Annotated in this window: 48 protein-coding genes and 1 tRNA gene (1 of these 49 only partly in view); 26 read left to right on the forward strand and 23 right to left on the reverse strand. The window is 58.4% G+C overall.

Annotated features, from left to right (window positions below):
* Nucleotides 1-227: 227 nt before the first annotated feature.
* From GTF44_RS13690 to GTF44_RS13700, 3 genes are all read right to left on the reverse strand, one after another.
* Nucleotides 228-1,661, reverse strand: coding sequence for an aldehyde dehydrogenase family protein (locus GTF44_RS13690; protein ID WP_171561757.1), 1,434 nt, complete (start codon nt 1,659-1,661; stop codon nt 228-230).
* 69 nt (nt 1,662-1,730) lie between these two features.
* On the reverse strand, nt 1,731-2,699 hold the full coding sequence (locus tag GTF44_RS13695) for an NAD(P)-dependent oxidoreductase (protein WP_171561754.1): 969 nt from the start codon (nt 2,697-2,699) through the stop codon (nt 1,731-1,733).
* 62 nt (nt 2,700-2,761) lie between these two features.
* On the reverse strand, nt 2,762-3,229 hold the full coding sequence (locus tag GTF44_RS13700) for a cupin domain-containing protein (RefSeq protein WP_171561751.1): 468 nt from the start codon (nt 3,227-3,229) through the stop codon (nt 2,762-2,764).
* 122 nt (nt 3,230-3,351) lie between these two features.
* On the opposite strand from GTF44_RS13700, the gene GTF44_RS13705 reads away from it, so the two are divergent.
* Entirely contained in the window at nt 3,352-4,254 is a 903-nt protein-coding gene (locus GTF44_RS13705) for a LysR substrate-binding domain-containing protein (RefSeq protein ID WP_171561748.1), read from the forward strand.
* A 400-nt stretch (nt 4,255-4,654) separates the two neighbouring features.
* Nucleotides 4,655-6,232: a hypothetical protein gene (locus tag GTF44_RS13710; RefSeq protein ID WP_171561745.1), complete on the forward strand. Its 1,578-nt coding sequence runs from the start codon at nt 4,655-4,657 to the stop codon at nt 6,230-6,232.
* A gap of 279 nt (nt 6,233-6,511) precedes the next feature.
* Here the strand turns inward: GTF44_RS13710 and GTF44_RS13715 are convergent, their stop codons facing one another.
* Nucleotides 6,512-7,270, reverse strand: a complete 759-nt coding sequence (locus GTF44_RS13715) for a hypothetical protein (RefSeq protein WP_171561743.1) — start codon at nt 7,268-7,270, stop codon at nt 6,512-6,514.
* A gap of 300 nt (nt 7,271-7,570) precedes the next feature.
* Between GTF44_RS13715 and GTF44_RS13720 the strand changes: the two genes are divergently transcribed.
* Genes GTF44_RS13720 through GTF44_RS13730 form a run of 3 tightly spaced genes read left to right on the forward strand, consistent with a single transcriptional unit; the run spans nt 7,571 to nt 9,258 of the window.
* Nucleotides 7,571-7,927: a hypothetical protein gene (locus GTF44_RS13720; protein ID WP_171561886.1), complete on the forward strand. Its 357-nt coding sequence runs from the start codon at nt 7,571-7,573 to the stop codon at nt 7,925-7,927.
* 13 nt (nt 7,928-7,940) lie between these two features.
* Entirely contained in the window at nt 7,941-8,810 is an 870-nt protein-coding gene (locus tag GTF44_RS13725; RefSeq protein ID WP_171561737.1) for a CsgG/HfaB family protein, read from the forward strand.
* A gap of 19 nt (nt 8,811-8,829) precedes the next feature.
* Nucleotides 8,830-9,258, forward strand: a complete 429-nt coding sequence (locus tag GTF44_RS13730) for a hypothetical protein (RefSeq protein WP_171561734.1) — start codon at nt 8,830-8,832, stop codon at nt 9,256-9,258.
* Nucleotides 9,259-9,289: 31 nt separating this feature from the next.
* Here GTF44_RS13730 and GTF44_RS13735 read toward each other — a convergent pair whose 3' ends face one another.
* A complete protein-coding gene (locus tag GTF44_RS13735; protein WP_171561732.1) occupies nt 9,290-10,456 on the reverse strand; it encodes a hypothetical protein in 1,167 nt (388 codons plus the stop codon).
* 82 nt (nt 10,457-10,538) lie between these two features.
* On the reverse strand, nt 10,539-12,266 hold the full coding sequence (locus tag GTF44_RS13740) for a hypothetical protein (RefSeq protein ID WP_171561729.1): 1,728 nt from the start codon (nt 12,264-12,266) through the stop codon (nt 10,539-10,541).
* A gap of 656 nt (nt 12,267-12,922) precedes the next feature.
* Here GTF44_RS13740 and GTF44_RS13745 point away from each other — a divergent pair.
* Nucleotides 12,923-13,576 carry a LuxR family transcriptional regulator gene (locus GTF44_RS13745; RefSeq protein WP_171561726.1) on the forward strand — a complete coding sequence of 218 codons (654 nt, stop codon included), beginning with the start codon at nt 12,923-12,925 and terminating at the stop codon, nt 13,574-13,576.
* Between the two features lie 95 nt (nt 13,577-13,671).
* On the opposite strand, the gene GTF44_RS13750 is transcribed toward GTF44_RS13745, so the two are convergent.
* The gene (locus tag GTF44_RS13750; protein WP_171561723.1) at nt 13,672-14,544 is read right to left on the reverse strand and encodes an aminoglycoside phosphotransferase family protein; all 873 of its coding nucleotides are present in this window, start codon (nt 14,542-14,544) and stop codon (nt 13,672-13,674) included.
* A gap of 357 nt (nt 14,545-14,901) precedes the next feature.
* Here GTF44_RS13750 and GTF44_RS13755 point away from each other — a divergent pair, with 357 nt between their 5' ends.
* From GTF44_RS13755 to GTF44_RS13765, 3 genes are all read left to right on the forward strand, one after another.
* On the forward strand, nt 14,902-17,037 hold the full coding sequence (locus tag GTF44_RS13755; protein WP_171561719.1) for a glycosyltransferase: 2,136 nt from the start codon (nt 14,902-14,904) through the stop codon (nt 17,035-17,037).
* Nucleotides 17,034-21,671 carry an alginate lyase family protein gene (locus tag GTF44_RS13760; RefSeq protein ID WP_171561716.1) on the forward strand — a complete coding sequence of 1,546 codons (4,638 nt, stop codon included), beginning with the start codon at nt 17,034-17,036 and terminating at the stop codon, nt 21,669-21,671. Before GTF44_RS13755 ends, GTF44_RS13760 begins: the two co-directional genes overlap by 4 nt.
* A 311-nt stretch (nt 21,672-21,982) precedes the next feature.
* Nucleotides 21,983-22,564 carry a hypothetical protein gene (locus tag GTF44_RS13765; protein WP_171561713.1) on the forward strand — a complete coding sequence of 194 codons (582 nt, stop codon included), beginning with the start codon at nt 21,983-21,985 and terminating at the stop codon, nt 22,562-22,564.
* A gap of 140 nt (nt 22,565-22,704) precedes the next feature.
* Here GTF44_RS13765 and GTF44_RS13770 read toward each other — a convergent pair whose 3' ends face one another.
* Nucleotides 22,705-22,962, reverse strand: coding sequence for a hypothetical protein (locus GTF44_RS13770; RefSeq protein ID WP_145216644.1), 258 nt, complete (start codon nt 22,960-22,962; stop codon nt 22,705-22,707).
* 375 nt (nt 22,963-23,337) lie between these two features.
* Here GTF44_RS13770 and GTF44_RS22125 point away from each other — a divergent pair, with 375 nt between their 5' ends.
* Nucleotides 23,338-23,505, forward strand: coding sequence for a hypothetical protein (locus tag GTF44_RS22125; RefSeq protein WP_253261304.1), 168 nt, complete (start codon nt 23,338-23,340; stop codon nt 23,503-23,505).
* A complete protein-coding gene (locus GTF44_RS13775; protein WP_367383408.1) occupies nt 23,438-24,100 on the forward strand; it encodes an enolase C-terminal domain-like protein in 663 nt (220 codons plus the stop codon). The genes GTF44_RS22125 and GTF44_RS13775 overlap by 68 nt, the downstream gene beginning before the upstream one ends.
* Nucleotides 24,101-24,308: 208 nt before the next feature.
* On the opposite strand, the gene GTF44_RS13780 is transcribed toward GTF44_RS13775, so the two are convergent.
* Both GTF44_RS13780 and GTF44_RS13785 read right to left on the reverse strand, forming a co-directional pair.
* Entirely contained in the window at nt 24,309-25,511 is a 1,203-nt protein-coding gene (locus tag GTF44_RS13780; RefSeq protein WP_171561710.1) for a helix-turn-helix transcriptional regulator, read from the reverse strand.
* Nucleotides 25,512-25,588: 77 nt separating this feature from the next.
* On the reverse strand, nt 25,589-27,460 hold the full coding sequence (locus tag GTF44_RS13785; RefSeq protein WP_171561707.1) for a serine hydrolase: 1,872 nt from the start codon (nt 27,458-27,460) through the stop codon (nt 25,589-25,591).
* A 753-nt stretch (nt 27,461-28,213) separates the two neighbouring features.
* On the opposite strand from GTF44_RS13785, the gene GTF44_RS13790 reads away from it, so the two are divergent.
* Nucleotides 28,214-29,380 carry a hypothetical protein gene (locus GTF44_RS13790; RefSeq protein ID WP_171561704.1) on the forward strand — a complete coding sequence of 389 codons (1,167 nt, stop codon included), beginning with the start codon at nt 28,214-28,216 and terminating at the stop codon, nt 29,378-29,380.
* Between the two features lie 331 nt (nt 29,381-29,711).
* On the opposite strand, the gene GTF44_RS22545 is transcribed toward GTF44_RS13790, so the two are convergent.
* The 3 genes from GTF44_RS22545 to GTF44_RS13805 all read right to left on the reverse strand — a co-directional run bounded on the left by GTF44_RS22545 (nt 29,712) and on the right by GTF44_RS13805 (nt 34,718).
* Nucleotides 29,712-32,504 (reverse strand): calcium-binding protein, encoded by a 2,793-nt coding sequence (locus GTF44_RS22545; RefSeq protein ID WP_171567902.1) that lies wholly within the window; start codon nt 32,502-32,504, stop codon nt 29,712-29,714.
* A gap of 684 nt (nt 32,505-33,188) precedes the next feature.
* Nucleotides 33,189-33,842, reverse strand: a complete 654-nt coding sequence (locus tag GTF44_RS13800) for a hypothetical protein (RefSeq protein WP_171562180.1) — start codon at nt 33,840-33,842, stop codon at nt 33,189-33,191.
* A 141-nt stretch (nt 33,843-33,983) separates the two neighbouring features.
* Nucleotides 33,984-34,718: a hypothetical protein gene (locus tag GTF44_RS13805; RefSeq protein ID WP_171562177.1), complete on the reverse strand. Its 735-nt coding sequence runs from the start codon at nt 34,716-34,718 to the stop codon at nt 33,984-33,986.
* A gap of 528 nt (nt 34,719-35,246) precedes the next feature.
* On the opposite strand from GTF44_RS13805, the gene GTF44_RS22135 reads away from it, so the two are divergent.
* Entirely contained in the window at nt 35,247-35,660 is a 414-nt protein-coding gene (locus GTF44_RS22135; protein ID WP_253261335.1) for a serine hydrolase, read from the forward strand.
* A gap of 197 nt (nt 35,661-35,857) precedes the next feature.
* Here the strand turns inward: GTF44_RS22135 and GTF44_RS13815 are convergent, their stop codons facing one another.
* Both GTF44_RS13815 and GTF44_RS13820 read right to left on the reverse strand, forming a co-directional pair.
* Nucleotides 35,858-36,136: a type II toxin-antitoxin system RelE/ParE family toxin gene (locus tag GTF44_RS13815; RefSeq protein ID WP_171562173.1), complete on the reverse strand. Its 279-nt coding sequence runs from the start codon at nt 36,134-36,136 to the stop codon at nt 35,858-35,860.
* Between the two features lie 12 nt (nt 36,137-36,148).
* Nucleotides 36,149-36,415 (reverse strand): CopG family ribbon-helix-helix protein, encoded by a 267-nt coding sequence (locus GTF44_RS13820; RefSeq protein ID WP_171562171.1) that lies wholly within the window; start codon nt 36,413-36,415, stop codon nt 36,149-36,151.
* Between the two features lie 332 nt (nt 36,416-36,747).
* On the opposite strand from GTF44_RS13820, the gene GTF44_RS13825 reads away from it, so the two are divergent.
* From GTF44_RS13825 to GTF44_RS13835, 3 genes are all read left to right on the forward strand, one after another.
* Nucleotides 36,748-37,098: a helix-turn-helix transcriptional regulator gene (locus GTF44_RS13825; RefSeq protein ID WP_171562169.1), complete on the forward strand. Its 351-nt coding sequence runs from the start codon at nt 36,748-36,750 to the stop codon at nt 37,096-37,098.
* Nucleotides 37,073-37,570: a hypothetical protein gene (locus tag GTF44_RS13830; RefSeq protein WP_171562167.1), complete on the forward strand. Its 498-nt coding sequence runs from the start codon at nt 37,073-37,075 to the stop codon at nt 37,568-37,570. Before GTF44_RS13825 ends, GTF44_RS13830 begins: the two co-directional genes overlap by 26 nt.
* Before the next feature lie 283 nt (nt 37,571-37,853).
* Nucleotides 37,854-38,612: a hypothetical protein gene (locus GTF44_RS13835; protein ID WP_171562165.1), complete on the forward strand. Its 759-nt coding sequence runs from the start codon at nt 37,854-37,856 to the stop codon at nt 38,610-38,612.
* 249 nt (nt 38,613-38,861) lie between these two features.
* Here GTF44_RS13835 and GTF44_RS13840 read toward each other — a convergent pair.
* From GTF44_RS13840 to GTF44_RS13865, 6 genes are all read right to left on the reverse strand, one after another.
* Nucleotides 38,862-38,936 (reverse strand) — tRNA-Glu (locus GTF44_RS13840).
* Nucleotides 38,937-39,015: 79 nt separating this feature from the next.
* The gene (recJ, locus tag GTF44_RS13845) at nt 39,016-40,758 is read right to left on the reverse strand and encodes a single-stranded-DNA-specific exonuclease RecJ (protein WP_171562163.1); all 1,743 of its coding nucleotides are present in this window, start codon (nt 40,756-40,758) and stop codon (nt 39,016-39,018) included.
* A complete protein-coding gene (locus tag GTF44_RS13850) occupies nt 40,755-41,318 on the reverse strand; it encodes a cysteine hydrolase family protein (RefSeq protein ID WP_171562161.1) in 564 nt (187 codons plus the stop codon). Before GTF44_RS13850 ends, recJ begins: the two co-directional genes overlap by 4 nt.
* Before the next feature lie 5 nt (nt 41,319-41,323).
* Nucleotides 41,324-42,289 (reverse strand): class II fructose-bisphosphatase, encoded by a 966-nt coding sequence (glpX, locus tag GTF44_RS13855; protein WP_171562159.1) that lies wholly within the window; start codon nt 42,287-42,289, stop codon nt 41,324-41,326.
* A gap of 108 nt (nt 42,290-42,397) precedes the next feature.
* The gene (locus GTF44_RS13860) at nt 42,398-43,684 is read right to left on the reverse strand and encodes a homoserine dehydrogenase (protein WP_171562157.1); all 1,287 of its coding nucleotides are present in this window, start codon (nt 43,682-43,684) and stop codon (nt 42,398-42,400) included.
* A gap of 81 nt (nt 43,685-43,765) precedes the next feature.
* The gene (locus GTF44_RS13865) at nt 43,766-44,014 is read right to left on the reverse strand and encodes a hypothetical protein (RefSeq protein WP_171562155.1); all 249 of its coding nucleotides are present in this window, start codon (nt 44,012-44,014) and stop codon (nt 43,766-43,768) included.
* A gap of 77 nt (nt 44,015-44,091) precedes the next feature.
* On the opposite strand from GTF44_RS13865, the gene GTF44_RS13870 reads away from it, so the two are divergent.
* Nucleotides 44,092-44,676 carry a TetR/AcrR family transcriptional regulator gene (locus GTF44_RS13870; protein WP_171562153.1) on the forward strand — a complete coding sequence of 195 codons (585 nt, stop codon included), beginning with the start codon at nt 44,092-44,094 and terminating at the stop codon, nt 44,674-44,676.
* Between the two features lie 164 nt (nt 44,677-44,840).
* Here GTF44_RS13870 and GTF44_RS13875 read toward each other — a convergent pair whose 3' ends face one another.
* Both GTF44_RS13875 and glyA read right to left on the reverse strand, forming a co-directional pair.
* A complete protein-coding gene (locus GTF44_RS13875) occupies nt 44,841-45,878 on the reverse strand; it encodes a fatty acid desaturase (protein WP_171562151.1) in 1,038 nt (345 codons plus the stop codon).
* 176 nt (nt 45,879-46,054) lie between these two features.
* Nucleotides 46,055-47,350: a serine hydroxymethyltransferase gene (gene glyA / locus GTF44_RS13880; RefSeq protein ID WP_171562149.1), complete on the reverse strand. Its 1,296-nt coding sequence runs from the start codon at nt 47,348-47,350 to the stop codon at nt 46,055-46,057.
* 179 nt (nt 47,351-47,529) lie between these two features.
* On the opposite strand from glyA, the gene GTF44_RS13885 reads away from it, so the two are divergent.
* The 9 genes from GTF44_RS13885 to GTF44_RS13925 form a co-directional block, all read left to right on the forward strand.
* A complete protein-coding gene (locus GTF44_RS13885; protein WP_171562147.1) occupies nt 47,530-48,297 on the forward strand; it encodes an NAD kinase in 768 nt (255 codons plus the stop codon).
* Between the two features lie 80 nt (nt 48,298-48,377).
* Entirely contained in the window at nt 48,378-50,657 is a 2,280-nt protein-coding gene (locus tag GTF44_RS13890) for an NADP-dependent malic enzyme (protein ID WP_171562145.1), read from the forward strand.
* 135 nt (nt 50,658-50,792) lie between these two features.
* Nucleotides 50,793-51,212 (forward strand): hypothetical protein, encoded by a 420-nt coding sequence (locus tag GTF44_RS13895; protein WP_171562142.1) that lies wholly within the window; start codon nt 50,793-50,795, stop codon nt 51,210-51,212.
* Nucleotides 51,213-51,345: 133 nt separating this feature from the next.
* Nucleotides 51,346-51,780, forward strand: coding sequence for a hypothetical protein (locus GTF44_RS13900; protein WP_171562140.1), 435 nt, complete (start codon nt 51,346-51,348; stop codon nt 51,778-51,780).
* Between the two features lie 147 nt (nt 51,781-51,927).
* The gene (locus GTF44_RS13905; RefSeq protein WP_171562138.1) at nt 51,928-53,826 is read left to right on the forward strand and encodes a propionyl-CoA synthetase; all 1,899 of its coding nucleotides are present in this window, start codon (nt 51,928-51,930) and stop codon (nt 53,824-53,826) included.
* 122 nt (nt 53,827-53,948) lie between these two features.
* On the forward strand, nt 53,949-55,499 hold the full coding sequence (locus tag GTF44_RS13910) for an ATP-binding protein (protein ID WP_171562136.1): 1,551 nt from the start codon (nt 53,949-53,951) through the stop codon (nt 55,497-55,499).
* 76 nt (nt 55,500-55,575) lie between these two features.
* A complete protein-coding gene (locus GTF44_RS13915) occupies nt 55,576-55,968 on the forward strand; it encodes a cytidine deaminase (protein ID WP_171562198.1) in 393 nt (130 codons plus the stop codon).
* Nucleotides 55,969-55,972: 4 nt separating this feature from the next.
* Nucleotides 55,973-57,280, forward strand: a complete 1,308-nt coding sequence (locus tag GTF44_RS13920) for a thymidine phosphorylase (RefSeq protein WP_171562196.1) — start codon at nt 55,973-55,975, stop codon at nt 57,278-57,280.
* A protein-coding gene (locus GTF44_RS13925) for a phosphopentomutase (protein ID WP_171562134.1) crosses the window boundary here: on the forward strand, nt 57,280-57,671 show its beginning. Its footprint extends 817 nt past the window's final position; 392 of the gene's 1,209 nt are visible here — the first part of the coding sequence; its start codon is at nt 57,280-57,282; its stop codon lies off the right edge, out of view. The genes GTF44_RS13920 and GTF44_RS13925 overlap by 1 nt, the downstream gene beginning before the upstream one ends.

The following is a 57,671-nucleotide window of genomic DNA, read 5'->3' on the forward strand; positions in this document are numbered from 1 at the left end:
AGTGGCATGAAGAGCATGAGGCCCAATTGAAACTGTAAGTTCCATTAACGAGGTAGTGTGCTCACCGCTAACGTCCACTGTCTGGTACATCTGGATCGTAGGGGGCTGCGCTGGCATGATCACACGTGCGGAACCGGCGTACCTGATTGGTCTATGAGCGAAGCGATCCCCTGTGACCGGAATACGTTTCTCATGATCGACGTCGAACGGATTGTGTTGTGGCGTCGTCAGATGCGCGTGAGAGTGGGCCTGACCTTGACCTCCTGATAGTCCTCTAGCCCAAACAGGCCGCCCTCGCGACCGTTGCCCGATTGCTTGTACCCGCCAAAAGGGGAACCGTAGTTCACGCCAATCCCGTTGATGGTCACGGTTCCGGCACGCAGCTGATCTGCGACGCGCTCCGCACGCTTGGTATCGCCGGTATGTAGATAGGCGGCCAGGCCGAAATCGGTATCATTCGCAATGGCGATCCCCTCCGCTTCGCTGTCGAAGGGGATGATGACCAGAACGGGGCCGAAGATTTCCTCGCGCGCGATCCGCATCTCATTGGTCACATCGGCAAAGATCGTGGGCCGGGCATACCAGCCGTCTTCCAGCCCCTCGGGCTTTCCAAGACCGCCAACCAATAGGCGCGCGCCTTCTTCGATGCCAACCTGGATCATGGCCTGCACACGGTCATATTGAATCTCGTCAAAGAGCGGTCCGATGTGGTCGCCCGGCTTTGCCGGGTCGTCCACGATTTGCGCGGCCCCGGCGCGGGCGACCAATTCCAGAACCTGATCATAACAACTGCGCTCGACCAGCAGCCGGGTTGGCGCATCGCAGGACTGACCGGCATTGTAGAAACACCCTGCGACTGACGTGGAAACGGCGGCCTCAAGATCGGCATCGGCGAAGATCAGATTGGGGGATTTGCCGCCGAGTTCCAGTGTCACGCGCTTGACGGTATCGGCGGCGTCTTTTGAGACCTGAACACCCGCGCGGGTCGAGCCTGTGAAAGACATCATATCGACATCCGGGTGCCGTGACAGGGCCGCGCCGACGGTGGGGCCGTCGCCGAAGACCATGTTAAAGACACCGGCGGGATAGCCCGCCTCATGCACGAACTCGGCGAAGAGCGCAGCAGAGAGCGGTGTATACTCCGACGGATTCAGAATGCAGGTCGCCCCCGTCGCCAGCGCCGGGATGGCTTTGAGCACGATCTGGTTGATCGGCCAGTTCCAGGGGCAGATCAGACCGCAGACGCCGATGGGTTCGCGGGTCAGAATGTCCGAATTGGGTAGGGTCTCACGCTCGGGCTGCTCTTGCAGCGCGTCGATGAAGGCTCGGATATGGTGAATGCCGCAAGCGGCCTGCACCTGGCGGGACATGGTGATGGGTGCCCCCATTTCTGTGGTGATCGCCCGGGCCATCTCTTCCAGCCGGTCGGTAAATACCTGCGCCAGCTTTTCCAGCAAAGTGATGCGAGCATCCTTCGGCGTTTTAGAGAAGCTGCCAAAGGCGCGGCGTGCTGCTGCGACGGCGCGATTCACATCCTCCGCAGATCCCAGCATCACCTCGCCGATCTGGGTGTTGTTGGCCGGGTTCTTGATCGGAAAGGGCGTGGCCGAGATCGGTTTGACCCACGCGCCATCGATATAGAACCTGTTCAGCTTGATCATTTGTCTGTGGCCTCCCTTTGTTGGACGCGCAGAGGTCGGAACCGGCTGCCTTTGCGGATCTCGCGCTGCTTACTCCGCCGCGCGCCGGGCGGCGGGCACCACCTCATAGCCGGGCTCTTCGGGTTCACCATCGGTCATCTCGTCGGGGAAGCCGTCAGCCAGGATCGACAATCCGGTCGCATCCTCCAGTCGCCGGATGATGTTGGGCGATAGCTCGCGCGGGCCATAGCGCGCAATGCCATCGTCGAAGATATCAACCATCAGCGGGCTGATCTCCAACGGTACGCCGTTCTCTTCGGCGATCTTCTGAAACAGGCCGATATCCTTCTTTACCAGGTCCATCGTGAAGGAGATATCACGGCTGCCATTGAGGATGACTTGGCCTTCGGTTTCGGCAACGAAAGACGTGCCCGATGAAATCGTGATCGCCTCATAGGTTGTGGCCAGGTCGATCCCGGCGGCTTTCATCGTCACCATGGCCTCAGCCAGGGTGATCAAGTTCGCCGTGGCCAGATAGTTGGTCATCACCTTCAGAACCGAGGCCGAACCGATCTCGCCCGTATGCAGCACACGACGGCCAAGCGTTGTCAGCATCGGCAGCATCCGCTCGAACGTCTCGCGGTCGCAGCCTGCGAAGATCGAGATATTGCCGGTTGCCGCGCGATGACAGCCGCCGGAGACCGGGCATTCGATGGGTGCGGCCCCTTTGGCACGCACCAGATCGGCGATCCGTTTGACCTCGGTCTCGTCGGTGGTGGACATCTCGGCCCAGATTTTGCCAGCGCTGAGGCCCGACAGAACACCATCCTCCGCCTCCATCACTTCCGAACAAGCGGCAGGCGAGGGCAGGCAGGTGATGATAACGTCGCAGGTCTCTGCCAGTTCCTTGGGGCTATCGGCACGGTCGGCCCCCCGGGCGACGAAGTCCTGAACCAGGTCTTCGTTCAGATCACGGACCGTCAGGTCAAATCCATTGCGCAAAATGGACCCGGCCAGTTTGCCGCCCACATTGCCAAGACCAATAAAACCAACCCTCATGTCGTATTCCTTCTTATTCTAAGCTGCCACCCCCGCGCGTTTTGCGCGAAGGCAGTTGCGGCCTACGCCCGCTCAAGGTCGGAAAAGGTGTACTCGACCTCGTTGAACGCATTCCTCGCAAACCCATAGGCGAAAGAAACGCCGTCTATGCCCGCCGCTAAGCTATGTTCGGCATTGCCGGGAACATAAACGCCTGAGCCTCGGGTGACACGATGATCCGTTCCATCGATTGTCACGATGCCGGACCCCGAGAGGATGAAGTAAAACTCGGCTGGCGGGTGCCGATGGAGAGCCAGCACGCCGCCCGACGGGATCTGCGCAACGCCTAGAACCAATTCAGAGGAGTCCATCCGGTCACTGCAGATCAACGTGCGCCAGGTTGCACCGCCATAATGCGGGCCGAACCCGCCTTCGATCGGCAGATCATCCATATGGACCACATGCCGGCTGTCACTCAGACGTCCAACATAGTTGTCATTCGCGGCGGCCTCCGAGGTGAAGATCTCGGTCTCAGGTGATGGTGCTGACATGTCATTTCCTCCCATTGCGATCGCGCTCGCAGACATGAACTCGTGGCGATATTTGACTGATTGCACATGAAAGAGAAACGAATAATAATCGGGTTTATGTGCAAAATTTTTAGGGTATAGAAATGCAGACGCGATCACCGAATCTGACCTGGCTACGCAGCTTCGAGGCGGCGGCGCGGCTGTTGAATTTCACCGAAGCGGGGCGCGAGCTTGGCCTGACACAGACCGCGATCAGCCTGCATATCAAGTCTCTCGAAGCGACCTTGGGTTGCCAGTTGTTCATACGCAAGGCACGCCATCTGTCGCTCAGCGCGATGGGGCAGGCCTATCTCCATTCGGTCAGCGAGGCGCTGGCGAATATTGATCTGGCCACGACAAGCCTGTTTGGCCCGCTCGCCCGGCAAACGATTACGGTCCGCGCGCCGATTTCGACAGCCGCCTTGTGGTTGGGGCCACATCTGCCCGCCTTCACCAAGGCACATCCGGGCATCAGTGTGCGTCTGATTTCGACCATTTGGGCGACATCGATCTCCGATGAAGAGGTCGATGTCGATATCCGGCAGGGGGTCGGTCATTGGCCGGGGCTTGAGGTTGAGCAAATCTCGACGGAGTCCATTGTTCCTATTCGACCGAAAACCTCCCCAGTGGTTCAGGTTGGCGACCCGGCGTTCCAAGACATGCCGCTCATTCAAATTCTCGGATATGAGGATATGTGGGATCGGTATCTCTCGGCCCATGGGCTTGAGGCGCTGACCTCCAAACCGGCGCTGATCGTCGATACGACAGCGGTTGCAATCGCCATGGTCGCGGCGGGTGGGGGGCATGCGGCGATACAAACCCGCTTTGCGACAAGTGCGATTGCCGCTGGTATGGACATCTCCATCGCCGAGGACCCCGCCCCGTTCCACCAGTCACATTTCCTGATCCGCCGGAAAACCCAACGCCAGCAAAGGCCCGAGGTCGAGATTTTCAGAGAGTGGCTCAGGTCGATTTTCTCCGATACCGCGCCGGGTCCTGTGCTCTAAGGCTGCTAATATCGCGCGAGAGATCCGGCCTATCGTGTTTCCAGAGCGGGGCGAACAGGCATGCCGTATTAGGAGCGCGCGGTTATCCGGTCCAAGACAGGGGCTTGCTACCCGGTGCGATGTAGACATTGATTGCAATGGAATAGACCACCTCTGTGCTTGATCACATGGGTAGGCAGAGGGCATGTAGGGAACATTGTGATGTGGATGAACGAAGCAGAGCTGCGATGCAACTTGTAGCGCACCAACCAAGGGGTGACACGGCATTGCTCAAGACGGTCAGTATGCGGCGTGCGCCCACAGCAGAAGAGCTGGATTGTGCGGCGAATGGGTTCATCAATCACATCTTTGATTTCTAAAAATATCTCGGGAAGATTTGCCAATTGAGCAAACGATACAGATGACCGGCTTGAAGCGAAAAATCATTATCCATATCGGCCCGCATAGGACTGGCTCGACGGCTCTGCAGCGCTACCTGATGCAGAACCAAGACGCGCTCGCCGAGCATGATGTCGGTGTGTTGCACGACAAGCGCACCCATGAAGCGGCGCTGCGGCTGGCTGGAAGGGACTTCGAACAGGCGCGTGAGCTTTTGGACATGATCCGTCTTGACTGCGGTCAACTGGGCACAAGCCAAGTTGTGCTGTCTCAAGAGGATTTTTCTGGCGATCTCATTGGTCGGGGGCAGGGGCGGCGCGTCTATCCAACGCTTGCGAAGAACCTACGCATCTTGACGGCAGCGTTTCCAGAGGACCAGGTTTCGTTCTTGTTTTTTCGGCGGCAGGAGGAGGAGTGGCTCAGGAGCTGTTATGCTCAACACGTCAAGTATCGTGACAGGTTTTCAAGCCTCGAAGAGTTCATTGGCTTCATAAAAGAACCGCTCAACTGGGACTCAGTGTTGGCACCTGCTGTCGAATACGCGCAAGAGCGGCTTGTGATTGCGGACTACCAGAAAGAAGATCCGACACACTGCGTTCGGGAACTGTCCACGCTTCTCAGAATCCCGATCATCCAACCCAGTATAGGACAAGATGAGGCTGGGGCGAATGTATCCTCGTCGCCACAACTTCTCGCGGAGTTGGAGCAGGTTAATCAACTGGCCTCGATGCGGAAGCTGATCCCGTTCTACAAGAAACGGATCGCCCGCCGGGAGCAACCGGATGATGGACTATTGGCCTCAAATTCGGATGAGGTGACTTGGCCGAGAGGGTTGCCTCGGCGTGGGCCCATTGGCCTTGAAGCCCTTTACGACCGCGTGCTGTCGCAAGTACCGGAACAGCCGAACTGCCCGGATATTTTGCCGGCCGTCGATTGCGACCTGACGGAACTGGCAACCAAGATATTGCCGGCCGATGTCAGCTTATCAGAGAAACCCAGAGCCAACATCGAAGATCAGGCGGAGATTCTGCGATATCATCTGCGCGGAAAGAGTGAACTCGCGTTTCTGAATGCGTTGGTCATCAGCTACTTACGGAGAGATACACCGCATACCGAGAAGGCCCGTACGCTGTTCCAGCGTATTTGGAAGGAAGCTGGCGAACAGCTCAGATATGAGTTGAGCACGCGATGGCTGATATCGACATTGCAGACGTTTCTCGACCATGGCGACAACGAAGCACAGAAGATTGTGGGTGCAGCCGGGTTTTTCTATGCGAATATGATCAAGATTTACGAAGGCGAACGCGCGCTTGAAGGACGGGCGCCAGACGAGACCTACGGGTCGAATGAGCCTACGACGAAGAACATGTTCCGCGGCCTCGATCGCTATACGGTTGGGGGTACCGATTTGCTCCTGAACACAAACGCTAAGCTGCTGGAGCTTTGTATGCTTGATCGGTCGGCGGGCGCGGTGCTGAGCGAGTTCCTTCTCCGGACCAAGCATAGTGGCACCGTTTTCTCCAGATTTGACGACACGCGAAAGGCGGCGGACATCTCTGTTCCGAATTTTGCGGATACCTGGAGCTTCTTCGAAGAGTAGAGTCCGCTAAGGTGACATACCAACCGGTGGCCCTAGGTATGTACTGTCTTAAAGAAGTCCTTGTTGAGAGAGCGGTGTTCTTCCAGGTCACTTGGATACACTGACGCCGCCGATCATCGTCAAATCTCTGCGTTTGCGCGGGTCAGAGTGGCATCTGCTGGCCACGCCTTTGAACGGAAGATGGGAATCAGGCGCGGACAGTGTTGGTCCCCAACGCTGTCCGCGCCCATGTGGTGCACGAATGCGGTGTTCAGCATCTGTTGATCTGAGGCTCGGTTCTTAGGCAATAGGCCGAACATCAAGCCCAAGCTTGTCTTCAATGTTCTCAATGTCGATCATAAAGGCTTCAGCCGCCACTTGCGACATCGCTTCTGGGATGGAGGCTCGATGTTTTAGCATATCATCGGTTTCGAGAGCTTGTTTTAGTGTGTCTTCAGAGAATCGTATGGCGGATGACCCGGGGCTGAAGAATAGCTGCGCAATCTTGGCTTCGTCGCTTGGAAATCTGGGCGCGGCCCAGACCCGGATCATAGCGGGGTCGAGCCCGTCAAATAGTCTCGCGATCGTCTCATACCAGGAGTATTTGTCCGGCGCGGTCAACATCGGGTTGTTCGGCAACGGGCACATCTCGTTCTCTGCCAAAACACGCGCCCACGTCGCCGCATCCGATATCACGATGTTAAAATGCAGCTCATGCCCCGAAAAAATGGACACGAGGTTCTGCACCCGACTTGCCCCAGCCGCATATACCTTTCGGCCCCGAAAGATAGAACCGTCGGAACAAAGCAGATTGTGCCGGCTTAGAACAAAGAGATCTTCTTGCCGTTCGTGCCGGTTCATCTCCTGCAGAATCTTAGAGTTCAGAGCCTCATTGATAAGCGTTTCCTGCACAGCCTTCCGCAACTGGAGGCGATACTGGCTTGGCGAGATGAGGACAATCTGACGTTTTCGGAGATTTCTGCGTTCGGTTTTGATGGCGATCTCTAGGTATCGAGGCAAAATGCCATGGGCTCCGACGTGAATGTTTATATCTGCCACGAACCCACCCTCTCGCCATTCGTTCGATCAATCGCAGCCGATTTAGCCCTGCATGCGGGGAGCACTGCGGCATCGGTGCACAAATGCCATGACTGACGGTGTGCTTCAAGGTTGGGCCCGTCTGATCAGAGTGTCTAAGTCGGCGCAGGCAGACAACAATCTCGCTCTTATTGCATTAGAGCAACGCGTTAAAGGGCTCACCAACTTTCTTCTTGCACCGTTAACCTTGTAAGCAGATCATGCAGCCAATAAATCGGGGGATTTAAGATGTTAAGACGAGCAGGAGCCCTGGCCCTTTTGATGGCCATTACAGGGGGCGTCGGCGCGCAGGCCAATGGATTTGGCGAGGCGCAAGGTTTTCAGTTCCGCAGCCCTGCGGAGCGCCAAACACTGATTTTGCAAGAGCAAGTTCGACTGCAGTTCAGGCAAGATGCGTCTGCCAGCGCATTGGGCGGTCAGGGTATTGGTCAGACAGGAAACCAGACCACGATCAACATTAATGGAAACGACAACAACATCCTTCTTGAGCAGAACAACAATGGTGATCAGTCGATTGTCGAGGTTGACGGCGATAACAATGATAATGTGACCTCAACGGTCAACAACGCGGACGAGTCGATCACCGGCGCCGCCGATACGCTGATGGCAACCCCTTAACATGAAACCATTTTTGAGCATATTGGCACTTGGCCTATTGGCCGGGTGCGGAGCCCTACCTGACGAACTCAGCCCGCCGCAGCAGGACTATTTCGGCCCGCTGCCTGTGGCGAATGTGACGCCAGCGGATGCGGCGTTGCAATGTCTGTCCGAAACTCCGGAAGTACGCCGCAGCGGCGTGATTTTTGCGGTGCATGTTGTGTCAGACCTGACCCAACGGGTCAGTGTTGACGAAGTCGGATCCTATGTGCCGCGTGATGCCGCTTCGATGTTGGTGACGGCCTTGGAACGCGCGGGCGTGAATCAAGTTAACCGGATCAACACCGCCGTGTCGGAGTTTGAAATCGCGCTGTCGCGGGAGCAAATCCTTGGTGATGGAGGCCCAACGCAGATCGAGGGGGAGACGGTGCCATACCGTCCGATCCGTCGCGGGTCCTTCCGCGGGTCGCGTTACGTAATCGACGGGTCGATTACGCAGCTTGACTTCAACACATATTCGGAAGGCGCCGAGGTCGGCTTTTTTGGAGTTGGCGGCGGTCGTCGGGCATTTGCGCTGACCGTTGGGGCGGATCTTCGTGTGACCGATACCGTCTCGACCGAGATCATCATGAGCGAAAGCTATGCCAAGCAGGCGGTTGGTCGTGAAATCTATGGGTCGATCTTCCGGTTCTTCGATGACGAGCTTTTCGATTTGAACGTCGGTCGTGAGAACATCGAAGGTCTCCATGCTGGCATCCGCTGGCTGATGGCGGAGGCGGCTTACGATATTGTGAGCGAGGTCTTGAACCACAACGGCAGTTGCGATGCGCTTCTCCCCGAGAACTTCGGGTCCGGTCCTGAGGCAGCAGATGCATTGCGGGCGACGTTGGCCAGTGTTGAGTAAAGGTCGAAGCATCACCGCTATGGCTGCCGCGCTGGTTTTCGCCGCGGCTCAGCCGATATCTGCGCAGCAAACAGCAGAGGGGGCCGCGGCCCCCTTTGACCCGACACCCTTCTTGACCGCGATGGTGGAGTATCGCCTGTTGGCATTTTCCTGTGAGGATGTGTTGCCGGGTTCACCGCTGGAGGGGTCAGAGCAGATCGCGCAGTATTTTGTCGATTTGGGGCAAGAGGCACCGGTTGGAAGCGACGAACAGATGGACCGCTTGGTATATGTGCTCATTCGATCACAAGCCGCATCGATCTGTTCTGAGCGGCTGCTTGACGCGGCACTCGAGTATGGGGAACAAGCTGTCATCTATGAGGACGCGAAGCCGGATTCATGGCCTTTGGCGCCATCCATTAATGCCGGGCCTTGGTGTGCAACAGAGAGTTGCTCAAACCTCAGATAGCAAAGATCGCTTTGGGATAATCGCTTAGGCCTTACCGGTCTATGGCGATGGCATTGCCGACCTGAACCTGACGACCACTCCCCATCTCGCTCGACTGCGGAACGTTGCTCGTCTGTGTGGCCGTGACCGGCAGGGTCGAAACCGAGTCGGTACTCCCATCAGGATTTCTGATATGAAGCACATTCACATAGTTCTCTGCCACATGGGTGTAGCTCGGAACTGCGGCGGTTAATGACGCCAGCGAGGTGTCCATCACGTTGTTTTCGACGATCTGTACCCCGTCCGAGAATTGCTCCAGTCCGGACACTTCGATCGCCGAGACGAAATTGGCGATGTTGATCCCCGATTGCGTGACGCTTTGGGGAAGGGCGTGCATGTCTTCCACCAAGATGTTGTTCATCACGATCTGCTCGCCGTTGAAAATCCGCACGACGTCTCTGACTTCATCCGAAATGAGAATATTGCCGAGATTGATCCCCTCTTGAACGATAGTGCCGCGGGAGCCGCCGACGTTTTGGCCGATACCGGGGGCTATATCTGCAAACTGCTCGGGGATGTCCGAGATCGGGTCAAAGGGTGGCGTGTCTCCGGGCATCCCTGTTAACCGCACAAAATTGTCGATCGACTGGACGGAGTCGAAGGGAAACACCTGGGCGCCGGACCCGATTGAGATGTCAGCGACGACGATGTTTGCTGTGTTCCGCCCCGTTTGGGTCAAGGATCCCGGTGCAAAGCCCAAATTGGCCGCGTTCTCAACCGTTTGCATGCCACCCGGCCCGAACTGCTGCATCACGCTGTCGACGCGTTCGGCAATGATCACATTTGTCAGGTTCTCGCCCGTCTGCGTCAGGGACCCGTTCAGAATGCTGAACTCGCCGCCGTTCAGAGTGTTGCCCGCCTCTTGCTGACCCGCGCTGACTTGTGCGGCGTCTTCCACAATGGTGGTTTGGGAAATCAGGACGTTCGCCGCGTTGGTGATCAGCTGCATGTTGTCCTGGCTAAGGGTGCCGCCAATCCCCGGCGCAAGCGTTGTCGTTGTGTCGATCTGTTCTGCGGGTGCAGTCAGATCAAGAGTGTTGAGGCCGATCTGACGTCCGTCGAAGAACTGCTCGATGACCGCTCCTGTTGGCTCATCGGCATGCGCGGCTGCAGCAACCAAGGCTGGAACGGCGAAGAATATGGCAGCGCGACGGAGCATTTAAAGGATCGCTTGTATCTGAGAAAATTCTTAGAAAAGAGAGTGGAGCGGCGATGGATACCGCCGCTCCGAAGACTGTGGATCAGCTGTCCGAAGGCATACCGATCGAGTTGGCCACGTTGGTTGCAGCTTGAGTCACGCCCGAAACGGACGCAGTCGTTGCTGCAATGTTGGTGGACAACTGGAAGCCAGAGGCGGTCTGCGAGATATCGGTCGCGCCAAGGATATCCGGCAGCTCATTCGCGCTGATAACGTTCACTGCGTTGACGGCGCTCTGGTCAAGATTGACGATATCGCCGCTACCCGCGATGAAGAAGCTCGCCAGGTTCGGTACAGCGACGTTGCCAGCGACCTGCTGGACATACGCATCCTGAACAGTCACACCGCGCAGCTCATCAAGCGTGATGAGGTTTGCTGCGTTGGTGGCGGCCTGGGTCACATCAGTCAGACCGTCGCCATCTTCGCTGCCGAAGGACACGAAGTTGCCCGCCAACTGACCGGACAGACCGGACATATCGACGACCTGTGAGACAGCAACGCCGGTGCCACCTGGGGCACTGTCGTTGATATCGTCACCTGACAGCGAGTTGATGACGTTGGTCGCTGCCTGCGCTAGGTCATAGACCGCCGCATCACCCAAACCAAATGCAACAACGTTTGTCGCGGTCTGGTAGCCGCCGCTCCACCACTGACGCGCTCCGCCGAAGGTGCCGACACCCAAGTCGTTGAACTGAGCGATGTTAGCCGCGTTGGTGGCGTCTTGGGTCAAGCCGGTGATGGAGTCACCCATATCGACAAGGTTTCCGGCGCGCTGCACCAGGAACAGGCTGCGCTGGCCAATCGTGTCAATGATTGTGCCGCCCTCGCCACCGGACACCGAGTTGGTGACGTTGGTCGCGGTTTGCGCCACATCTTCAACCACATCGCCGTGGTCCGGGTTGCCAGGATAGACATCCGGACCCAGGATCATGTTGTAGGCGACCTGCTCAGAGAACACGGACCGCTGTCTCAGATCATCGCCGTCGCCAGTGATGCTGATCAGGTTGGCCGCGTTCACGGCTTCCTGAACGTTCAGGTCCAGATCGGTCACACGAAGATCGTCATAGACTTCGATCGTGTTGATTGCGCGCTGGTCGCTTCCGCGAATGCTCTGACGGACGTCATCCACATCCATCGCGGAGACGGAGTTTGCAACGTTCGTTGCGGATTGAACCACATCATCGAGGTCGTCGAAATAGTCATCACCAATCGCGTCGTTGGTTGCGAGTTGGCTACCGCCACGCATCCGCTGGCTCACATCCTCGGTCAACTCCGTTGTTGGTGCGTTGACCAAGTTCGCGGCGTTGATGGCTGTTTGATCGATGTTGATCGAGTCGCCATCGTAGAACACGGCGTTCGCGGCTTCTTGATCGGTGAAGCGCGCACGCTGGCGAATGGTTTCGACCGACGCGCCTGAGTCCATGCTGAGGCTGTTCAGGACGTTGGTTGCGGCCTGAGTTACATTCTCGAAACCGTCAAACGGACCTTCCGGATCATAGAGACCGTCGGTCGAGTTGACGTAGTTGGTGGCTGTTTGGCCAACGCCACGCGCCGACTGATAGATGTCGTCAAGCGAGTCGGGACCGCGCGAGATGATGTTCCCGGCATTGGTCGCCGTTTGGTCAATATCGACACCGCCATCAGCGGCGTAGACCGCGTTCAATGCGTTCTGAACGCCATAAAGGATTTGGTCGATATCAGTCTCGTCCGCCAGCGCTGGCGAAGCCGCCAGCACGAACGACACCGCTGTCGTTGTGAGATACTTATGCATTGTGTCTACCCTCTTAGCCAAAGCAGGCTTTGGTGAACCAATGGGCACGAAGCCCGGTTAGAGCGCAGACCCAGCGAGTCCGCGTCCAGATTGTCTTGGTCGCTCGGGTGTAGTGTTCAAACGTCGTCTTCGTGTTGCACGGTTAGCTAAGCAGGCGTGTGCAACGTCATTGAAAAAATAGTTCTAGCAATATCACCCAAGAAACCTGGCCTTGCGGCACGGCTTCGATGACACCACCAAGGGTTTTGACCGAACAGTCAGGAAATTCCCGTCAGGAAAATCCTTACAAGCTTTTTAGACAGGTTGACATTTGATGCTGAAGGGCAAGTCAGGTGCGAATCTGACCTAGCGTCATGTTTTGGTCAAAGAAGTGGCCCAAAACATCAAAAAAACCGCGCAACACCTTCAAAACAGAAAGATAAAAACACTTAGTTTCCGCACCGTGGACAGAAAGTGTGCTTGGATGAGTCTTAACGAATCGTAAAATTGTGTTAAGAAGAAGGCATAAATTTGACGATTAACACTAAGATTGCGGCACATGGTGCTGGTCGGCGAGTTCTCTCTGAAACGCCGTTTTTCAGTTGCGACTTTATGCCGATGGCATCGCGCCTCGGCGCTTGGATTTTTTGAGACGAGCCTTGCCTGGGGAGGGCGATATGAGCGGCAATTCACCCTTGGTTTCTGTGGATGTGCATTCCGATATTGGCCCGCAAATCCTTGTGGTTGAGAGCGAGCCGGGTTTGGCGGCTGAACTGACGGCACAGCTACGGCGCCTCGATGGGGTGAGCGCGGTTCTTTCGGTGGAAACCCTCGAAGACGCGCAAGCGCATATCTGCGCTGGCGAGGTCGATATCGTTGTTTTTGACCCGGTCCTTCTGGATGATCCGGTTGTCGATGGCGAATGTGTATTGGACTCCCCAAAACTGTCCTGCGTGTTCTTCTCATCTTTGGATGCGGCCAGATTGGCTCTGGCGCGGACGCGGATCGGTGTCGCTGGCGTGGTTGAGCGCACCCATGGGATCAAGGCGCTCTGCGACCATATTGCGGAAATCTTTGAGGGTCAGACCGATGATAAGGTGCCGTTGAGCGGCACACAGCGGAATAGACGCGTGCTTCTGAGCCGTCGGGAGCGGCAGGCGGCGCAGTGCCTTGGTCAAGGGTACACTCTGAAAGAGACCGCTGTGCAGATGAAGATCAACCCGAAGACAGTCGAGACGTATAAGAGCCGGGCGCTTGCAAAGCTCGGCGTGTCGTCTCGCGCGGAACTGGTTGGTCTGGTGGCATTCGGTCGGTTCCCCGATCCGTCTTAGGGGACGTTTCTCAAATCAATCTTCTTCTCAAGCGCGGAGCGGGCCAGGCTCGAACAGGGCGTGCTGTTCTGAGGCCAAATCTTGGTTTCACCGATCTAGCGGTTCGCCACAGTGCCATAGGCGGTGACAAGCGCCTCAAGCCGAGCGGAGGCGCGATCAAGCAGCCGCTGCTCAAACGGTGTCCTGTTGACTTCTTTCACAAGCGAATGTGCCGCCATGACCACCCCCCAGGCGATAAGCCTTTCATGGTTTAGCCCGGTGCGGCAGTTGATTTGATTTGCCACCCGGATGGCGCGCTTCGGATCGCTGACAATCTCGACCTGATAGCTGGGGTTGCAGAAGGCCTGCCCATATTCCGCTTCGGCTTCTCCAAACAGGGTCATCGGGTCAATGACGCACCATCCGCGATGACCTTTGACGACATTTGTATGGTGCAAATCGCCGTGCAGCATGCCGCGGTTGGCCGTCGCGTCGCGATCAATCGCCCGGCGCATCACGTCGCGCGCCTGTCGAAACGTGGCGGTTGCCAAGATTGGGTGGGCATCTAGAGGCGTTTCCTGAAGCGTTTCGAATCGCTTGTTGAGATCTTTGGCCGGTTTGAACCTCTGCCGCTTCTTGCGGATCGCTTCGGCGATATCGATGATGATCTCGGTCGCGGCCTCATCATCCCCCCGCGCGACGACTTTCGACAGCATCTCGCCTTCCAGGCGCTCTAACAGTAAAGCGCCGGGACACATGCGCAGAAGCCGCGCCGTCGAGTCCCCGTCCATTAATGACAGGAAATTCGGCGATTCCGCCTCGGATCCAAGGGAGGGCCGACGATAGACTTTCAACATCGCCGGAACGCCGTCCTCCATTCTAACTTCAAAGATTTGCGCCTGGCGCCGCGCGGGCCGGGTGCCTTCCAAAGTCAGGTTCCATTGGTCGAGCAGCGGTGCCGGATCAAGATCTTTCGATGATCCAGCCATGGAACTTCCCCTTCGTATCGTGCCGCCTCGTGGTGCCGGGCGGGCCATGCCGTTCCTCTTAGTGGGGCCAAATTCCGCCGAAATCTCAAGGGGTCTGCCCAGAAAAACCGCGCGACCCTTGGAAAACGGGCCATCTTTCGGTCGGTTTTCCGATTCGGCCTGTGTCTCTGGCTGCACCTTCAACACAGACCATCGGCACGGTCCGTGCTATACTACGCCTTCTCACAGTAGATCGGCAAAATGGCCACACAACTAGAGGTGGTGACCCCTGAGGGCAGGGTGGAAACCGCAAAGGCTTGCCAGATAAGGAAGATTTCGCATAACGTCCCTGATTGGGGGCGGATCGAGTCAGGGACTATGAGTTCGACGCGTCAAGATGGCACCTACGATATCGTCCTCCTTGCCGATTGCACGCGCAAGGGCGATGTCGGTTTGCGCATTGCGCAGGAAATCCGGACATACACCGATATGGGGTGCCGGGTCGGGATCGTGCAGTTGCAGGTCCACACACCGCCAGCCACGATTTCACCCGATATTCAGCTTTGCGTGCGTGAAGGCCTGGTGGATGTCTTGCCGGCGCAACCATCGGCCCGAACAAAGCTGGCGATTGTCCATTCGCCATCCAGCCTTCAGGTTCCGGTGCAGAATCTCTCCGATCTCTCTGCCGATCAGGTTGTCTTCGTCCATGAGCGAAAGCCATCGCTCTCGCAGATGGGCCTTTGGTTGGGCTTGCAGATTGGCCCGGTCACATGGGCGCCAACAAACCGGTGGGTACGGACGGCGCTGGCGGAGTTGAACACGCCCGTTCCGCTTCTGGATGAAGACTGGCGACCGGTTGGGCGGCCACTCTTCAGTTTGGGTACCGCGCCTGGCGTCATCAGGCCGACTGTCATCGGTCGGGTGAGTGACCCGGGTCCGACGCAATGGCCAAAAACAAAAGAGGACATCGAGCGGATTTATCCAATTGGGCGCGGGCAGGATTTTCGCGTCATGGGAACGCCTCCGGGCCAACTCTGGAAGAAGCTCGCCGGGAAGCCGGGTTTGACCGTTTTTGACTCCAAGGACGTGACGGTCGAGCGTTTTGTGGAGATGTTGGACATCTTCATGTATTTTCCGGGCGTCTCGATCCCCTCGATGCCGGAGGCTGCAATTGCGTCGGCAATGGCGTCGGGCAAGCTCGTGATGTTGCCAAAACATCTGGAATGTCATTTTGGGCCTGGCGCGGTCTACGCCGATGCCGCTGACGCGCGCTCCACGGTCGAGGGCCTTCTGGCCGATGAAGACGCCTTGGAAACCGCGCGCAACGATGCCGCACGGTACAGCGCGTTCCAGTTTTCCGAGACGTCGCTTCGCACCAAGGTCTTGCACCTGCTGGACGAGGCCAAACCGCGCAAGCGGCGCAAGGCCCGAAAATCGCCCGCCAAACGTGTGTTGTTCGTTCCGTCCAATGGCGTGGGCTTGGGCCATGTGACCCGGCTTCTGGCGATTGCGCGCCGTCTTGATGATCAGGTTGAACCGATCTTTGCCACCATGGCCCAGGCCGCCCCGATCATTGAATCCTTTGGTTATCGGGCCGAATACATCCCGTCCCAGGGTGACACGAACACAGATCCCTCGAATTGGGACGCTTGGTTTCGATCTGAACTAGGCGCCTTGATTGACCGGTATGAGCCGAGCGCTGTCGTTTTTGACGGTAACAATCCCACACCAGGGCTGGTTCATGGGGTTCTGTCACGTGGACGCTGTGGTTTGGTCTGGGTGCGCCGCGGCATGGTTGGCCTGACCCCGTCACCATATCTGGACAACGCTCGCTTTATGGATCGCATCATCGAGCCGGGCGAAACGGCGGCGGAATGGGACCATGGACCAACGGCGGCACGCCAGAACGAAGTGATGCTTGTCGACCCGATCACGCTTCTTGATCAAGAGGAACTGCTACCCGGGAAAGCAGCGCTCAAGGCGCTCGGCCTTTCACCCGAGAACCCGTCGGTTTTGGTTCAACTCGGCGCAGGGGCAAACCGAGACGTCCTCGCTTTGACGAACGAGATTCTCGAACAGCTTCAGAAGTTCCCAAACCTGCAGATCGTGCTGGCCGAATGGGAGAATAGCCCCGTCGAGTTCTCTGATGCCGGGGTGACCCGGCTGCTTCGTGGTTTTCCGCTGAGCCGGTTCTTCAAAGCGTTTGATTTTTCGATTTCGGCTGCGGGGTATAATACCTTCCATGAAGTGGTGGCGTCCGGTTTGCCGACGATCTTCTTTGCCAACCGGCATCCGGCGATGGATGAGCAGGGCACCCGGGCGGCCTATATGCAGGAACATGGCGCGGCTTTTGATCTTCCAGAGGATGAGTTGTTCCACTTGCCCGCGCTTTGCGAGGCCCTGCTGAACAAAGAGGCGCAAGCCTTTATGCGCGACGAGTGCCAGAAGCTCTACACGGGCAATGGCGCGGCTGCTGCGGCGAGGGCGATAATGGATTTGGTCGATAAAACATGAGCAAAGCCAAGAAGATAAAGGCCGCAGCGGCAGGCCAAGCGAAACTGTGCAACTCGGCCAAGTCGAAGGTGCAACGGGTTATGTGGGAGACCCAGAGGCAACCCCAATCCGAACCGACGCAGGACCTTGGTTTGACAGAGGATCAACTCTTGGGTTGGCCGGTGGCCAAGCGACCGCAAGTGGCGCTCAAACCGCGGCCTGGATGGCATGCGGGTGAGGGCTCCGGCGGTGTGCCGGTTGTCGCTGTTGCAGCGTTCGGGCTGGACGAAGATCGGCTACGGCTCGTCCTGAAACAGATCAAGCGGCAGCAGCGGAGCAAGGGACCGTTCGTGCCGCTCTTCCTGACCGATGCGACGCAACACGCGCTGCTACGTCGGTCTGAGGTTCTTTTCGAATACTTTCCTGAGGCGGTCTATCTGGCGGAGGCCAATGCGGCCCTTTTCAGCAAGCGCTTCAACGCTCTTTGGAAAAAGTGGCGGCCCAGCTACCTGATTGATCTGGGCAAGCCGGGGTTGCTGCGCGCGCGACTTGAAGACTACGACACCTATTATCAGTCGGGTCTTGATCCGAACACGGTGTTTGACCCTCGAAATGAGCCGATTGAGCCATCCGTACCAGCCGTGACCGATGTTGCAGCGCTGAAGGCAGAGTACCTTACCAAAGGGCTGGATCGTGCGGCAGATACCTTTGTCCTCTACAGAATACTAGGCAACGACCTGCCACCGCGACATGAGGAAGGGCAAACGCTCAAGAACCTCCGGTTCATTTTGGAGAACGAGCCCGAGCTTATGCATTGCGAGAAGCGTTGGGTCGTCAACCGGATCGCCGATGCCGAGCAAGAACAGGCTGTGATCGCGCTTCTGGAACAATATGACCAGCCGTTTCTTCATATCCCCTTCGATCTCGATGAGTACCGAAACGTCGAGTGGGATTTCGAGAGTTTTCCGCAGATGACCTTCTTTCTGAATGGTCGCTACGCCAACATGTATGACCATGACAAGTTGCGCGCGGAGGCCCACGCGCGGCGGCATAAAAACAGATATGTCATGAATAATAACGGGGCCCGGAACGCGGCGCTGCGTGATGGGCGAGGGCGGGCCAAATGGGTTCTGCCCTGGGATGGCAATTGCTTTCTGACCAAATCAGCTTGGTCCGAAGTGGTGCAGAGCGTCACCAATGCACCGCATTTGAAGTATTTTACCGTGCCGATGTCGCGGACGACGGATAATGCAGACCTTCTGAAACGAGGGTACAACCCCGAAGCAGTGGACGAGCCGCAACTGCTGTTCCGCAATGATGCGACGGAAGAGTTCGACGAAGACTTCCACTATGGTCGGCGCCCGAAGGTCGAATTGTTTTGGCGGTTGGGGATTCCGGGGGTCTGGGATGCGTGGCGGGGCGACAGCTGGGATTTGCCGAGGCCGGCGCGCGCCGCAGAAGCGGGGGATTGTGGTCAGGCCGGGTGGGTTGCGCGCCTCCATTCTGGGCGGAACGACCTAGAAGCCTCTTCTGATCAGGTCACCGTGCAGCGCGGCATGGCCCGGTCAGAAGCGATCGTCAGCTTGATCGACGCGTTGGATCGCCGGGCTTTAGCGGCGAAGTTCGACGCGGCATCGCTCAAAGCCTATGACGAGCCGATTTTGGCATCGTTGAAGCTGGCCCCGGCGGATGCCGCCAAGGGCATGATCTACACCCGATTGCAGCAAGAAGCCGATCTTGCATTGCAGCGGGGTCCGTACTCCGTCGTCGATAAGACGATGGCCCCACCAAGCGGCGACAAACACGATTACTTTCACCCGGCCCCCTATTGGTGGCCAAACCCGCATACCAAAAGCGGATATCCCGCGATCCGCCGTGATGGAGAACGCTCGCCCGGTACCCGGCTTTATGAGCCGGAGAGCGCGCGCTATGACCGGACCCGCCTACAGCGCCTTTTCGACGATACAACGATCCTGGCACTGGCGGGAAGCAGCAGTGGCAATACCGAATATCATCAGCATGCCGCCAAGTTGGTCCGTCATTGGTTCATAGACCCCCGAACCCGGATGAATCCGCATCTTGAATATGCACAGGTGCGGACCAGCAAGGGCGAAGCAAAGGGGACCGCGCGGGGCCTGATAGAGATGAAGGATCTCTATTTTTTCTTGGACGCGGTTCGTCTTCTAGAACGCTCGGGGACCTTTGCCGAGGCTGACAAGACGGCATTGCACGAGTGGATGCGCGACTATCTCGACTGGCTGCTTGAAAGTGAGCAAGGGCTGGAAGAGTGCCGCGCCGCGAATAACCATGGCACCTGTTATGATCTGCAAGTGGCGGCCATTGCTGCATATCTTGGTGATGTCGACGTCTTGGCAACGACCTTTCGAAGGAGCCGCGAACGCATTGCGGGCCAGTTCAGCAAGAACGGCTCGCAAAAGCACGAGCTAACCCGCACGCAGACCGAACATTACTGCGCGTTTAACCTTCAGTCCTGGATAAACTTGGCGAACCTGGCCGAGCGCTGCGGTGACACGCTTTGGCACTACGAAGGGAAGGAGGGCCGGAACCTGGCGGCGGGTTTCCACTGGATGTTGTCGAAATATTGCCAAGGGAAATGGCCCTATGAGCAGATCGCCGCATTTGACAAAGATCGTTATCTGCCAATCATCTACTGTGCGCAGGCCCGGTACACCTCAAACGATACGGCGAACCGGGCGCTCGGTTTTCTCAGAAAACCGTTCTTCTTCCCGCATGACGGGATCATGCCGTTTTGGATGTTGTCCTCCAGTTTACAGTCGTCAGGCGCCGCGGAGGGGGGCACGTTTGCCCGACTGATCAGTAAAGCCGAGGATCGTGCCCGCAGTGGTATTTCTGGCGGGCGGCAGAAGCGGGCCTCTCCAAAAGCGTTGGAAAAGCGGCTTTGGGGTGGATACCCCGATCAAGCGGCTGTTGATCTCAATGCGGTGCAGCACTCCCCGGCTTATCCCGACGCCGATCGCTGTTTCGCGGCATGGACCCTGGGGAGGTGGCTGAGTTTCAATGGCGAGTTTGCCGAGGCGCTGCCGAAGATCCGAGAGGCGCGCGATTTCGATCAATCAGAGAAGCGGCGCTATATCTTGTCGGAGGCGAACTGCATGATCGAGCTGGGTCGTGCGGAAGAAGCGCGCGCGATGGTCGAAGGGCAGTTGGAGTTCCACCCCGATGATCCAAACCTTTTCTTCCAGATCGCCAACACGTTCCAAGCCCAACCCGGTACTGACGATCCAGAGGTTGCTGCGGCCAAGCTATCGTGGATCAACAAGGTCTATCTCACCAATGGCCTAGCGACGATCCAAAAGAAGCAAGCCGACAAGCCATTGAGTTTCTTTAATATTACGGGTGAGGATGTAGTGCCCGCGAGGCCGGATGATGTCCGGGACACCAAGGTCTCCGTCATCATGCCGGTCTATAATGGCGCCGAGACCATCGGCATCGCGATCAAAAGCATGCTGGCGCAGACATGGTCGAATCTGCAAATCATCGTGGTTGATGACGCCAGCACCGATGCGACATGCGATGTGGTGAAATCAATTGCAGCGACGGACTCGAGGGTCGAACTGGTCGAGCTTAAGACCAACGGCGGGGCCTATATTGCCCGTAACACCGGGATGGAGCTGGCGGAGGGCGACTATGTCACCGTCCACGACTCCGACGACTGGTCCCACCCGCAGAAGGTGGAGATGCAGTTCCGGCAGCTCAACAGCAGCCGAAATGCCATGGCGGTTCTGTCTCGTTGGATGCGGGTGCACCCGGATCTCTTTGCCATTGGTTTCTGGCGGCCGGATGAGCATCTGATGAGCATTAATCTGTCATCGCTGTTGTTCCGAAAAGACCTGCTTAAAGAGATCGGCCCCTGGGACACCGTTCGGGCTGGCGCGGATAATGAGTTCGGCTGGCGGTTCCGGACCAGATATGGCGATGATGCGATCACCACGACATCCCGCAACGTGCCCTTGGCGTTAAGTTTGATCCGACCGGATTCGCTGACCCGACAGAATGCGACGCATGTCCGAACGGTCTATCACGGCATTCGCAGAGATTATCAGCGCACATATCGGCGCTGGCAGGACAGTATGCCACCAGAAGAGCTCCGCCTGGAGTCTGTCGATCCGAAATCTCGCGTTTTCCCTGCACCTCGACCAATGCTTCAATCCCCCTACGAGCCGGCGGCGTTTAAATCGGTATTCATTGCCGACTACACCCAGGGTGGCCACAACATCGACGCGATTTCGGAGATCGTTGTGCAGGCGGCATCCGACGGCGACGGGGTCGGTATCTTTCACTGGCCGGATTATGAGAACACCGCCGATGGTGCCTTCCACCCGGTCATTTGCGAGTTGCTCGACACATTCAAGATCGAACAGATCAGCGCCTATCAGGATGTTCGGGCGGAGAGCTTGGTGCTCTGCGATGCACTGTTGGCGCGATATCCGATTGCGGGGCTGCCTGATTTTGGAGCCAAGCAAGTTGATGCCCTCTGCCCGTATGCTGGCTCACAAGAGATGATCTTCGACCCGAGGCGGCGGCGTATGCCGACAAAGGCCGAACTGGAAGAGTTGTTCTCGACGCCCTGTCGTCTGCTGCATTTTGAGCCCGCTCCGCCGGTAAACTCCTGATCGGCGCGGTCCGGCGCCATGTTTATGACTGTCGCGAGATTGCCCGATTGGGTCTCTCGCGGCGTCTGGCGCGTTGAGCTTGGCAGAGAGCAAATGATCAGAACGGGCTCATTTGAGCGGTCTTGCGCCAGCATTCCAACGAAATCCGGCAAAGCCTCGCTGACATAGTGCTGCCCTGTTCTCGGCGGATTGAAACCATGAAAAGGCCCCGGCAAAGCGCCGGGGCTTTCTCATTCAAGCCCCAATGCACCGCCAGGATTTCCATCATGACCCAACAAAAGCTCGCCGCCATGACGGGCAGGAGCATGAGAATGAAACGTTTGATCCCCCTGTTGATCCTGGGCCTCGGCTTTGTCGTGTCGGCGTGTTCGGTGCCCGTGGATGTCAGCCGCGGCGCTCCGGTCGCTTTGGTGCCCGATGCCGAAATCGCGCAAAGTGCCGCTGCGTTTGCGCAGCCTGAGCTGCAAGCCGAACCGCGCGCTCAGGCCGCCGCCGCTACACAACCCGATCCGCAGCGCGTCTTGCGGCGGAGCCAAGTCAATGTGATCACCAACGACAATGGCGGTGATCTGGTGAGTTATGCGCAATCCGTCTCAAGGGCACGTATCGACAACACCCAGGTTGCGTTTAACGGCAGATGTGCGTCTGCATGTACGCTCTATTTGTCGTTAAGCCCCTCGCAGACATGTATCACCCGCGGCGCATCGTTTTGGTTTCATCGAGCTTATGGCGCGCGACCGGATTTCAACCAGTGGGGCACTGACTATATGATGACACGGTATCCTGCATGGGTTCGGCGCTGGATCGCCGCACATGGAGGATTGTCCAATCGTCTGATGCGTATGGACTATACCTATGCGGCACAACATATGAGGCCATGCCGAATGGCTTGAGCCGGACGTTTTGTCCGAGTCAAACGCCAAAGGGGCGCGTTTCACATGGAAACGCGCCCTTTAGCAATGAAAGACGCGGCGAACACATGTATGCCGACGTTCGAAGGCCGGTCGTGTCCAGCGGGAGCGACGTATTTAAATCAATACGGTTGCTCTGGAATCTCCGCCACAGGGCCGCCGCCTAGAAGATCTACGACAAACGAAACACAAGGGTCTTCTGGCCGTAGGGCAAGAAGTGCCTCAAGCTCCGCCTGCAAGACCGAGCGATCCTCGATCTGAGCGTAGTACTCGCACCGTTCCGCGACATCCCCGGCGTCTTGGGCGTACGCCCCATCGGGGATCCCGACCCGTGCCGTTATAGCGGCCAAAGCGGCAATAACTCCAATTTTACTGCGCATAATAGTCCTCCTTCCCTGCCGAAGAGCAGCACTTAAAAATACATGTGCCGCTCACAGAGAACTTCCCGCCTAGCCCCAGTGCCGAGCGGAAAGACGCTCAACAGGATTGCTAAAATTTCAACATAATTTCAACATATTTGCCCAACTTGCGCCGCATTTTATTGGAAACAGTCTGATTACACACAATATATTGTGTTTGGGGTATTTTGAGGTACTAGGAGTGGCGACCCTTCTTCTAAGCCAAGGGCTTGTGCGGCGTTTTGGGGTACTCGCTCATCGTCGCGCTTGATCAAGCTTTCCAGATGTCGAGATTTGCGCGTCGCTGAAACGGCTTGTTGCCCTCAACCGCCACGCGGGACGAGTCTACAAAGCTTGATGCAGATTATTCAGCGGGAGGCCGGTGCAACGGTCGAGGTTTGTGGGATCTATCTCCCTGGTCTCGGTGCAGACGAGTCGGTCCTCCTCGACGGGATCGGTGTCGCGGCCCCCGACGAAATGGCGACCCGGTTACTGGCCCCAAACACACGCCTCTTGGATTTCTAATGGGGTAGAGAAGCTTGCGTTGCGTCGACAAGAACAGCATGTCAGTGGGTGGGTTTGCCGAAGCAGTGGCGGTTCCGAGATACAGAGACGCCGCGCCCCATTCTGTTTGAGACTACGTGCGGGAGAAAGTGCTTATTGCCACCCCCCCCATCGCGATGGGGGGCCGCGAGGTAGATTAATCGCCATAAAGGCTGCGACTGGCTGTTCGCGGCTTCTGGAATGCCGGGGCGCCTCGATCCTGCAACTCGATCTGGGGCGCGTCGGTGGGCTTTTCGAGGCCAAGAAGATCGCGGCGATGGCGGAGACCAAATCCGCTCAGATCGCACCGCACCTTTATTCCGGCCCGGTGGTTGCGGCGGCTAATATTCACCTTTCGCTGAGCTGTCCGAACTTCCTGATCCTGGAATCCATCGGTCGCTTTGAAGGGCCCTATATGTCGGTGGTGACAGGTGGGTTCGAATGGCAGGATGGATTTGTCCTGCCGCCCAAAGCGCCGGGTCTGGGGGTGGAGTTGAACGACGCTGTCATCGCGGCCAATGCTGCGAAGACCTCCTCGACCCTCCATCAAGAGCTCAAGAAGAGGATTGACCAATAGTTTGGGCGGGAAGCCGACATTCGCGGCGCGCGCACCAATGAGCAGTTGGGTTCGTCAGCCGCCGTCGGCTGCGACACACACCGACTACCGCTGGACAGCCCTAAGCGGACGGAGTGTCCTATTCTGATCGTGTGGCCCGGACATTGTCCGCAGGGGTACGCCAACCGGCAAAGGCGGATCTGCTAGAAAAACATGGATCCATCGGTCGCTATGCGCTGGCCCGGTATTGGGACGGGGTCATCCCAAGTTCGCGTTTGAAAGCTGTGTAGAAAGATGAACGTGAGTTGAACCCAACGTCGTAGGCAATGGTCAGAATGGTCGCGTCGGTGTTGCGCAGCCTGTCTGTCGCATCACGAATGCGCCAGCGGTTCACATAGTCGAAAAACCGTTCCCCGATTTTCTCGTTCAGCGCTTGCGAGGCGTAATGCGTGGTCACGCCGATCCGGTTCGCCAAATCCCAAAGGGAGAGATCAGGTTCGAGATAGAGATGCTGGTCCGCCATCAGCGCTTCGATCTTTCCGGCGAGCCGATCAAGTCGGGTATCATCGAGCCCGGACTTGCCGTATTTCCGCATGGGCGGCGCCTCTGCATCACCTGCCGGAGCCGGTTCAGCTGGCACGACAATCCCCGGTTTTTGTCGAGTCCCCCAAAGGGCGATGCTCCACATCAGAACATAGCGGAGCAGGATCGCAGCCAGAAGGGACTCAAACACGTCGCCCACCGGAAATCTTAGGTCAAACACCGACGCCAGAATTGCGATGGAGTTGAAGGCCCAGAACACAATAACTGCCGCCGCCAGCCACCAGGCCCAGGCCAACTCGCGGCTCTCCGTGCTGGCGAAGAGGTCTTTCAAGCGGCTTCTGTATCGCCTGAGGCGCTGCAGGATCAGCACGGCGTAGATCGGCACCAAGGCGTAGAACAAGGCTGTCGCGCCATAGAGCCCGACCAAGGCGATGGTTTGCCAGATCACCAAATCGCCGACGCCGGGTTGCAGGCCCGCCTGCAAAGACGGCGGCAAAAGCAAGATGTAGAGATAGAGAGCGACGGCAAACACGATGGGAACCCCATGCAAGATCCAGCGTGGTCTGGCGCTCTCTTGGGTCGGGTCGTCGGTTAGACGATGCACGTAAAGCCACAGGAGAAGTGGCTGAACCATCGTCAGCGGGATCTCCGCGAGCTCAAACACCAGGGTCAGGAACTCCGGGTTATCTCCAGAGAGAAGATATGAGGCTGGCAAGGCCAGAAGTTCGATCGCGTTGGCCAGAAAGAAGAGGGCCAGGGGCAGTCGGATATGCAGGTGCCGATCAGACAGCAGAAGCAAGTTTGCGCAAAAGGCGGACATGACCAGCAGACCAATGGCGGCGGCCAGACGCAGCGTCTCTTGCTCAGAATTCAGAAGTGCGGGGTCCATGAAATGATGGTCATCCGTTTAATGGATAGGGTGCGCGCGCAGACTCTGCGCGCGCCAAAAAAAAGACTTTGGACCCTTCAGAAGATAAAACTGTCTTCGGTCAAGGGTTCACAACTGTTTCCGAAGATCGAAATCTCGGCATCACCAAAGCTGATCTGCGTATAGCCACCGTGTGTGTCGATCTCCAAGTCATTGAAGCTCAATCCGGTCTGCGAGAAGTCCAGCATGTCTTCGCCGGCATTAAAGCCGAAGATGCGATCCTGGCCAGCGTCGAGCTGAAACACAAACGTATCGGCACCGGCACCGCCCCACATGTAATCACGGCCGGCACCGCCATCGAGAACGTCATCTCCAGCGCCGCCGCGCAACATGTCGGTTCCATCGCCACCCGACAGCACGTCATCGCCGCTGCCACCGCGCAGATGATCACGGCCGGCGCCGCCGCTCAGATCGTCGTTGCCCTGGTTGCCATTCAGGATGTCGTTGCCCTCGCCGCCGTCCATCGTGTCATCGCCGCCGCGCCCGCGGAGGTGATCGCGCCCATCGCCCCCGTCAATCCGGTCGTCACCATGACCGCCGCGCAGATGGTCATTGCCGTCAAGCCCGATCAGTTGATTGTCACTTTGGGCGGCATCCGGCGCGTGCCGCAGAATGTCGACGTGATCGCCACCCTGATCGCCAATCCAGAGGATCGAGTCATCGGCGAAGCTGAACCGTCCGGTATCAAGATCGGCGATCCCACCGTCGAAGGTCAGGCTTGCACCATCCAATTCCAGAACCGTCTCCGGCGTGCCGGAGACATCCTCATCTTCGCTCAGTGTGATGTCGGCGGCTGTCCCCTCAATGGTGAAGCTCTCATCCGACGGATCGAAACTGGCCCAGGCATCATCATCGAACACAGCCGAAAACGCACTGATTAGGAGGTCGACCGGCTCAGCGCTCGAATGCGTTGCCGCGATCGAAAAGATCGTCCCGGACTCGACATGGATAAAAGTGGCGGTGTTGGTCCCGAGCGTGCCGCCCTGAAACCCGATGAATTGCTGCCCGAAGATCTGCCCAGAGGAGAGGCCGAGGCTTTCCCCGTCGATCCCGGCTGTGCCGTCCGGGGCGCGGAAGTCCAGCATCTCCTCCATCTGCTCAGCGGAAAGCAAGGTGCGGGAGACCAGCAGCGCGTCAAAGAAGCGGATCATATCACTCGTGGTCGACACCACCCCGCCCGCAGCACCGAAATCCAGCGGAATGTCGGTCACATCGATCACTTGACCGGGAATGAGTTCGGCATAGGAGTGCAACACATCCTTGGCGCCACCGTCCGACTTCAATGTACTGTCATCCATGCCGGCGGCAGAGAAGATGCGGTCGGACAGCACCTCGCCAAAGCTATCGCCGGTGACATTCTCGATCAGCTTCTGCAAAAGCAGATAGTTTGTGTTCGAGTACTCGTATCCTTCGCCCGGCGCAAATGATGCCGGCTGGCCTGAGGCAATGGCCAGCAACCCGTCGGGTCCAAGCGGCTGGTCCGGATTGAGCATCAGCTGTTCGATAAAGGCCGGTACACCCGTCTGGCCCGGCACTGTGTCGAAATCTGGGATACCGGATCGGTTTGCCAGCAACTCCCGCACGGTCACCTCTTCGATATTGGGAATGCCTTCCAGACCTGACAGATCCATCTGATCGGCCAGCGGGGCATCAAAGTCGATCGCGCCTTCGCCAACCAATTGCTGAATGATGACCGATGTCATCATCTTGGTCTGAGACCCGATCTCGAACTGATTATCCGCGCTGGCCGCTTGATCGCCATTAAGCTCAATCGTGCCAGTGGCATTGCGCACTGACAGCCCGTCGCGGGCCACCTCTATCAAGACGGCGGGGGCGGGGCTGTCGTCTGCGAAGTCCTCCAACGCGCGGCTAGGTGCCTCTTTCAGGGCGTTAGGGTCAAAATGGGACATGGTGTGAATCCTTGTAGAAGTCTTAACTGTGACGGACCGGTGGGGCCGTCGCAGACTCGTTGCCAGAATGTGCTGTCTGATGCGTCCGGATCGGTCGGCGCGGACAAAGAGCCATCCGTTGCCGTATCTCAGCCTTGCACCGCGTGTTTAGCGCAGGGCCCTCTGACAGCAGAATTGCTGACTATTCGGCTCGGTCTTCTCCATTTGCCGTCATCTCATCACTCAACCCAAAGCGAGCGCACCAATGACGACTTTGGAGGGCGTAACGGGAAATCAGAGGCTGCTGGCCGGAGCCGGCAATGATCGTCTCTGAAGAAGGCGCGTTTACGCGCCTCGGACGAGCGGGCGCCGGTGTCGGGGAATGTCAGCGCTCAAAGCGGCGAGTCGTTCACCGACATGGCTTGCGTCGTCCAGCAGCGCGGCTCGCAAAAGAAGCTCAGCCATCTTTGAGTCCATGTCCATCGTCAGTGCCATTTACGTCCTCCAAATTCCCAGACCCGAGATAAACAACACTTTGCGCCATTAGAAGGGGCGGCCTTTCGAAGTACGCTGCAGGCAAGCTGCACTGCAGTATACCATAGGCTTTGCAAGGTCCGGTTTGGGCTGTACAGCGGGCACCCGCTGCATGAGGTATGAATAACCACTCTGGGCCGAATGGAACGCAACCCGTTGGATGCGCCATAGATGAAATGATAGTCCGGGGCTATATTGACGAAGAACCCTAAGCTTGGTTGCTTCGCGATATGAATATGATTGCCGATTACCCTCCGCCACGGTCTTGGGATCAGTTTGAAGAACTGTGTGCTGATGTTTTTCAGTCTTCGTGGCAGGACCCAGCAATGGTCAGACACGGGCGCGCCGGCCAAAGGCAAAATGGCGTGGACATTGTTGGCCGAAACGGGGGGGGCTTATCCAATTGGATTGCAATGCAAGCGTCGATCTGTGTGGCCGGTTTCTCGTCTAACCACCAAGCAGATCGATAATGAGGTCCTGGCAGCCGAAAAATTCCGCCCCAAACTTAAGTCATTCTTCATTCTTACTACTGCACCGGACGATGCCGCACTTCAAAAGCATGTACGAAGTATTAACAAGAAGCGAAGGAAGAGGAAGGTTTTTGAAGTGGTCCTACTTGGCTGGGGCGAAATCTTGCGGCGCGCGTTAAAAGATCCCCAGGTTGCTGACAAGCACTTCGGCCCACGGGGAAGCAAGTCACGATCACCACTTCTGGGCTCTTGGTACACTACCCACGGCCAGCTTGAGAAAACGCGATTAGAGCTCTCGCTGGATTTCCAAGAACTATGGGAGGATTTTCAAGATTGGCCTAGCGGACACATCGTTATTCGTGATCGCGAGACGGATGATCTCAAGCAAAGGATCGCGGCGCTCGGCGATATTAATCAGGTTGAGGTAGAACGCGAAGAACGTCTAGCACTTCGTCGACAGCTACGTGGGATGCAGCAGCGGGAACGCGTTGCAGAAGAAGGTGTGGCACGTATGTGTACAATGCCAGAACTGGTCACCTACCTCTACAGTGTTAAGGGGCCAAAGCTCGCCGCGGATTGCGTAACTGGGTTCGTTAACGAGCAGATGGCTACGCTAGGGTCGAAGCCGTACAACGACGGCCCGATGCTGCGTATGCACCCACCTCACAACACAAGAGACGAGCGACTTTCTGCAGAGTTGGATGAAATTTCTCTCAGTTCCATCGAAGCGGCAAAGGCCAAACGCATTGAGCAATTTCGTAAGCCGCTAACCACCACAGTTGACGAGCTGCCAGATGCTGTTTTCGCGCAGGTAGCATTCCCTCGAATAATGCGTGGCATTCTCGAAGCAACTGGCGATGAGCAACTCATACCCGTGTCAGTGCTTAAGGAAGAAGGCTGGTTCCATATTGGCCAATGGCAAATCGAAATAGCCTGAATTTAGTTCGATGTGTCAGCCAGAACTGTCGATGAAATAGGTTTAAAAAGCTCAGCTTGGCTTTGCCGAGTCGACTTGGGACAAGTGGACGAAGTTTTTGGCGTGATCGCTTCGCTGACTGAATGAGTGTCGTGTCTTGGAAAAGAAGCGGACACCCATGTTCGATTGTCGCCTGGCGCGGCTGTCCGCGAGATGAGAGTTCGATCAGTTTTTGACTTCACGCTCGCAGCGAATGTCGGCAAAGCGGGCTGCAGTCGCAGCATCGCACAACCCCGTCCAAGGTCGGCTCTGGGCCGGCAATGCAATCTGTTGTTGATCTAAGATTTCAGGTTTAGATCAAGTTCAGAATATCATCCGGGGTATAGACCGTGCCATCTGCGAAGGCGATCTCCTCCATATCATAATGGGTGGAGGCGAAGTGATCGGTGATTGTGACGGTCTCGCCATTGCTCAAGGTGATCACCAGATCGCCGCCCGCATTCTGATCGAAGGCGACATCAGTGGCCGTCACATCCAGGAAGGTGAGCCGGTCGATTGTGCTGGGGCTGCTGCTCTCATCGGTGATCGTGTAGGAGCCGTCGCCGAGAACATGAGCGTAGTTATCGGCACCGGGTGTCCCTGTCTGGTCTTGACCGCCTGAGGTGCCGCCACCTGCGAAGAGGTCGGCATCGACCTTGTCTGCGATCCTTTGTAGGTCGAGCACTGTCCCATCTGAAAAGGTAACTTGTTCGATCTGGTAAGAGAAGCGCCCGGTATGATTGGCTAAGAAATGGTCGATCACCGTGATGGTTTCGCCATTTGCGAGGGTGATGATGAGATCCTTGTCGCTGTTTTTCGAGAACAGAACATCAGCCGCATCAACATCCGTGAACTCAAGGCGATCAATTTGGCTCGTCTGACTTGAGAAGTCAGTGATGGTGTAAGAGCCATCGCCTTGGCTGTGGGAATAGGTCTCTGCGACCTCAGTCCCCAGAACATCGCCGGACGCTTTTTGATCCGCGATGGATTTCAGGCGGATGTCCTGCGTGTTGAGCTCTGTGCCATCTGCGAAGACGATCTTCTCGATCTCATAGGCGTAGTTCAGGCCGCTCAATCCATTCCTGAAGTGATCTACGACAGTTATGATCTCTCCATTCGGCAATTCGATCCTGAGATCCATGTGAGCCGTTTTGGAGAATTTGGCGTCCTCGGCATTGACGTCCGTGAACGTCAGGCTGTCGTGGAAACTGTTTATGCCGAGGTCGGTAATGGTATAGGAGCCGTCGCCTTGCGTATGAATGTAGTTTTCAGAAAGCCGGGTCCCCGAAACCGCTCCCGTTACCTTCTGATCCGCAACGGATTTCTGCCTGATTTGATGGGTATCGAGCACGGTTCCATAGGCGAACTCGATCAACTCCATTTCGTATCCGGTTCCACCCGTCAGGCCGTATGCGAAATGTCCCGCAATCGTGACTGTTTCGTTATCAGGTAAGGTTATGACAAGGTCACGGCTACTATTTTGGCCGAAAGTGACTTGATCTAATGTCAGATCGGTGAAGACCAAGCGATCCGTTCGGCTATGGAAGCGTTCCGCATCCTCGATAACATCCGACCCATCTCCGGAAGTGTAGATATATAGATCCGCTTCGGCGCCGCCGCTCAGCGTATCATTCCCCTTGCCACCAACAATCAGGCCGTAATCGTTGGTCGATAAGATGTCATCGCCGCTGGTCCCAAATGCCAATTGATGGCCATCTGCCAACGCACGAACACCTTCACTCAGCATGTAGGCCTCTGCGGCACCGTTGATATCCGCTAGGTTCCGCAACTGATCCGAAAAAAGCGTGGCATCTGGCTCCATGTCATGGTGCATAATGTAAAAGAGCCGGGCCGCCTCTTCTGGGGCAACCTCACCCGACTGGATCGATCCGACGAGGCTGTCCAAGACGGGTTGAAGATCCCCCTCCAAGCCGCGGTTCGACGGCGAGTATCCAGCAACCAAACCGGTCAATTCCGAGAACAGATGCGCATTGAAAAGCGTATCAAACTCTGTTTGCGTCGTGGCGGCCATAAGCGCAGTAGATGTGGCGGATTGAGCGATGAATCGCCCAGCTAGCATCTCAACCAGGTCTTCGAACTGGGCCGTCAATTGCCGCGCTGCCAAATGATGCGGATCGGAATAGCCGCCCGGCCCATCCCACCATTTCTGAATGTACCCCTGGCCATAGGCTTTCTCGAGGAAGGTGAGATGGCGTGCGTCCATACCTGTCTGGGTGCCATGGATGTTCGTGTTTCGGCTGTCGGGATCGATATGATCCACATCGGCCCAGGCAAGCAGGTAATCCTCAAACGCGGTCATGAAGCCGCTGACATTCCCAACCGCCAAAAGGTCTAGCAAGGCTTCGGCATCGGCCCGCAGCGTGGCGTCTTGCGAGAGAACCACCCAAGTCGAGGCAATCTGCCCATAGCCGAACAGCACCGGCAGTTTGAAGGCATCTACATGATACTGGAAATCGTCGGGCAGGAGCGCCACCGATGCCCGCGTGTCATTCTCGAAATGCACATCTTCGATGGATGTGTTGGTTCCGTCGCCCCAGGTCACCGTGCTCACATCGGAGACCCAATGGCCCTGATTGGTGAAATCGGTACTGGTCGAATTGAGGCTGATCGAAACGATGCCAGCATCCGCCAGGCCCATCATCTCGCTGGCATTACTGAACCCATCGCCATCGAGATCTTGCCAGACAATCAAATCGGCATAGACTGCGTCATTTGCGTCGATCACCCCGTCCGCGTTCGCGTCATGGGCGGCGAGCGCGAGGAAGCCATTGGCGAACCCAGTCTGGTTGCCGAAGAGCTCGGAATTGTCATCGATGATCCCGTCTTCATCCACGTCGAGCGCCAGGAGAGCGTCATCAGAAGCCACCCACCCGGTCAGTTCAGCATAGCCGTCGATGTTGAGATCGAAGAACGCGGTGCTATCGGCCAGTGAGACCAGTTCAACGCCATCGCCATCCATGTCGATGACAAGAGGCGTGACGATCTTGGCGAGGAAAGCGGCAAACAACGGCAGGTCATCCGAGAAAACCCCAAACCCAGCATCCCACGGGCGTACGAAATCGTAATCACATGATGGCGGTTCCACGGCTGCACCCGAATCGAGTTGCTCGTAATACTCTGCTACACCCGCCGCACTATGCTCTGATACAGGTATGTCAATAAAGGTCGTATTCGCTCGATCCCCAAATGATTGAACCACGCCGTTCACGAAAGTGGGATCGCTTGCGTAGTGAGTAAAGGTTGGTACGGAAGTGTCGAGCGAGCCTAGCGGGGTAAGCACTTGCGTCGATTGCCCAAATTCATCCACTTCGAGAATCGTCTCTTCAATTGTCGGCCCTTGAAAATTGTGTGCGTATGCCACGACTTCAGGAGCGAGACGAGCAACTTCGAGAGCCGCATGACCACCATACGAATGACCGGTGACCACCACTGGCGCACCTCCATAGAAGTCAGAAACGTTTCGCGCCACTTGAGCTGCGAGAATTGCACCACTTGTGACTTGGCCTGTGTAGAGATTGCTGTAGTCAATGAGTTCCGAAATTAAACTATCGGTGCCTCGAATCGCAACATACAATTCCCCTGTTGCCTTATTCCGAATTGCATGGACAACATCGTTCCCAACCTCTTGAGAGTTTAACAATTGGTAGTTTGAGTTAAACTCCGGATCAGAAAGGAGGTAGGAGGCATCTCTATACGCGATGTTAGCAAGGAAAGCGGCTTCCGCCGGGTTCGAATCTCCAAAACATACACTCATTATAATTCTCTCTTGTTACTCTCTAAAATCTAATGGCGCATAGAGGTTCCGCTCCCGCACAACAAACCAATAGCCCACCGAAGATCGATTCTCAAGTTCACCCAACGCGCGATCAAAGGGATTGATTGCCGGCCTTGAAAGCGAATATCCTACCTTCGTGATCAAATTCTCCGAGCTCTGGCAGACCATCCATTCTTCTCGAACTCGAAACCCAAATACCAGTCTAGGATTTACCGAAGAGGAGCATGAGATAGCATACCGCTGCTCATCATCTGGAATAAGCTCCAAGGCACTCTCATCATAAGCGCAGTAAGATGATCCGCATATAGTAACGGGATATCTGTACAAACCAGCAGTAGATAGATCCATTCCGTCAATATGCCTAGGTTGCACAATGATGTAAAAAGCTTCACGTCCGACAGGTTCACTCTCTGAAAGAAGCTCTGGAAGAGTAGTGCCGAACGATAGGCCTTGTCGCTCTATCCACATATCAACATGAATAAAATCTGCCACCTCGACATCATTCGAGCTAATTTGGTGGTGCTCAACAATGGTTTCCCAGCTCAGTGATCTGGACCAAAGCGAGCTGGCCACAGAGGTCACGGCCATTTGGAGGCCTTTCTGCGCGAATACTATCATCAGCACGATAAATGCCAACAACAACAACATGCGGAATACTCTCTTCAACCTTCCATCCAATCATAGCTATCATACATCACGGAGCCTATCTGATGTCAGCGTAAATAAAGATGTCTGTACTTTTGAGTTTCTTGCAGCCCAACAGGTTCCGTAGATTGGGCCTGTGTTATTTCAGCTTGCCGTGTCATCGTTTCCATATCCACAGTTTAGATTTTGAATCTCTTGAGCATACTCGGCCGCGATCCGATGCAGCAGCGTGTAATTCCGCAACATCAGCACGGCATCTTCGCGTGTGCGTGCCCGGACAGTGACCACTATGTATCTGGACAGTGCTGGCTGACCATCTGGACTAAGGGGCATATGATCACAGGCCGAGACTCTGTAGAAGGTGATGCAGCTGTCGACGGAGTTGGGGAACTCGACTGTCGGGTTCCCGTTGCACCGAAAGACACGGTAGGCTCCGAAGGAAAGCGATGCAAAGTCTCGGCGAATATCGGGGTGGTGGATATCCGCAAACCAAATCAGCTGCGTTTCGCCAATACCAATCGGTGTTTCATCCTCCAAGAAATGCGTGACGTCCCACACTCTCGGCAAAACTTGCCGCAATACGATAGCTTCAGCCCGACTGCTTCCATCGCGCCAGTTAGCGGCTCCTCCCAAAGCCACAAGCATCGAGCCGGATGTCAGCCTGCTGAGACCTGTGCGCAGAACGTAGATATCGATCGACGTTCCTGTAACGTGGCAAAGATCGACGACGTCGCCCTCGAAGTGCCGCGTATAGATTTCCTCCGGCGAGGCTTCGGTACAAATGATGCTAGATTTATCGATCCCGGCATCCTGGGCAGAAGCTTGCAGGACAAAAAAGGGCGCAGAAATGAATATGAAGATACAAACTCTAATTAACACTCATTGCTCCACTTCCAAATGAAGTCAACATAGATAGATCATACCGTCAACCCGCAACGTTACGGTGCAATGACGGGTATCTGTTTGCAATTCATACTGCAGGGCACACCCCTATCTATTCATTTGGTTTCAGGACCTATTAACTTCGGATGTGTGCCATGTTTCACGGTTCGAAAGACGAGCGGTGACATGAACGACCTTTACTGGTTGAACCACGCGCAGATGGCATGTTTGGAGCCTTACGCCAACGTCTCAAGCATTGCCTGGCATGCGACTGCTCCAGTCACTGAGAGGGGCATGCCAGGGGTAGGCAACAGGCGTGCCCTAAGCGGATGCCTTCATCAATCGCAGTGGCTCACGGTGGGCGGGGTGCTCCTAAAGAATACCGCCCCCAAAAGTCGCTCTACAGCCGTAGGAAGTACCCCTCTCACACATTCTGCAGATGTGTTGCTCGGCGATGGGAGGATAAAGGCATCTTCGCCCCGCCTACGCGTCAGAGGACAATCCTTCGGTGTCGCGCCGCGCACGATGGGTGGAGACGGCCACCTAAGTTGGAGCCCAGTAGTTGAATGGACGGGCGGTGGATTTGCGTCCACCTCTGCAGACCTCGCTTTGTGGGGACATGCGCTGTTCTCAGGCGCTGCGATGGACGCAGACTATCTGATTGCTTTGCTGGACGGGGTATCCGTCCACCCAGACGCGCCGGGTGTGCTCTACGGCACCGGCGTCGCGATTAATAAGGAAACCCAGCACGGACAAGTCTACGGTCACGGAGGCTGGATTCCGGGCTACGTCTCAAGCCTTCGACACTATGCGGACCACAACATCACGATTGCTTTCCAAATCAATTCGGACGTGGGTGTTGTCGACGATAGCACCGACCTAGTTCCAGCGTTGGAAGCCGCACTTGCTCAGTTGCTCATTGAAGCTGTGGAACACTGAAGTAACGAGTCGGATGCTGATGTCCGCTTTCGGCAAGCTGTATGCCAGCGCGGCAAATCCTGTTGAATGTCCGCTTCGGGCCGGTCCTGATTAGAGTCAATGTCGGCTTTTGGCGGTTCCAAGCCATTGGTGCGAGGTGCAGCATCCGGAACTACGGGGCTCGTTGCTGCCATTCGCTTCCCGCTCCGCTGCGTCTCTCAGAAAGCCTCCGGCCACACTCGCCTCGAGTGAATGACACTCACGATGCGGACATCGTCCCTATCCACTTCATAGGCGATGATGTAAGGGGTTCTGGTCACCACCAGTTCCCGTGTGCCCTCGACCCGTCCTGGCCGGCCAGCATCAGGTGCGACCTCCAGCACGTCTTTTGCGATGCGGGCCAACCGCTGGATGATGCGCGCCGCTGCTTGCGGATCTCGCGGCTCCAAGAAAGAGTGGATGTCTTCCAGGTCGCGCGCTGCCTGGTTGGTCCACATGAGAGCCATAGGCTAGGCTTGCGGCAGGGGCTTAGGAGCGTCCGTACCAAGCGAGTCTGCCCATTCCAAGATCGTCTCGTTAGACAGGGTGCGCCCGGCGGCGGCATCCTCCAGACCCTCGCGGATGCGGGCTTCGATGAGCTCCTCTTTGGCCAGGAACTCTTCAATCGCCTGATTGGCAAGCGCGGATTTCTTCTGTTGACGTGCGGTCGCCAATCGGTTGAGCCGTTCAGCTGTCTCTGGATTGGTGTGGACGGAGAGAACGGAACGCTCTGCCATGGTGGTGTCCTGTGTTGTATTCATAGACCTACATCATACTACAGTAACGGAAGTTCAGCAACTTGGCCGGATTGAAAGACTACCGTCATTCACCCGTCATCATCATGGTGTCTTCGGTTGTGCAAACGGCAATCGGGCACGGCTAGCATTCAGGACGGGGATTTTGATACCCTGTTCGGTACGAAGGAATAGAGAACCGTTATAACCGCCACCAGAGCAGTATGGTTTGAAACCGGTGGGATAGTACGCATCACGCAACTGAGGGCACCTACCAGCACGGATGACGACTTCGTAAACTGGGGCTGGCTTTATCAGTTTAAGCACAAAATATCATGTCTACCGAGTTCGCACTCGACCTGAGGCTGGCCCGTCGCAAGTCCGGCCTCTCCCTGCGGGACACCGCCCATTTACTCAACGTTCACAAAAGCACGCTGTCCGCGTTGGAAACGGGCAAACGCCTGCCATCTGTGGAGCAGGTTTGTCTGCTGGCGCTCATCTATGGCCGGTCATTCCAGAGCCTCTTCAATGAGGTCACGGAAGATGCCAAAGCAAAGCTGCAGGAGCGATTGCCGGGCCTGCCTGAGCCCGGCCCCCGCTGGCTGGGCAAGCTGCAACGCGAGAAGACCCTTACTCATCTGAGCGCCCGATTGAGCGATAATGACGCGAGCCATGGAGGGGCTTAGGGTGCTGTCTGTGGCCGTGGCCAGCGGCAAGGTTGGCTATGCGCTGTTTGTCGGTCAGCGGCTTACGGATTGGGGCACATCCCGCATTGCGGGACTGAGCCCAACTGTAGCCGTCCGAACCATGCAGAAGTGGCTGGCCCGCTTTGAACCGGATGTGGTTCTCACCGAAGACATCCCAGCCATCAGCCGCAAGGGACAGCGCAGCCGGGCCATCACCGCTGCGCTGTCCCGGGTAGTCCGAGACAAGCCTGACTTGCTCGATGTCACGATGGAACGGGCGCAGGCTTTCCCCAACAAGTATGATGAAGCGGAGGCACTCGCCGTAGAGTTCCCGGCACTGGAGCCGTATTTGCCCAAGCGACGGCGGTTGTGGGACACGGAATCGCCGCGCACCATTCTGTTTGAGGCGGTGGCCCTAGCCAAACTGCTTTTTGTTGACCCGACTCCCGTCATGGCACGGGCGATGGGGTAGCGCACCAACCACATAGAAAGGCCGCGAGGGACCAATCGCGGCTTTTTTGACTAGGCGACGAAACGGAGCGGTGTGTGGGAACAAATGTGGGATTAAACCGCGCCATCGTCGGATTTCTGTCTCTATTTCAGTATGTTATAGAGATTGCCTGGCAGCCCGTAGGGAAGTGGCGCGAATCAGAAAAATCAATAGCTTAGGCGGGCTAACCTTGTCGGAAGTGCACTTAACAACGTTAAATGATAGTTGCACTTGGCTAACCCAAATGATGCGTTGAGAGAGACTAATGGAGATCGATGAGGCGATTGGTCTGGCTGTGCGGGCACTAAAGGAAAGTCGTTCTGCCCGATACGGTTATGACTATTACGGTAGAGCCGTGGCCGAATACGCCGCAGAGCAAGAAACTAGACATGGCCAAGAACAGGCAAACCTCACAGCGGAGTACACACCGCTATTTGAAGAAGCCGGTTGGGTACTTTGTTTAAGAGGAGTCCTAAGGCCCGGCGTGCGGTCAATGCATGCGCAAGCGGCGGAACCAGGGGGTTATTCCATGACATCGGCGGCAGGGGCGCGGCTTCAGGCTATCGATGATGCCAACGTACTGGTCTATCAGTCCGGCTCACTGCTCGACACATTCAGCGGCTTCGCCGAGCGATTTGGAGAAGCATTCGTGCAACGGGCAGCGGAAGCCGTTCGTTGTCGGGACGCAGGAGTGTGGCTTGCTTCGTGTGTGATGAGCGGAGCCGCTGCTGAGGCGGTATTGCTGGCTATAGCGATAGCGAAGACAGGTGACGAAGAAGCAGTACTTTCGATGTATCGACGAGCCAATGGACGCCGTGACGTTCTGAATACCATCGCGGGTCAAGCCCCACAGCATCGCAAGGATGCTCTTCAAGCATTCACTGGAATAATAGCTGTCTGGCGCGATGAAGCTGCGCACGGAGCCGCGACCGAGATCACCACAGCGAATGCAGATGAGGCGCTAAGGCAGTTACTACACATGTGCCAATGGACCATGCGCGAGTGGGACGCTTTGGTTGGTTAGCGCTCTGATGCGGAAAGATTTTTTCATATGAATGCAGTGCGAAAATGCGCGGCGTTGGGTTGCGATCTCGTAACGGATTGCACCCCCCCAAAACCTTGCAAAAATGGAGAGAAAAAAGAACCCAGCAATCAAAGACTTATGCCGGGAGAGGCGTTTGCATCATCTGTCGCTTTGGCTAACCATATAAAATGGCTAACCCAACAAGGCGATACCGCCCGTAACCCAATGATTTAAAACGGGAAATAAGCATGGCAGCCCGTAGGGGAATCGAACCCCTCTTTCCAGGTTGAAAACCTGGCGTCCTAACCGATAGACGAACGGGCCACGCTTGGCGTGGGCGGGTTCTAGGCAAACGGGCGAGGGCGCGCAAGGGGATTCTTTACCTGTTTGCCCGCAAATTTTCTCAGGCCCAGGCGGCGTCTTCCAGGCGGAGTTGGACGCGCTGCCGTCCTTGCCAGTGATTGATCTCGACGCGGCCGGCCAGATGCGCCTGCCGGCCGCCATGCGCTTCGAGCGCCGGGCCCAGGCCGGACTGCTGTGCGTTGAAACAGATTGCATCGATCGTCACCGGGCCGCCATCGGTGAAACTGAGCTTCAGATGGCCGTCGCCGACCGGTTTGGTATAGGCTATCCGCACCGCCGGAAACACGAAGCGCGGGGCAGGGGCGCCCGCGCCGAAGGGCCCGGCGGCCTCAAGCTGCTCAATCAGTTCGGGTGTGGCACCCGCGGGCATCAAGAGACCGTCTAGGCGCAGGTCGGCGGGACCGGCCTCGCCTGCGCCCTGTTTGCCAAGCAATTCGGCCAGGCGGGCCATGGCCGGTTCCAACATGTCCCGGGTCACACTGAGGCCCGCCGCCATACGGTGCCCGCCGCCTTTGACGAGCAAACCTTCGGCAGCCAGGCGTTGGATCGAGGCGCCGAGATCGACGCCGGAGATCGACCGGCCCGAGCCTTTGCCGTTTTCCCCATCGAAACCAATCACCACGGCAGGGCGGTTGGTGGCTTCTTTCAACCGGCTTGCGACAATGCCCACCACGCCGGGGTGCCAGCCATCGGCGGCGGCCCAGACCAATGGGCCATCAAGCCCCCTGGTTTCGGCTTGGGCCAGCGCGGCATCGCGCACCTGCGCCTCGATATCGCGGCGGTCTGTATTCAGGTCATCAAGCCGTTTGGCGAGTGTCTGCGCTTCGGACGGGTCGCGTGTCGCCAAGAGCTTGGCGCCGAGATCGGCCTGCCCAATCCGACCACCCGCATTGACTCGGGGGCCAAGGACAAACCCCAGATGGTACGAGGTGGGCGCACGGTCGAGCCGCGCCACATCCGACAGCGCCACAAGGCCAGGCCGAGCGCGCCGACCCATCACAGTCAAACCTTGCCGGACAAACGCCCGGTTCACCCCGGTCAGTTGCGCCACATCGGCCACTGTGGCCAAGGCCACCAAATCGAGCATCGCCATAAGATCGGGGCCGGTGATGCCTTTGGCGCGCTGCCGCCGGTTCAACTCAACCAGCAAGAGAAACACCACGGCCGCGGCGCAGAGATGGCCCAGATCGCCGCTTTCATCCTGTCGATTGGGGTTCACCACGGCGACACAATCGGGCAGGTCGGCCCCGGCCAAATGGTGGTCCAGCACGATCACATCGGCACCGCGCGCCGCCGCAATTGGTCCGTGGCTGAGCGTGCCGCAATCCACGCAGATGATCAGGGTGTGGGTCTTGGCCAAATCGGCCATCGCCGCGTCATTCGGGCCATAGCCCTCGTCGATCCGGTCGGGGATGTAGAGCGTTGCGTCATGCCCCGATTGCCGCAGCCAATCCAGCAGCAGCGCGGCGCTTGACCCGCCATCCACATCGTAATCGGCGAAAATCGCGATCTTCTCGCGGGCGGTCAGCGCGGCCAACACCCGCTCAGCGGTGGGCGCCATGTCGCGCAAGCCCATCGGGTCGGGGAGCAGGTCACGGAGCGCGGGGGCGAGGAAGCTTTCTGCGGCCTCAGGTGTCACGCCGCGCCGCGCCAGAACCTGCGCCACGGCGGGCGGCTGTCCGGCTTGTTGGCGCAGCGCCTCGGCAAGGCGCTCTTTCTCAATCGTGGGGCCAACCCATCGGCGCCCGGTGAGCGAGGTTTCGACATCAAGAAACGCCGTCACGGGACCTCCGCGAGCAGGGCATCGACCGAAATGGCCTCGGCGAATTCTCCGTGCAAATGCGAGACGGCGCTTTGATGAATCTGCTCTGGGCTTAACGGAGATACACCCTCGGCCCAGCCCGTATCGGCATTGGCTGCGAAACTGGCGCAGGCGTCATGGGCGAGGCGCACCCGAAACCCCAGATTGGCGGCCATCCGCGTGGTGGTTGAGACGCAATGCGGGGTGGTCAGTCCGCAGATCACCAGATCGGAAACCCCTGCGTCGCGCAGATGGGTCTCCAACGCCGTGCCGATAAAGGCGCTGTTGACTGACTTCTCAAAAACCGGTTCGTTCGGCCAGGGCGCGACCTCGGGCTTGAATGCCGTGCCGCCGGTTTCCGGGCCAAGCGGGCTACCAGGCTCAACACTGATATGCCTGACATGGATCACCGGCGCGCCAAGCGCCCGCCAATGATTGAGCAAAGCGCCAGCCTTTGTTTCGGCATACGGGTTGTTGCGGGCACCCCAGAAGGGGCTGTCAAACCCGGTCTGAATGTCGATCAACAGCAGGGCGGGGTGCATGACGCTTATCTTGTCGGGTTGCGATAGCTCATCCGCCGGACCGAGCCGGTTTTGGAGCGCATCAGCAAGGTCTCAGCGGTCAGATAGCCCACCTCGCGTTTGATCCCCGGCACAATCGAACCATCGGTGACGCCGGTCGCGGCAAAAATCACATCCTGAGTGACCATATCGTCACGGGTATAGACCCGGTCGAGATTGGTGATCCCCGCCTTTTGCGCACGCCCCCGCTCGTCATCGTTGCGGAACAGCAGCTTGCCATACATCTGCCCGCCCATGCATTTCAGGGCTGCGGCGGCCAAGACGCCCTCGGGTGCGCCGCCTTCGCCCATATACATGTCGATGCCGGTGATGTCGGCCTCGGCGCAGTGGATCACGCCGGCCACATCCCCATCGGTGATCAGCCGGATCGCGCAGCCGGTGGCGCGCAGCTGATCAATCATTGTCTCATGGCGTGGGCGTTCCAGCACGCAGACGGTGATATTGCCGGTGGAGCAGCCTTTGGCGGCGGCAAGCGCGCTGACCCGTTCGGAGGGGGTCATATCCATCGTCACAACGCCTTCGCGATAGCCGGGGCCGATGGCGAGCTTGTCCATATAGACATCCGGCGCGTGCAGCATCGAGCCGCGCGGACCCATCGCGATCACTGTCAGCGCGTTGGGCATGTCTTTGGCCGTCAAGGTTGTGCCTTCGAGCGGGTCGAGCGCGATATCGACGGCGGGGCCTTGGCCATTGCCGACCTCTTCGCCGATATAGAGCATCGGCGCTTCGTCGCGCTCGCCCTCGCCAATGACCACAACCCCTTGAATATCCAGCTTATTCAACTGATCCCGCATGGCGTTCACGGCGGCTTGGTCGGCGGCTTTCTCATCGCCATGGCCGATCAAACGGGCCGAGGCCATCGCGGCCGCCTCGGAAACGCGGGCCAGGCCCAGGGACAACATGCGGTCATTGAAATCGATAGGCGTGGTCATAAACGGGCCTTTCAGGGCAACGGAAATCGTGCCCCTGTCGTATCCGGGCGCGGGTCGCGGGGCAAGGATGGGCGCGCTAACAGGTGGGGCTTGCGCCTTTTGTCCGGCTTATACGTCTTCGATGCGTAGCGCGACAGGGTCGCCCTCCACGACGCCTGTGGCAGGTAGAGCGGCCAGTGCCGCATCCAGCGAGGGCCGGGCGGTGACATGGGTCACGATCAAGACCGGCACGTCTTGGTCGGGATGGCCATATTGGCGCATCCGGTCGATGGAAATCCCGTTGTCGCCCAGGACGGTTGCGACTTTGGCGAGGGCGCCCGGTTTGTCTTTCAGCGTCAAGCGTAGGTAGTAGGGCGCGGGCGAGGCGGCGGAGGCGGGCGGCGCGGCTTTCAGGCTTTCGGCCGGTTGGCCAAAGGTCGGCACGCGGATGCCACGGGCGATATCGGTGATGTCGGAGAGTACCGCGCTGGCCGTGGGGCCTTCGCCCGCCCCGGCCCCCCGCAGTACGATTTGGCCGACTCTGTCGCCTTCGAGGACCACCATATTGGTGCCGCCTTCCAGTTGCCCGAGCGGTGAGCTGTCGGGGACGAGGCAGGGGGTCATGCGTTGCTCCAACCCGCGACCTGTCATTTGCGCGACGCCTAAGAGCTTGATCTTGTAGCCCATATCGGCGGCGCGTTGGATGTCTTGCAAGGTGATCGACTGAATGCCTTGCAGCGCTACCGCGTCAAAATCGACCTGGGTTCCAAAGGCGATTGAGGCCAGGAGTGCGAGTTTATGGCCCGCATCGATGCCGCCCACATCAAGGTTCGGATCGGCTTCCAGATAGCCAAGTCGCCCGCATTCCTCGAAGAGCGCGTTATAGCCTTGGCCGGTTGCCTGCATCTGGGTCAGGATATAATTGCAGGTGCCGTTCATCACGCCCATGACGCGGGTGATCTGGTTCCCGGCGAGGCCTTCGGTCAGCGCCTTGATCACCGGGATGCCGCCTGCGACGGCGGCCTCATAACGCAGCACACGACCGGCATCTTCTGCGGCAAGCGCAAGGGCTTGGCCGTGGATCGCCAGAAGCGCCTTGTTGGCCGTGACCACATCTTTGCCCGCTGCGATGGCGGCTTCTGTCGCGGCTTTGGCGGGGCCGTCGCTGCCGCCCATCAGTTCGACAAACACATCCACATCTTCGCGGGTGGCGAGCGCCACCGGATCGTCTTCCCAAGCATATTTAGCGATGTTCACGCCGCGATCTTTGTCGCGGGAGCGGGCGGAGACGGCTGTGATCTCAATGGACTTGCCAGTGCGCGCGGTGAGAAGCTCGGCTTCCCGCTGCAGAATCTTCACCACACCGATGCCGACGGTGCCCAGACCGGCAATGCCAATGCGCAATTTCTCAGTCATAAGCGGTCCCTTTCGCGGCGGATCACGAGCACGGAGACCCTGTTAGCGGCTAATCGGCGAGGGTGCAACGCGGGCGCTGTATCAGGGGAGTTGCAGACGGCGTAACGCATTGGCACGCCTGCGTAAATCCTCGGACCGGGCGTCGAGCGATTGGCCTTCCTCTTCGGCCGTGCGCGGCGGCACGGCGTCGGCCTCGGCCAGAAGTGGGCCAAGCGGCACCAGTTCGGGGAAGGCGGCCGTCCGCGCCGTCGGGCTGAGCCGCGATTGCAGATCGGGCAGCGGGTCGCCGCAGGCCGCGAGCAGGAGGGGCAGGGTGAGGATCCAGCGCATGCGTTAGGCGTAGCGCAGGCAAGGCAGGGCGTCCAGCGATGGGTTGAATTGAACGGATGTTCAGATACTGTGACCAGATGGCGCGCAAGCAAGGATCACATGCGGATATCACCGGCCCAAAGGTGCGGGAGGCGGCATTGCGGCTTTTTGCGCGGCATGGGTTTGCAGCCGTGTCGATGCGCCAGATCGCGGCGGAGGTGGGCGTGCAAGCTGGCGCGCTTTACCTCTACACCCCTGATAAACAAACACTTTTGTTTGAGTTGATGCATGGGCATCTGGAGGAGCTTCTGGCGGCCTGGAAAGCGCCGCGGGCAGGGCCTTTGGTGCAGTTGGAGGATTTCGCCCGCCATCACATCCGGTTCCATCTAGACCGGCCGGAGCTCGTTTTCATCGCCTATATGGAGCTGCGCAATCTAGAGCCGGAGAATTTCGCGGTGATTGAGCGGTTGCGTCGCGAGTATGAGGATCGGCTAGAAGCGATTTTGAAGGCCGGGCAGGCGGAGCGGGTGTTTGACCTGCCGGATACGAAGCTGGCGACCATGGCGATTATTGCGATGTTGACTGGGGTGAACACCTGGTATCGCGAGGGTGGGCGGCTGGATCGAGATGCCGTTGAGGGCATTTACTGGGACATGGTGCGCAAGGCGGTCGCGGCGGAATAGGTTAAAAAATTCCAGGTATCGCGGATTTTCCAACTCTATCGCGAGATTTCTTAAGGGTTTTGTAAGGGGCGGCGGCCCTCGTCAGGCCCCCTTGCGGGAGCCATCCTCGGGCCGCGTTGCCACAGACAAGGCGGCAGCGCGTTGCGATCACGTGTCCGCGTGTATCATTCCGCCGGTGTCAGGGTCGGCTCGGTTTGACGGCGCGGGTAGGGCACCAAGCGCTCGGCATCTTCATCCCAGAGTTTCAGTGTGAAGCTGCGGAGTGCTTCAGGCCAGCGGATGGTCTGCACATCGTACTTCTTGCGCAAGGCCAAGTGGCAGCGGCGCAGCCGGTAGCTCGGGATATTGGCGTTGAAATGGTGGATGTCGTGATAGGTGATATTGGCTACCGCCAGATCCCACCACCAGCCCAGATCGAGCGCCGAAGAACCCTGGAGCGCGGCACGGGCCGGGTTCAGCTCTGGCTTGCGGTCCCAATAAGTGTCTTCGAAATTGTGCTGCAGATAGACCAGGAAAACCCCGATGCAGCCGGCCACGAAGACCGTACCGGCATAGATGATCAGTCCGGGCACACCGGCGAACCACCAGATCGCGCCGACCCAGGCCGCGAGACCCAGATTATGCGCAAGCACCATTGCGGCGCCGGTCTTGCTGGAATTCTTCGGCCAGCGATAGGCGAAGACATAGGTGAGAAGCCCGCCGATCGGGATCATGATGAACGGGTTGCGGTAAAGCCGGTACCAAAGACGCTTCCAAAAGCCGGAACTCTGCCATTCGCTGAGCGTCATCGTGAAGACTTCGGTCGTGTGCCGTTCATCAAGATTGCCGAGATGGGAATGGTGTTCGTTATGGTTGAACTGCATCACCCGGTAGGGGGTGAGCGTGAAGACTGACAGGCCGTGGCCAGCAATGTCGTTGTGGTGTTTCTTGGCGAAGAGCGAGGCATGGCCGCAATCATGTTGCAGCACGTAGAGCCGGACGCCGGAGAAGGCGTTGATCACGACAAGCGGCACCACCAGAAGCGGGTTTGGCCAAGCCAGAACGGCGAGATAGAGCGTCAGGAAATAGACGAGGAAGGTACCGAAATAGCTGACCAAAGCGATACGGTCGTCGCGGTCGGTCCAATCGCGGGTGAAAGCACGGATTTCGCGCTCGGCCTCGCGCCGATAGGCGGGGGTGATCTGGGGTCTTGCGGTGGTCATGTTATGCGTCTCTGAGCAGTCAAAGCTGGACGGGCTGGAAATGGCTGTCCTATCGCCCCCCTAAAATGCCATTGGCAAAGCGAAGGGACAACCCTTGGAAGCGATAGGAAAAACAGCCACTTGCCGCGCCTCGGCGAGTGATCGCCGAGGCTGGTCAACCGCAAGATGTGCGCAAACTACAGCGTGGGATAGACCGGGAAGCGTTTGCAGAGGTCCAAGACCTCGGCCTGAACCCGCGCTTCGATCTCGGCATTGCCGTCTTCGCCATGCGCGGCCAACCCATCGACAACCTGGACGATCCAATCGGCGATTTGCCGGAACTCCGGCTCGCCAAAGCCGCGCGTGGTGCCGGCGGGAGAGCCCAGGCGGATGCCCGAGGTGATTGTCGGCTTTTCCGTATCGAACGGGATACCGTTTTTGTTGGTGGTAATATGGGCCCGGCCAAGTGCCTTTTCGGTTGCGTTGCCTTTGACGCCTTTGGGCCGCAGATCGACCAGAAGTACATGGGTGTCGGTGCCGCCGGTGACGATGTTCAAACCGCCCTTCATGAGTTGGTCACCCATCGCCTGGGCGTTCTTGATCACCTGGGCCTGATAGGTCTTGAACTCGGGGCGCAGCGCCTCGCCGAAAGCCACGGCTTTGGCCGCGATCACATGCATCAGCGGGCCGCCCTGGATACCGGGGAAGATCGCAGAATTGACCTTTTTGGCGATGGTCTCGTCATTGGTCACGATCATGCCGCCGCGCGGGCCGCGGAGCGTCTTATGGGTCGTCGTTGTGGCCACATGGGCATGCGGGAAGGGCGAGGGGTAGTGACCCGCGGCGACCAACCCGGCGAAATGCGCCATATCGACCATCAGATAGGCACCGACAGTGTCGGCAATCTCGCGCATTTTGGCGAAATCGATGATCCGGGGAATGGCCGAGCCGCCAGCAATAATCATCTTGGGCTGATGCTCGGCAGTGAGCGCCGCGATCTGGTCGTAGTCGATCTCCAGGTCCTGCTGTCGGACGCCGTATTGAATGGCGTTGAACCATTTGCCCGATTGGCTGGGCTTGGCGCCATGGGTCAGGTGGCCACCCGCATCAAGCGACATGCCGAGGATCGTGTCGCCGGGCTGGAGCAGCGCCTGGAACACACCTTGGTTCGCTTGCGAGCCGGAATTGGGCTGCACATTGGCGAAATCGCAGCCGAAAAGCTGCTTGGCGCGATCGATCGCCATGTTCTCGGCGATGTCGACATAGTGGCAGCCGCCGTAATAGCGCCGACCCGGATAGCCTTCGGCATATTTATTGGTCAGCACGGAGCCTTGCGCCTCGAGCACAGCCGCCGAAACGATGTTCTCCGACGCGATCAGCTCGATTTCATCGCGCTGTCGACCCAACTCCCCTCGGATCGCGCCGAAAAGCTCGGCGTCGCGGCTCTCTAGGCTTTCGGTGAAAAATCCGTCATCGCGATGGGGGGCGTTCATGGCCGGTCTCCTATATCCAGCGGCGCGAAAGATGTGGCGGGGTTTAGGGCAATGAGTCGGGCCTGGGAAGGGTGGATTCCGTCGCATTTGCGCATGGCGGCGGCATTTTCCGGGTTTGGGATTGTTTTTCGGGTCTCGGCGGGCAAAGGATTGGGTCCTGCCTGGAGTTTGGAGCGCCCATGCCTGCCACCCGAAATATCGCCTTTCTGGCCAGTGACGTGCCGAGCGCCCAAGAGGCGCTGGCGCGTCTTTCGGCACGCTATGGGCAGCATGACCCCAAAGATGCGGATGTCATTGTAGCGCTTGGCGGCGATGGCTTCATGTTGGGCACCTTGCATGCGACCCAAGCTTTGGAGGCCCCGGTTTACGGGATGAACCGGGGCACAGTCGGGTTTTTGATGAATGAATATGGCGAAGCGGGGCTGATCGACCGGCTGGAAGCGGCGGAGGAGGCCGTGATCAACCCGCTGCATATGACGGCGGTGAGCGCCGATGGGCGGGTGACCGAGGCGCTGGCGATCAATGAGGTGAGTTTGCTCCGGGCCGGGCCGCAGGCGGCGGAATTGCGCATCTGGGTCGATGGCAAGTTGCGGATGAAAGAACTGGTTTGCGATGGGGCGTTGGTTTGTACCCCGGCGGGGTCCACGGCTTATAACTACTCCGCGCATGGGCCGATCTTGCCGGTGGGCGCGGATGTCTTGGCAATCACCGCCGTGGCGGCGTTCCGCCCTCGGCGGTGGCGCGGGGCGCTGGTGCCCAAGCCGAGTTTGGTGCGCTTTGAGGTGATGGATCACGTGAAGCGACCGGTGATGGCCGACGCCGATAGCCGCTCGGTCCAAGATGTGGTGTCGGTCGAGATTCGGTCGGAGCCCGAGGTGGCGCATCGGATCTTGTTTGACCCCGGCCATGGGTTGGAAGAACGGTTGATCAGCGAGCAATTCGTGTAAATCAGGCGCGGCTTTGCGTCGCTCTGGCAGGTTTGGCGAAAATAGTTTAACGCTAAACCATCACCCGGGAGGAAGAGGCCATGACCGACGATAAATCCGAGAGCTTGCGCGCGGCAGCGCTGTTTTATCACGAGCATCCGAAGCCGGGGAAACTGGAGGTTCGGGCGACAAAGCCATTGGCCAACGGGCGCGATTTGAGCCGCGCGTATAGCCCTGGCGTGGCCGAAGCCTGCCTTGAAATCAAGGCCAATCCGGCGGATGCGGCGCGGTATACGGCGCGCGGCAATCTGGTCGCCGTGGTCTCAAACGGGTCGGCGGTTCTGGGCCTGGGCAATATCGGGGCGCTGGCCTCCAAGCCGGTGATGGAGGGCAAGGCGGTGCTCTTCAAAAAATTCGCCAATATCGACTGTTTCGATATCGAGGTGGATGAAAGCGACCCGGAAAAGTTGGCCGATATCGTCTGTGCGCTTGAGCCGAGCTTTGGGGCGATCAACCTCGAAGACATCAAAGCGCCGGATTGTTTTATCGTTGAACGACTTTGCCGGGAACGGATGAATATCCCGGTTTTCCACGATGATCAGCATGGCACGGCGATTGTCGTCGGCGCGGCGGCGACCAATGCGCTGAAGATCGCGGGGAAAGAGTTTAGCGAGATCAAAGTGGTCTCGACCGGCGGCGGGGCGGCGGGGATCGCCTGCCTGAATATGCTCCTGAAACTCGGCGTGAAGCGGGAGAATGTGTATCTCTGCGACCTCGAAGGTCTGGTGTATGAAGGCCGCGAGGCGCAGATGACACCGCAGAAGGCCTGTTATGCGCAAGGTACGACACCGGCGACGCTGGACGATGTGATCGAAGGGGCCGATCTGTTTCTGGGCCTCAGCGGGCCGGGCGTGTTGAAACAGGCGATGGTCAAGAAGATGGCGGCAAAACCGATCATCTTCGCGCTTGCCAATCCGACGCCGGAAATCCTGCCGGAAGAGGTGCGGAAAGTCGCACCCGACGCGGTGATCGCCACCGGGCGGAGCGATTTTCCCAATCAAGTCAACAATGTCCTCTGTTTTCCCTTCATCTTCCGCGGCGCGCTGGATGTGGGCGCGACGGAGATCAATGACGCGATGCAATTGGCGTGTATCGATGGCATTGCGGCCATGGCGCGGGCCACGACCAGTGCCGAGGCGGCGGCGATCTATCGGGGGGAGCAACTGACCTTTGGGCCAGATTACCTGATCCCGAAACCTTTTGATCCGCGTTTGATGGGGGTGGTCGCGAGCGCGGTTGCCAAGGCCGCAATGGACAGCGGCGTGGCGACCCGGCCCCTACGCGATTTGGAGGCCTATAAGGCGAAGCTGAACCAATCCGTCTTCCGTTCAGCCCTGATCATGCGGCCGGTGTTTGAAGCCGCAGCGACCACAACCCGACGGATCGTGTTTTCCGAAGGCGAAGACGAGCGGGTGCTGCGTGCGGCCCAAGCGATGTTGGAAGAGACTACCGACAAGCCAATCTTAATCGGGCGACCCGAGGTGATCGAAGCGCGGGTTGAACGCGCCGGTCTCGACATCCGCCCGACCCGGGATTTTGAGTTGGTGAACCCGGAAAACGACCCGCGTTATCGCGATTATTGGGGCACCTATCATGAGGTGATGCAGCGCCGGGGTGTGACCCCTGATCTGGCCCGCGCGATCATGCGGACCAACACGACCGCGATTGGCGCGGTCATGGTCTATCGGCAAGAGGCGGACAGCCTGATCTGCGGCACCTTTGGGCAATATCTCTGGCATCTCAACTACATACGCCAGCTTTTGGGCACCTCGGACTTGCACCCGGTGGGGGCGCTCAGCCTGATGATTTTGGAAGATGGCCCGCTTTTCGTGGCCGATACCCATGTCCATGCGCAACCAACGCCGGAACAGATCGCCGAGACGGTGATCGGCACTGCACGTCATGTGCGCCGCTTTGGGGTCGAGCCGAAAATCGCCCTCTGTTCCGGGAGCCAGTTCGGCAATTTGGACAGCGAAAGTGGCCAGCGGATGCGCGAGGCGCTGATCATCTTGGATGATCGGGGCGTGGATTTCGCCTATGAGGGCGAGATGCATATCGACAGCGCGCTTGACCCCGAGCTGCGGCACCGGATTTTCCCCAATTCGCGGCTGGAGGGGGCGGCGAATGCGCTGGTCTTCTCCAACACCGATGCGGCGGGCGCGGCGCGAAACATCCTGAAAATGAAAGCGGGTGGGCTCGAAGTTGGACCAATCCTGATGGGGATGGGCAACCGGGCACATATCGTGACGCCATCCATCACCGCGCGGGGGCTTTTGAATATGAGTGCCCTGGCCGGAACACCGGTGCGGCTCTACGGCTAGGTCCGCAGAGCCCGCTGCAGATTTCAGAATTCTTTCAGCTTTAGATCAGGCGCGGTCTGTCTCGCGTCTTTAGGTCCTCAGTCCAGTGAGAACGGCCGTGCATCTCTGCGCGGCCAAGGACATGAGGATCGAACGATGAAGATTGGATGGACCATGCGGCCGACAGCGCCCGGTCTTTTGGCGGGGTGTCTGTTTTTGGCGGCTTGCGCCGAATTCGCCCCAGGGGTCGAGCGCTTGGGCCTTGCCACTTGGGGTGGCGCCGAGCTGATTGACAGCGATGGGTTTGAGCAGACGGTCAGCGGATCCTGCACGGTGTTCCGCGATCCCTCGGCATCGGTCGTGGCAGGCCACACAATCTTCCTGCGCTGCCACGTCCACGTGAACGGGCAATCGGCAAGTTGCGGCCTCACGCCAGGGGACTCGGAGAGTGCCACTTATGGTTTGCCGAGCCTAGAGGAGTTGGGGGCGCTTTGCACCCATGCCTATCGGGAAGAAATGGCGCGCCAGCGCGATGACGGCGACGACGCGGCCGATGGTGGCTATGGCGGCTACTGAGCGACGCCTCGGCGCGCCTTGATATCGGCCCGAGACGAGGCGGTCTCCAAGATCATCACAAGAGCGAACCCAGGTTCGGCCCGCCGACTTGGGGGCCGGTGGGCATATCAATCTATTGAAAGGAAAAGATAACATGACGAGACGACTTTTGCATTCCGCGTCGAAACAGAACGCATTCGCGCGGCACTGGCGACGCGTCGGGCTTGGCGGTTTTCTGGCTTTGGCGGCCTGTGCCCCTCTGGTGCCGCTTTATGGATTTCCCTTTGTGATCACCCATCAGGGGCAGAGCTATCGTGGTGAATGCCGGGCCTTTGAACAAATGCTTGGTGATACGGGTGGGAGTCAGACCGTCGTGTCTTGCGCCGTCGTCGCGAATGGCGGTGCGCATCGCTGCTCCTTCATCATCAATGATGCCGATGGATTCAGCGAGGGTGCGTTGGCGGTCGATGATCCGCGCATTCGGGCGGTCTGCGGCTACCCGCTGCGCCGGGCGCTTGAGGGGCATGATGATGAGCCGGAGGGGCAGGGATACACCCCGCCAGCGGACAACTACACCCCACCAGTCTAACCCGAACAGGGCCTCGCGCCTTCCGACCATCCAATCGGCGAGGCCCTCGCGTCACTGGCAGTGTTACCGCTGCCAGTGACGCACTGTCGCTTTGCGTGACGCAGCGTCTCTTGTATGTGGGGCCAACGGAGTAAGGGAGGGACAGCCATGGGATACCAGGAGATTTACGCCGAGGCGCAGGCGGACCCGGACGGGTTTTGGATGAAAGCCGCGCAGGCGATTGACTGGGACCGGACCCCGACCAAGGCGTTATTCGATGAGGGCGCGCCGCTTTACGAATGGTTTGCCGATGGTATGGTCAACACCTGCTGGAACGCCGTTGACCGGCATGTGGAGGCAGGTCATGGCGAGCGGATCGCCATCATTCATGACAGCCCCGTCACCCATACCAGACATGAGATCACCTATACCGAGCTGCGCGACCGGGTTGCGAGCTTGGCAGGCGCTTTGGCCGCGAAAGGTGTGACCAAGGGCGACCGGGTCATCATCTATATGCCGATGGTGCCCGAGGCGGTGGAGGCGATGTTGGCCTGCGCCCGGTTGGGCGCGATCCATTCGGTGGTGTTTGGCGGGTTTGCGTCCAATGAACTGGCCGTGCGGATCGATGATTGCCAGCCGAAATGCATCATCGCGGCCTCTTGCGGGATCGAGCCGGGGCGGGTGGTGCATTACAAGCCGCTTTTGGATGGCGCATTGGAACTGGCCGAGCATGCGCCGGATTTCTGCGTGATTTTTCAGAGAGAACAAGAGGTTGCGCATCTGGAAGAGGGGCGCGACGTTGACTGGCACGGCTTCCAATACGGGGTCGAGCCTGCAGCTTGCGTGCCGGTAGAGGGCAATCACCCGGCCTATATTCTCTATACCTCCGGTACGACGGGGCAGCCCAAAGGCGTGATCCGGCATACGGGTGGTCATTTGGTGGCGCTCAACTGGTCGATGCGGAACCTCTACGACATGAACCCGGGCGAGGTGTTTTGGGCCGCATCCGATGTCGGCTGGGTCGTGGGGCATTCCTATATCTGCTATGCGCCGCTGGTCTTTGGCTGCACCACGATTGTGTTTGAGGGCAAGCCAGTGGGCACGCCAGATGCGGGCACGTTTTGGCGGGTAATCCAGGATCACAAGGTCAAATGCCTCTTCACCGCACCCACGGCATTTCGCGCGATCAAGCGGGATGATCCGCAGGGATTGCTGGTCAGCGACTATAATATGCAGAGCCTCGAGAGTCTGTTCTTGGCCGGGGAACGTGCGGACCCAGACACAATCGAATGGGCGCAGGATAAGCTGGGCGTACCGGTGATCGACCACTGGTGGCAGACAGAAACCGGGTGGGCGATTGCAGGCAATCCGATTGGGATTGAGAAGCTGCCGGTGAAAATCGGCTCTCCGGCGGTGCCGATGCCGGGCTATGACGTGCAAATTCTGGACGAGGGCGGGCACCCCGTGGCCGATGGCGAGTTGGGGGCGATTGCGGTGAAGTTACCGTTGCCGCCCGGGACCTTGCCGACGCTTTGGAATGCCGAGGCGCGCTATCGCAAGAGTTATCTGGAGCATTTCCCCGGATACTACGAAACGGGCGACGCAGGGTATAAGGATGAGGATGGCTATCTCTACATCATGGCGCGGACCGATGACGTGATCAATGTCGCCGGCCACAGGCTTTCCACCGGTGCGATGGAAGAGGTTTTGGCGGCGCATCCGGAAGTGGCGGAATGCGCAGTGATCGGCGTGGCCGACACGTTGAAAGGCCAATTGCCGATGGGGTTCTTGTGCCTCAATGCGGGCAGCGAGGTTGGCGCCGCGGAGGTCATCGGCGAGTGTGTGAAACTGGTGCGGCAGAAGATCGGACCCGTGGCGGCCTTCAAGCTGGCGCTGGTGGTGGATCGTTTGCCGAAAACCCGGTCAGGCAAAATCTTGCGTGGCACGATGGTGAAGATCGCCGATGGTGAGGACTTCAAGATGCCCGCGACGATTGATGACCCGGCAATCTTGGACGAGATCGCGACGGCCTTGAACGGCATTGGCTATCCCGCAGGGCGAGATTGATACGTTAAGCCTTGCGGTATTGGAGTAATTGGAATTGAGGGAGTTTTGATATAGCTTCAGCCTCCGAAAATGTTGCGTGTGAGTGATGGGCGAAGATTTTTGGCCCAGGAGTAGCCGATAAAATGGAAGATATTTCTAATACCCCATCGGCCCGAATGGGTGAGATGCGATCAGATCCGATTTCGGAGACCCTGCGGCTATTCAATCATGACATTCGCGCCGCGATGTCTGACGTGATTGGTGGCTTACGGCTGATCGAAGCAGAGCGTCTGGATGCCGAAACCCGGGCGCAGTTGGAGCGGGTGCAAGCGGCGGGCGAAACCCTGGCGGAACTGGTCGATGCGGCCCTGATGGCGGCGGCTGGCGAAACGCTGATCCGGTTGGACGATAGCGGTGTCGATCTCAGGGGCTATTTGACTGGCGTCGAAATGCGCTGGGTTGGGCGCGCGGCGGAGGTTGGACGCCGATTTGTCCTTGATCGCGGCCCGGGTTTGCCGGATCGGATCGGCCTCCCGCGGATGGCACTGGATCGGATTCTGTCGAACCTGATCGGCAACGCCCTAAAATATGCCAAGGATGGAACGGTCCGGCTTTCGGTGCAGATGGATGCGGATGAAACGCTTCAATTTTCTGTGGCTGATGAGGGGCCTGGATTCTCGGCCGCCGCGATGGCGCGGCTGTTCACGCCGCATGGCCGCCCCGAAGTCGACAGTCAGCCCGGCTCGGGCCTCGGGTTGCATATCGCGAAGGATTTGGCGGACGGGCTGGGCGGAACATTGGTGGTCGAGGATCGCGCCGAAGGTGGCGCGGTTGTTACTCTAACCCTTGCGCGGAGGGTCTGGCGTGCCGGACTTGCCGCTGGTGGCATCAGCAGCACGCCGCCGGACCTTTCCGGTCTGCATATTTTGGTGGCCGAGGATAACGAAACCAACCAAGTGATTGTTGGGCAATTGCTGGACAAAATGGGTGCAACCTTCGTGATTGCCAATGACGGGATCGAAGCGCTGGAGATCTTGGGTCGCGCGCGATTTGACATCGCTGTCGTTGATATCGAGATGCCGCGCATGTCGGGGATCGAGTTCATGACAGCGGTGCGCGGATTGCGCGACGCACGATCGAAAATGCCCTTGGTCGCGTTGACGGCCTATGTGTTGCGCGACAATCGCGAAGCGATTTACGCCGCAGGGGCCGACGGGATCATTGGCAAGCCGATCCGATCCGGAGACGCCTTTGGACAGGCAATCTTGCGTCATACGGGCCGAGATTTGCCGGTCTTTGATCCAGATACGGTATTGGCCTCACATGCGCCCGCCGACGAGATGGATGAGGCGATGGAGCACGCGCAGCTTGATGCGCTTTTGACGGCGGCGGGCGCTGATGGCCGCCGCGAGTTGTTGGACCGGCTGCATGAAGATTTGCAGGCGGTGTCGAAGGCTTTGGATGTCGCGGTGGAGCGCGTGGCGCTCCGCGATATCCGCGGACAAACGCATATTCTGGTCTCCTTGGCGGGGGCGGTTGGTGCGGATCGGTTGCGTCATTTGGCCGAAGCCTTGAATGTCGCGGCGCAGAGGGAGCGGATAGGAGATTTGCCTGGCCTGGCGGCCGCCTGTAAGGCCGATTTGGCCGATCTGATCGCAATTATCGAAACGCGACGCGCGGCGCTTCCGGTGTAATCCGCGCACGGGCTTGCGCTTGGCCTCTGGGAGGCACAGACTGCAATTGATCTTCGGTCCAATTGGAGTCTCCATGATGTCTTTGCTCGACGCTGCCGCCGCTGTGCGCCTGAATGCCCATGCGCCCTATTCGGGGTTCAAAGTTGGGGCGGCCTTGCGGAGCGTGGAAGGCAACGAGCATCGCGGCTGCAATGTGGAAAACGTTGCCTATCCCGAGGGGACCTGCGCCGAAGCCGGCGCGATTGCAGCAATGATTGCCGCGGGCGACAGCCGGATAGCCGAAGTTGCGGTCATCGCCGACAGCCCCGCGCCGGTGCCGCCATGCGGCGGCTGTCGTCAGAAGCTGGCGGAGTTTGCCGATGGCGATGTCGTGGTGACGCTGGCGACCACCGATGGCGTGGAGTTGCGGATGACGGTCTCCGAACTTTTGCCTGGCGCATTTGATGCCAGCCATATGGATCGGGTCTGAGCCGATGGATGCCCGCTCGATCCTAATCAAGGCGCGTGATGGCCTACAGCTTAGCAAAGCCGAAATCGATTGGTTCACCAAAGGCATAGCCTCTGGTGAGATCAGCGATATGCAAGCCGGTGCGTTTGCGATGGCGGTCTGCACCAAAGGGCTCAGCCGGGAGAGCCGGGTGCATTTGACCCATGGCATGTTGCAGACCGGGCAGGTCCTGAACTGGGAGTTGGACGGGCCGGTTTTGGATAAGCATTCGACCGGCGGCGTGGGGGATGCGGTCTCGCTGCTCCTCGCCCCTGCGCTTGCTGTCTGCGGTGCCTATGTGCCGATGATCTCGGGGCGCGGCTTGGGCCATACCGGCGGAACGCTGGACAAGCTGGAGGCGATCCCGGGCTACCGGACGCAAGTCAGCGTTGAGGAGTTGCAGGATTTGGTGGCCGATATCGGCTGCGCGATTGTCGGCGCATCGGGTGATATCGCGCCCGCCGATAAGCGGCTCTATGGGGTGCGCGATGTCACCGGAACGGTGGAAAGCATCGACCTGATCACCGCTTCGATCCTGTCTAAGAAACTGGCCGCCGGGCTGGAAGCTTTGGTATTGGATGTGAAGGTTGGATCGGGCGCGTTTATGGCCGACCCGAGCGATGCGCTTGCGCTCGCGCAATCGCTGGTGGAGACGGCGCAAGGCGCGGGGTGCATGTGTTCGGCTTTGATCACCGACATGAACCAACCATCGGCCAAGGCGGCGGGCAATGCGCTGGAGGTGATCGAGGTGATGGAGGCCCTGACCGGCACCTCAATCGGCACACCGTTGCACCGCCTGACCGTCGCCCTTGGTGGTGAGGTGCTGGCGCTTGGCGGCTTGGCGGCGGATGCCGCCGATGGCGAAGCGCGGATCGAGGCGGCGCTCAACTCTGGCGAGGCGGCAGAGCGGTTTGGAGAGATGGTGGCGGCCTTGGGGGGACCGCATGATTTTGTCGAGCGCTGGCGGGATCGGCTGCCCGCAGCCCGTGTGATGGTCGATGTGCACCCGACCGACACTGGATATGTCGCGGCAATCGATACGCGCGCTTTGGGCGAGGTGGTTGTGCATCTTGGTGGCGGGCGTTTGGTGGCCACGGATCAACTGGATCCCGGCGTTGGGCTATCCGAGATCGCTCCAATTGGCGCGCAGGTGGATGAAGCCCGGCCTTTGGCGCGCATCCATGCCGCCGATGAGGCGAAGGCCAAGGCGTTGGCGGGCCGGGTGCGGGACGCGTATGTGCTGGCCGAGCGCGCGCCGGAGGCATCCCCGTTGATCCATGAAAGGATTGGCTGATGCCGCGGGCGTTTTTGGTGGTGATGGACTCCGTGGGGATCGGCGGCGCGCCGGATGCGGATCGGTTTTTCAATGGCGATGTGCCCGATACCGGGGCCAATACACTGGCCCATATCGCGGAGGCTTGCGCGGCAGGCCAGGCTGAAGAGGGGCGGAGCGGGCCGCTAAAGATGCCGGTTCTGGACGGCTTGGGCCTGGGCGCGGCGGCGCGGCTATCCGGTGGCGGCGATCTGCCTGGATTTGGGGTGGACGCGACGGGGCTTTGGGGCGCGGCGGAAGAAGTCTCGCCTGGCAAAGACACACCCTCGGGGCATTGGGAGCTGGCCGGGCTGCCCGTGCCCTGGGATTGGACGTATTTCCCGGATACAGAGCCGTGTTTTCCAGATCATCT

The organism is Roseobacter sp. HKCCD6576-2 (assembly GCF_013179285.1).
GTDB lineage: Bacteria > Pseudomonadota > Alphaproteobacteria > Rhodobacterales > Rhodobacteraceae > Rhodophyticola > Rhodophyticola oceani.

Bases quoted from the DNA above. Each gene is read 5' to 3' on its own strand.
- GTF44_RS13920 (WP_171562196.1), top strand. From the start codon at position 55,973: ATGGATGCCCGCTCGATCCTAATCAAGGCGCGTGATGGCCTACAGCTT.
- GTF44_RS13720 (WP_171561886.1), top strand. From the start codon at position 7,571: ATGGCCATTACAGGGGGCGTCGGCGCGCAGGCCAATGGATTTGGCGAG.
- glyA (WP_171562149.1), bottom strand. From the start codon at position 47,350: ATGAACGCCCCCCATCGCGATGACGGATTTTTCACCGAAAGCCTAGAG.
- GTF44_RS13760 (WP_171561716.1), top strand. From the start codon at position 17,034: ATGAGCAAAGCCAAGAAGATAAAGGCCGCAGCGGCAGGCCAAGCGAAA.
- GTF44_RS13705 (WP_171561748.1), top strand. From the start codon at position 3,352: ATGCAGACGCGATCACCGAATCTGACCTGGCTACGCAGCTTCGAGGCG.
- GTF44_RS13785 (WP_171561707.1), bottom strand. From the start codon at position 27,460: ATGTCCCATTTTGACCCTAACGCCCTGAAAGAGGCACCTAGCCGCGCG.
- GTF44_RS13860 (WP_171562157.1), bottom strand. From the start codon at position 43,684: ATGACTGAGAAATTGCGCATTGGCATTGCCGGTCTGGGCACCGTCGGC.
- GTF44_RS13770 (WP_145216644.1), bottom strand. From the start codon at position 22,962: ATGCGCAGTAAAATTGGAGTTATTGCCGCTTTGGCCGCTATAACGGCA.
- GTF44_RS13830 (WP_171562167.1), top strand. From the start codon at position 37,073: ATGACGCGAGCCATGGAGGGGCTTAGGGTGCTGTCTGTGGCCGTGGCC.
- GTF44_RS13900 (WP_171562140.1), top strand. From the start codon at position 51,346: ATGACGAGACGACTTTTGCATTCCGCGTCGAAACAGAACGCATTCGCG.
- GTF44_RS13800 (WP_171562180.1), bottom strand. From the start codon at position 33,842: ATGTTGTTGTTGTTGGCATTTATCGTGCTGATGATAGTATTCGCGCAG.
- GTF44_RS13915 (WP_171562198.1), top strand. From the start codon at position 55,576: ATGTCTTTGCTCGACGCTGCCGCCGCTGTGCGCCTGAATGCCCATGCG.
- GTF44_RS13750 (WP_171561723.1), bottom strand. From the start codon at position 14,544: ATGGCTGGATCATCGAAAGATCTTGATCCGGCACCGCTGCTCGACCAA.
- GTF44_RS13730 (WP_171561734.1), top strand. From the start codon at position 8,830: ATGGCTGCCGCGCTGGTTTTCGCCGCGGCTCAGCCGATATCTGCGCAG.
- GTF44_RS13780 (WP_171561710.1), bottom strand. From the start codon at position 25,511: ATGGACCCCGCACTTCTGAATTCTGAGCAAGAGACGCTGCGTCTGGCC.
- GTF44_RS13765 (WP_171561713.1), top strand. From the start codon at position 21,983: ATGAAACGTTTGATCCCCCTGTTGATCCTGGGCCTCGGCTTTGTCGTG.
- GTF44_RS13740 (WP_171561729.1), bottom strand. From the start codon at position 12,266: ATGCATAAGTATCTCACAACGACAGCGGTGTCGTTCGTGCTGGCGGCT.
- GTF44_RS13835 (WP_171562165.1), top strand. From the start codon at position 37,854: ATGGAGATCGATGAGGCGATTGGTCTGGCTGTGCGGGCACTAAAGGAA.
- GTF44_RS13690 (WP_171561757.1), bottom strand. From the start codon at position 1,661: ATGATCAAGCTGAACAGGTTCTATATCGATGGCGCGTGGGTCAAACCG.
- GTF44_RS13865 (WP_171562155.1), bottom strand. From the start codon at position 44,014: ATGCGCTGGATCCTCACCCTGCCCCTCCTGCTCGCGGCCTGCGGCGAC.
- GTF44_RS13745 (WP_171561726.1), top strand. From the start codon at position 12,923: ATGAGCGGCAATTCACCCTTGGTTTCTGTGGATGTGCATTCCGATATT.
- GTF44_RS13870 (WP_171562153.1), top strand. From the start codon at position 44,092: ATGGCGCGCAAGCAAGGATCACATGCGGATATCACCGGCCCAAAGGTG.
- GTF44_RS13755 (WP_171561719.1), top strand. From the start codon at position 14,902: ATGAGTTCGACGCGTCAAGATGGCACCTACGATATCGTCCTCCTTGCC.
- GTF44_RS13885 (WP_171562147.1), top strand. From the start codon at position 47,530: ATGCCTGCCACCCGAAATATCGCCTTTCTGGCCAGTGACGTGCCGAGC.
- GTF44_RS22135 (WP_253261335.1), top strand. From the start codon at position 35,247: ATGGGTGGAGACGGCCACCTAAGTTGGAGCCCAGTAGTTGAATGGACG.
- glpX (WP_171562159.1), bottom strand. From the start codon at position 42,289: ATGACCACGCCTATCGATTTCAATGACCGCATGTTGTCCCTGGGCCTG.
- GTF44_RS13895 (WP_171562142.1), top strand. From the start codon at position 50,793: ATGAAGATTGGATGGACCATGCGGCCGACAGCGCCCGGTCTTTTGGCG.
- GTF44_RS13850 (WP_171562161.1), bottom strand. From the start codon at position 41,318: ATGCACCCCGCCCTGCTGTTGATCGACATTCAGACCGGGTTTGACAGC.
- GTF44_RS13890 (WP_171562145.1), top strand. From the start codon at position 48,378: ATGACCGACGATAAATCCGAGAGCTTGCGCGCGGCAGCGCTGTTTTAT.
- GTF44_RS13700 (WP_171561751.1), bottom strand. From the start codon at position 3,229: ATGTCAGCACCATCACCTGAGACCGAGATCTTCACCTCGGAGGCCGCC.
- GTF44_RS13815 (WP_171562173.1), bottom strand. From the start codon at position 36,136: ATGTGGACCAACCAGGCAGCGCGCGACCTGGAAGACATCCACTCTTTC.
- GTF44_RS13825 (WP_171562169.1), top strand. From the start codon at position 36,748: ATGTCTACCGAGTTCGCACTCGACCTGAGGCTGGCCCGTCGCAAGTCC.
- GTF44_RS13905 (WP_171562138.1), top strand. From the start codon at position 51,928: ATGGGATACCAGGAGATTTACGCCGAGGCGCAGGCGGACCCGGACGGG.
- GTF44_RS13875 (WP_171562151.1), bottom strand. From the start codon at position 45,878: ATGACCACCGCAAGACCCCAGATCACCCCCGCCTATCGGCGCGAGGCC.
- GTF44_RS13695 (WP_171561754.1), bottom strand. From the start codon at position 2,699: ATGAGGGTTGGTTTTATTGGTCTTGGCAATGTGGGCGGCAAACTGGCC.
- GTF44_RS22125 (WP_253261304.1), top strand. From the start codon at position 23,338: ATGCAGATTATTCAGCGGGAGGCCGGTGCAACGGTCGAGGTTTGTGGG.
- GTF44_RS13735 (WP_171561732.1), bottom strand. From the start codon at position 10,456: ATGCTCCGTCGCGCTGCCATATTCTTCGCCGTTCCAGCCTTGGTTGCT.
- GTF44_RS13820 (WP_171562171.1), bottom strand. From the start codon at position 36,415: ATGGCAGAGCGTTCCGTTCTCTCCGTCCACACCAATCCAGAGACAGCT.
- GTF44_RS13910 (WP_171562136.1), top strand. From the start codon at position 53,949: ATGGAAGATATTTCTAATACCCCATCGGCCCGAATGGGTGAGATGCGA.
- GTF44_RS13710 (WP_171561745.1), top strand. From the start codon at position 4,655: ATGACCGGCTTGAAGCGAAAAATCATTATCCATATCGGCCCGCATAGG.